The organism is Olleya marilimosa CAM030 (assembly GCF_000518485.1).
Taxonomy (GTDB): Bacteria; Bacteroidota; Bacteroidia; order Flavobacteriales; family Flavobacteriaceae; genus Olleya; species Olleya marilimosa.
Genome location: NZ_JADR01000002.1, coordinates 1 through 57,671 on the forward strand (window position 1 = coordinate 1; position 57,671 = coordinate 57,671).

Consider the following 57,671-nt stretch of genomic DNA (forward strand, 5'->3'; position numbering starts at 1 on the left):
TGTTGGTTTCTAGTTAGTTTATCTGTTTATATATACCCAAGAGGCTTTTGTTTTGTTTCCTTGATACTTCATTACATAGTAGTAAGTTCCAACTGGTAACTCGTCACCTGCGTTAGATTGACCTTCCCATTCGTCTACATAATTTGTTTTAGAGTAAACTAAAGTACCATTACGGTTGTATATCTCTAAACTTTGTACATCAAAACTACTTAAATCAAACTTGTCATTTAATCCTGGTGATACACCTGGAGAGATACCTTGTGGTATCGTACAGTTTTCTAACTCTACTACAGTAACAAACTCTGATTTAGAACATCCAGTCTCAGTGTATGTTACTTCAATTTCATACTCTCCTGCTGTTAAAACAGTGTTTAATGCTAATCCTGTTTGACCAACAATCTCAACACCTTCATTATACCACTTGATGCTTACTTCACTAGCTGTGTAATTTTCTGCTTGAGCAGTAATAGTAATTGGTGATGTTGCGTTTGGACAAACCTCATATGGCAGGTCTAAATTAAAGGTTGTTTCTGGTGTAGCATTAAATATAATATTAAAGTTTGTTACTTTATAACAATCTGCAGCTGCAGCATTTTCAACTCTAACAAATATAGTCTCTTCACTTCCTGTAATAGTATAAGCCGAAGGGTTAGCTATTGCATTTTCTCCATTAATGGCATCTGCTTCTAGGTTATGATAAGTTACTACCACTCCTGTTTGAGCACCTAAAATAGTTGCTTCATTTTGAGTTAAATCAAAAACATCATTTCCTGCACCATCATCACACACTTCAATGTCCATTGGTTGCGTTGCTTCTGGAGCAGTACTTACCACTAAATTAAAGCTAGTATTAGTTGATGCACAACCAGAATCAGAGCCTACAGCATCTACATCTTCCACTCTTACGTAAATAGTTGTAGCGTCTGTTGCTGTATGAGGCGATGTTAATGCGCCAATTCCTGCTTGAGCGTTTGCTAAAGCTGAGTAATATGTTACTACAAAATCCGCTGGATTTTGAGTTCCTAAAATTGTTGCTGTTTGACTTTCTAAATCAAATACACCATTTCCTGAACCATCATCACAAACTTCTAAAGCTGGTGCTGGTGCAGCTGTAGCTGAATCGAAGAAATTAATATTAGCTATTAATGAAGACGTAAAATCATCACAAATACCACCACCAACGATACATTGGTATTGTCCTGAAACTGTAGCTTCAATAGTTGGAGAGTTTACTCCATCCTGATATATACCATTAACATACCAGTCATAACTATCAACAGCATAAGCTGTTTCTGCAGTTAATGTTACAGATGTAGCACCACATAAGTTTATGTCATCACTTGATCCTTCTGGAGCAGATAATCCTTGCTCTATTAAAATACCATCATAATCTAAAGCTACTTCACATACAACATCACAATTTGTTCCGTCTAAAGGACCAGATTCTTGTGTAAACACATAAGTCCCTGATTGTTGAGAAAAGTTAGTTATTAAGATTATATAAATAGAGTTAGCAGGTACACCTGTTAATGTTATAGTTTCTGTTGCTGTTGCAGAAAAACTACAATCTGCAATAGTATCAGGTAACAAATCAAAACATCCTGCCTCTTGACCAGGAAATGGTCCCCAAACTATAAAGTCAATATCTAATCCTGTTCCAGCATCATTAGTTTGTGCTAATTGGAACACATAATCTCCTGCGTCATCAAATTGAATAGTATTCCATTGTGGATCTGGTTGACTTCCTAAACAATCGTAATCGATATATGGAGGTGCCACTTGATCACCTACAATACTAGGATAAAAAATTGTTGGATCCGCACATATTGGTAAAGCCTCAGTACAATACGTAGGTACACCTAAAGTTTGAATACATAAATCAAAGTTTATAGTCGTTGCTGTTGTACCAGCAGAGAATACTCTGATGTAATACACATTACCTACAGTTAAGGTTGGTGTTAAACTAGCATCATCAGTTGTACAATATAACTGCGTTAAATCGTTACAGTCTGTACCTAGCTCATATAGTGCATGATCTACGTTAAATCCTCCTGTAACATTTAAAATCTGAATTATTTGTTGATCACCTAATGCAGTAAATTGGTACCAAACATCATCATCTGCACTTGTAGTACAAGATCCTCCTGGTAAACCAGAGTCTGTTGCTTCTATTAAAGTACCAGAATTGACATCAATACAAGACTCACCATTATTAACTAAAGCTACTGTAGCGTTACATGGATTATCGTTTACTGGTGGACATGCTGCTAAAGATATAGCATTACTAGTAATAACACAGTTAGCATCACCTGTATTAGACACTGTAAATATAATATCTGTGTTAAAAGGATAAGGTCCAAACTGTTCTATTCCTGTTCCAAACACTGTTACTGGTGGATTACCTTGATTGTCTTCAATAGATAAAGTTGTTGCATCACCTAAAGAGGTTATATCAACATCTACTAAAAACTGATCACCATTTGCACAATCATCTACCACAACAAATGTTGCTGTTGGATTAACACAAGTTGCACAAGTTACTGTTAAATTAATTGAAGTATACGTTGAATTACTTTGACAACTACCACTTCCATCCGATTCTACAGCAAAAGAAATAGTATCTCCTGATGACTGAAAGGTTAAACCACCTATTTGACCAGCTACACCATAAGGTGATGCTGCGTTTAAATTAGTAACTCCGTCAGAATCTAACACAATTACTTCATCCCAATTATTTTCAACTTGACCTGCGTTAATTGTTAAATTAAGAGGTGTACCATCCGTAGATGTAAAAGTAAACACATTAGTATCATTATTACCATAACAATAATCTATTGTTTGTGGTCCATCCGTAGCACAATCTAAAGTAAAGTTAAATTGAAGTAGCGTTGAAAAAGTAAAAGGTCCAGCCCATGTACTATTTTCTGTTCCACAAACAGCTTGAACATATACTTCGTAAGCTGTTGCTGGATCTAATCCTGATACTGGTATAGTTGTAGCAGTTGTAGAAGTACCTGAAGTAGGAACTCCTGTTCCTGCTAATTGAACTACATAATTCCACTCTGCCTCTGCTCCATTTGGAGTCCATGAAATGTCAGCTGACGTTTCAGTAATAGCTGTTGCTGTTAAACCACTTGGTGCTATACAAAAATCTCCACAAGCCTCTACTCTAACTTGGTCGATAGCCATATCACTTTCCCAGGTATCTCCTGTTCCAACATAACTAATTTCTATATAAATAATTTGACCTAAATAAGCGTCTAAATTAACTCCTATTGGTACCCAAGCTTCATCTGCTGTTGATTGATAGTCTCCTATCCAAGTATACTCTGAAGTAAAAGGACCAGTTTGTGAGGTGCTAACACCTATATTTAAGGTTCCCATATTATCTCCAAATGCATGCATCCAAAAGGATAATTCTGCACCATCTACTGCTGTAGATAAGTCTATAGCTGGAGTAATTGCTGAGGCTACGTTAGTTGTATTACCTGATCCTTCATATTCAAGGTGTGTTCCTGCGTTTCCGTCCCAAGTTATATTAGGACCTGTTCCTGTAGAGTTTGCATTTACGGTTGTAATATCCCAATCTCCATTGGTGTCTGTAAAAGCAGTCCCTGTCCATCCTGATGGCACATAATTAGTGTCATTACCAAAATCTTCTGTAAATATAAATGTAGATGTTCCACTTGCACATGTTACACCAACTGGAGCAGGTGGAGGTGTATTTAAGGTTGTAAAGTTAACTGGACCAACCCAAACGCTGTAACCATCTGTACCACAATTTGATCTTACATAAACTTCGTAAGCAGTACTAGGTGTTAAGCCTGTTGCTGGATATGGAGCGTTTGAAGAAGTTACTACACCATCTGTTGTTGGTTCTCCAGTTCCTGCTGGTTGTACCCAAATTTGCCATTCAGTTTCTGTTGCTCCAGCGTCCCATGTAATATCTGCTGTTGAGTCTCCAGTTGCAGTTGCTACTACAGCTAAAGGCTCTGGGCAAGAAGGTATGGCTCTTACTTGAAAATTATCAACAAAAACATCGTTATCGTTAGTGTCATCAACTGTACCCTCTGAAGCTCTAATACCAAACTGAGCTGTTGTTCCTGCATAAGCAGTTAAATCTTGTACTACATGTGTTCCTGTTGCAGGAATAACTGAAGTAGAATCAAACGTTTCTAATACAGTCCATGTTGTTCCGTTATCTGTAGTAATTAATAATTCTACTGTGTCATCAGACCCTAAAGTTCCTGCAGTAGTAGTACTACCAAAAGTCATTACAGCAAAATCAAATTCTACTTGAAAAGGACCTCCTGTTAAATCAAAAAGTGGACTTAATAACCAATCGCTTTTTGCTGCTAACCATAAGTTAATTTTATAAGCTCCTGTAAATCCGTTGTTGATATATCCATCATTAACCCAAGAAGAAGTACCTAAGTCTGTAGGACCTGTTGTTGCGTCTCCATTATCTGCAACATCCCAACAGTTAGCTGGAATAGTTGTAAAATCTTCTAAGTAGTCTGGAGTAAATACAGCACATGCTGTTGTAAAAGTTATTGGACCTGACCAAACACTTAAGTCTGTACCGCAATTTGCTCTAACATAAACCTCATAGTCTGTTGCAGGAGCTAAAGTATTATCTGTATATAAAGTGTTATCTGTTGCTGGCGCACCTGATCCTGTTGGAGCTCCTGTTCCAGCTGGTTGAACAACTACTTCCCAAGCAGCTTCTGTTCCTCCTAATGTCCAAGATAAATCTACAGAAGTGGCTGTAATACCTGCTGCTGTTATAGCTGTAGGATTTGGACAGTTTGTATTAAAGACACTAACGTCATCAAAAGCAAAACCGTCATCCTGACCTGATCCATCAGAAGCAAAAGCAAATCTAAAGATTACATTTGTCTGACCAATTAATCCATCCAATGCATGATTAACATTAATCCATCCATTTGAACCTGAACCATTACGTCCAGTCCATCCAACTTGCTGACCTCCAGGACTACCATTAATAGTACCATCATTGTACCAATTTGGATCACCTAAAGCGCCTACATTTTGCCAAGTCGCACCTCCATCTATTGAGCTTTGGAATACAGCACCATCCCAACTAAATTCAGCCTCGTACCATATATTAAATGATACTGTTGGTGCAGTTAAAGAAGACAAGTCAAACACTGGGCTTGTTACAAACGAATCATCATTAGCGTTGTAGTTGCCTGTTAAGTTAGTTACCCAGGAGTTAGCACCTGAAGCTGCACTATTTATTACTACTGCAGCTGGAAGACCAAGTGCCCAAGTACCATTATTGGTATTATCGGCTACCCAACCACCATCACCTGCTTCAAAATCTTCTGAATAAGGGTAAGTTGTAATTTGTGAATTAGCTTGCCATCCTATAAATAATAGTAGCAAAGCTAAAATGAACGTAGTTTTTTTCATTAGTTTGAGAAATCGTTAGTTAATTTAATCACCTAAACTAAAAAAAAATCACCTTGAAAAACTGTTAAAAATACTATTATAGACCAACTACATTTATTACCGATAAAATGTGTTAAAATACACAGTAAATGCCTACAACAACTAAGGTGCAGGGTTTGGAATTATGGCATGAATATTTTCTATCTGTTCCATTAATTCTTCATTTAATGTTAAATTTATAGAATTAATATTTTCTTTTAACTGAATTAAACTTGAAGCACCAATAATATTACTAGTCACAAATGGTTGACGATTTACAAATGCTAACGACATTTGAGCTAATGACAGATGGTTTTGCTCTGCTAATTCTAAATATTTTTTTGTTGCTAGTGTAGATTGATCACTACTATATCTTGCAAATCTTGGAAACAATTTTAGTCTTGAATTATCTCCAGCAATCCCTTTTACATATTTTCCTGACAACACTCCAAAAGCCATAGGAGAATACACTAATAAACCTATATTTTCTCTTAATGACACTTCTGCCATATCACCTTCGAAAACACGGTTTAAAAGCGAGTAAGCGTTTTGGATGGTTACTGGTCTTGGTAAGTTATTAGTTTTAGCTTCTTCTAGATAACGCATGGTTCCCCAAGCTTTCTCGTTAGACAAGCCAATCTCTCTAATTTTAGCTTCTTTTTTTACTTGGTTTAAAGCTTCAAGAACTTCTTTAAAATTATCTGTCCAAGGATCGTTTGGATTATGCTTGTAGTCTCTTACTCCAAAGGTATTGGTTTGGCGTTCTGGCCAATGCAATTGATACAGATCTATATAGTCTGTTTGTAATCTTTTTAACTCTAAATCTACAGCCTCTTTAATTGAATCTGCTGTAAAGCCTGTTGTACGTATATGTGCTGTATAATCTCCTGTTCCTGCTATTTTTGAGGCTATAACTACATCTTCCCTTTTTTTGTTTTTTAACCATGTCCCAATAATCTTGCTTGTTCTTCCTGAGGTTTCGGCTGTTGCTGGAACAGGATACAACTCTGCTGTGTCAATAAAATTTACACCTTGATCGACTGCATAATCTAATTGTGCATGACCTTCAGCTTCGGTATTTTGATTCCCAAATGTCATGGTCCCTAAACATATTTTACTAACTTTTATATCTGTATTTGGTAGTGTTGTGTATTTCATAGGTTTATTGGTTAACGTTTTAAACAAATATAAAAAGACCTTTAATTATTGTTAGTAATTAAAGGTCAAATGTTTGTTAAGGTTTGCGTTAAGGATAGAAGTGGCATCCTTTTTTTGCTGCCATATATGGCAAAAAAAGATATAACGGATAGCCTGACCCTTGTGGTAACGCGCTTAAATTAATTATTTAACAAGTTGGTAATCTTGTCTAATTTTGGTGTCAAGATAACCTCTATACGACGGTTTTTTGCTTTACCTTCTGCTGTTGTATTTGGTGCAATTGGAGCAAACTCGCCACGACCTGCAGCTGTTAAGTTATTAGCTTTAATATTTGTGTTTTCTTGTAATATATTTACTATAGCTGTAGCACGTTTTGTTGACAAGTCCCAGTTGTTACTTATGTTTCCTTTTGGTGGATATGGTGCATTATCTGTATGTCCTTCTATAAGTACTGAGATTTCTGGGTTATCACCTAATACGGTTCCTAATTGCTGTACCGCTTTACGTCCTTGTGTACCAACTGCCCAACTACCTGACTCAAATAGCAATTTATTTTCCATAGATACGTAGACTTTACCGTTACGTTGCTCTACAGTTAGTCCTTTACCTTCAAAATCTGTTAAGGCACTTGATATTGCATTTTTAAGTGCTGTCATTTCTGCTTCTTTGGATGCTATAATGCTTTCCAGATCTGCTACACGTTGTGAGCGTGCTTCTAACTCTTTTTTAAGTTGTGCTAGTCTAGCATTTTCTGCAGCTAATGCTTGCTCTTTAGTCTCTAGTTGCGCTAACAGCTCTCTGTTTTTTTGTGTATTTGCTGCAATTGCAGAACTACTATTAGCATCTAACGCGTCGTATGAGGCTTTTAAGGCATCATATTTATTTTGCGCTACTGCATAATCTGTTTCTAATTGGTCACGACGTTTAACTGCATCGTCATATTTTGCTTGTAGTTGTGCTAAATCATTACTGGCTTTATTTTTAGCTTTTAACAAGTCATTGTTTTCATCTTTTAGGTTTCTGTTTTCTTTTTTTAAGGTTGCATATTTACCTTCTAACTCCTTATACACTTTTGGAGAGACACAACTGGTTGCTATAAGCACTAATAGGATTACTGAAATTCTGCTTTTCATTGTTATTATTTGGGATTATGATTCAATTTCGACTAAAATAGGACAATGGTCACTATGTTTAGCTTCTGGTAATATAACTGCTCTTTTTATTTTTTGTTGTAATGGTTGGCTAACCATTGCATAATCTAAACGCCAACCTTTATTATTTGCTCTTGCATTTGCACGATAGCTCCACCAAGAATACTCTTGACGCTCAGGGTTTAAATACCTAAACGAATCTATAAAACCTGAGTCTATAAAATCGCCTAACCACTCACGCTCTTCTGGTAAAAACCCAGAAACACCTTTCATTTTAGGGTTATGGATATCAATTTCTTCATGACATATATTGTAGTCTCCGCAAACGACTAAATTGGGTAACGTCTCTGTTAATTTATTTAGATACTTTTGGATTAAATCCATGTAGTCAAACTTATGCTCTAATCTTGCATCATTAGTACCAGAAGGTAAATACATGCTCATAATTGATAGGTTATCATAATCCACACGAAGGTTACGTCCTTCAAAATCCATAGACTCTATTCCTGTACCATACTCGACATGATTAGGTTTTGTTTTACACAACACAGCAACACCACTATAGCCTTTTTTTTGAGCGCTAAACCAGTAGTTATAATGGTAACCAGCGTTTTTAAACAAATCTAAATCCAACTGTTCTTCCATTGCTTTTATCTCTTGCAAACAAATCACATCAGGACTGGCGCTTTGTAACCAATCTATAAATCCTTTGTTAATTGCTGCCCTAATTCCGTTAACGTTATATGAGATAATTTTCATGTGTATTAGTTTGATGTTTCTGTTTATTTACAAGCTTTTTATTAAGCTAGTATAGTACTAAAAATTTTTGTTTCTGCTAAATTAAATAATGCTTTACTTTTACAAGATGAATTACGCCATTTTTACTGAAAAAATATTAACAAAATAATCTAGTTATATTGGTGTTATAGATATAGATGAAATTAACCATTACTTGTTTTTTTATTTTCTTCGGAATTTTTGCGTTTGCGCAAGAACAAGCTAATGGGTTAAACCGAAAGACTGTTGCCACAAGTAAAACCATCCAAATTGACAGTGTTAGCATTAATGCTGATGGCTTTAAAATTGAAACCAAAGCAGGTACAACAATTGACAGTAGTTATTACAAAGTAGACTTTGGAAAGTCTACACTTACATTTTTAAAACCTGTTACCACAGATTCCATAATAATCAATTACCAAAGTTATCCCGAATTTTTAACCAAAACCTACAAACAGTTTGACAAAAGTGTTATTGTTGAAAACACAGACAATATTAATAAACTAGTCCAACTAACACAACCTAACACTAACAGCAGCTACAAACCGTTTGATGGCTTAACAACCTCTGGAAGTATTAGTCGTGGTGTAACTATTGGTAATAATCAAAACTCGGTTTTAAACAGTGAGCTTGATTTACAAATTACAGGAAAACTAAACGATAACGTCTCGCTTCGTGCTAGCATACAAGACGCCAATATACCTTTACAAGAAACAGGATATTCGCAACGTTTAGATGAGTTTGACCAAGTGTTTTTAGAATTATTCTCTGACAATTGGGCCATTCGTGCAGGAGATATAGATTTAATTAATGACCAATCCTACTTTGCTAACTTCACAAAACGCGTACAAGGATTACAAGTCAAAGCTAAATTTGGAGACGACGACCAACAAACCAACGTATTTGCGTCTGGTGCTTTAGTGCGTGGTCAATTTACCAATTATCAATTTACTGCTCAAGAAGGTAACCAAGGTCCTTATAAACTACAAGGTCCAAACGGAGAATTATTTGTACTAATTGTCTCTGGTAGCGAAACCGTTTATGTAAATGGTGTAGCAATAAAACGAGGTGAAAACGAAGATTATATTATAGATTATAACGCAGGCGAAATTATCTTTAATGCCACTTACCCAATGACATCTGAGATGAGAATTAGCATAGATTTTCAATACTCTGAAAGAAACTACTCCAGAATTGTAGCTTATGGTGGTGGAAATCATGAAAGCGAAAAACTAAAATTAGGCGTTTCAGTGTATTCTGAAAATGACTCAAAAAACAATCCATTACAACAAAATCTATCACAAGAACAAGTTGCAATTCTAAGCACTGCAGGAGACGACTCACAACAAATGGTTGCCTTGTCTGAAGTACCAGAAACCTTCAACGAGAATAGGATTTTATACAAAAAAGAAGATTTTAATGGTGACACTATTTATGTGTTTTCCAACAATCCAGACGACACCTTATTTGGTGTTACGTTTACATTAGTTGGAGACAATCAAGGTGATTACATATTGTCTTCTAGCAATGCTATAAATAACATTTATCAATTTACACCACCTATTGCAGGCGTAAAACAAGGTAATTACGCACCAATTGTGCAATTGGTAGCACCAACATTACTACAAATAGCAACCGTAAACGGAGTCTACAAACCTACTAAAAAGACTGAAATTGGTTTTGAAGTTGCTGCCAGTAAAAACGATCTAAACCTGTTTTCTAGCCTAGACGATGCCAACAATAATGGCTTAGCTACCAAATTAACAGTAGAGCAAAACGTAATAAAAAATGATAGCTTATGGAATGTAAATGCGGTTTTTGATGCAGATTACATTCAACAAAATTTTAAAACTATACAACGTTTGTATGCTCCAGAATTTAATCGTGATTGGAATTTAAGCCAAGACAACTCAAACTTACTAAATGTCAACTTAGGTAACCAAGCATTAATTACTGCAGGATTACAAAGTTATCACTATAAAAAAGGGCAAATCAATTACAATTTTCAACATTTAAATTATTCCGAAAATTTTAATGGAAACAAACATAATCTTAACGCCAATTTAAACATTGGAAATACACGATTAAACACAGCATCTAGCATATTAAAAGCAAACGGGACAACAAATTCCTCTAAGTTTTTCAGAACCTATAATAAAGCCATCTACAACTTAAAAAAACAATGGATTGGAACAGGTTTTTCTGCAGAAGAAAACAAAGAACGTATTAACCAAACACAACAATTTACCAATTTAACCCAACGTTTTACTGCTTATGAAGCTTTTACAGGTATTGGTGATAGTACAAATGTCTACGCAGAAGTTGGTTACAAATACCGTGTTAATGACAGTTTACGTAACGGTAAACTAGATCGCGTAAACAGCTCAAACACATATTATTTAGACACTAGATTACTTAAAAACGAAAAAACAAATCTGTCCTTATATGTTAATTACAGAACTTTAAAAAATAAAGACCAAGAACAGCCAAACGAAAACTCATTAAACTCTCGCCTATTATTTAATCAGCGTTTTTTAAAAAATGGTATTGTTTGGAACACTGCATTTGAAACTAATTCCGGAACCTTACCTCAACAAGACTTTACTTATGTGCAGGTCGAGCCTGGTCAAGGTGCGTATACATGGATAGATTATAATGAAAACGGAATCCAAGAACTTGAAGAGTTTGAAATAGCGCAATTCCAAGATCAAGGTGAATATATTAGAGTCCTTTTACCTAATCAAGTTTTTATTAAAACACACCAAAATAGGTTAAGTCAAACCCTTACCCTAAATCCTATTGATTGGGTAAACGCTGAGAGTAAAACAAAAAAAATATTATCTAAGTTTTATAATCAAAGTAGTTATTTAATTGATCGAAAAATTATACGTGACGATGCTGATTTTGACTTAAACCCATTTAAACAAGGCGAAGACAACCAACTAGGCTTAACACTTAATTTTAGAAATGTATTGTTTTTTAATCGTGGAAAACAACGTTACACCACGTCTTACACCTATTTATGGAATAGTAGCGAAAACACATTAAGCTTCGGGTTTATAGAGAATAATCTTAAAAGTCATCAATTAAATTTTATACACAAAATTAAAAACAGTTGGTTAGTAACTGTGACTTCAGCATTGGAACAACAATTTAGCAACAGCGAAAATTTCAGCAGCAAAAACTTTGATATTGACACCAATAAACTCAACCCTAAGTTATCCTATTTATTAAACGATAACGTACAATTTGATGTGTTTTATCAATTTACAAACAAAGACAATACTATTAATAATCTAGAGACCTTAAAACAACAAAAATACGGTCTGTCATTTGCATATTCTCCTAAAGGAAATGCGCAAGTTGGTGCCATTTCTGGCGAATTTAATGTCTTTAACAACACCTTTGAAGGTAACGCTAACAGTCCTGTCGCTTTCCAAATGCTTGAGGGTTTACAACCCGGAAAAAACTTTACTTGGACCTTACTAGCACAAAAAAAACTAACCAAATTTTTAGATTTAAACCTAACGTATTTTGGACGTAAAACTGAAACCAGCAAGACCATACATACAGGAAATGTGCAACTAAAAGCTTATTTTTAGTAATATTTTATTTTTCGAACCCAAGCATAAAAAGGCTCTCCATTAACAATTTTTGTAATTTTTGTCCAATTACCTTTTTTATCAAACTTATATTTAAAATCTAATGTCTTTGTTATATCATTATCTATAATAATGGTTCTAATTACATAATCTTCTTTATTGTAAAATGTCTTAATTATACTAAAAGTAGAATCATTAGTTGTTGTCTCTTTCTCGTAAGTTTTAAAGCCTTTATTGTTATAGTCATAGACTACTTTTATATAATTAGTGGTATCATTAATATTCGAATAATTTTTATACTCAATTAAATAATTTCTATCATCGTATTTATAAACCTGTTTTGATCGAATACTATTAGTGGATGTGTTATAGTTTAGCTGCAGTATCATATTTCCTCTCTCATCATATCTAAATTCATTAATATTCCTTTCTTTATTTTGAAATTTTGATTGAGCCTTCTTAGATTTTAGCTTGTTAAGTATATATTTTATATAGGTTCTAATTACTTTTCCTTCGTTATTAAGTTCATATAAAGTTGTATAATCCTCTCCATCTTCATCTATTCTTCTACTTTCAATTACGTTATTATTTTCATCACTAATCGAATACCAATGCACAAATTCATTAGGCTCTAAGCTATTATAATAACTCATAGCAATTGGTTTATTTAACTGGTTATAATGGTATTTAACCATCCAAAACTCATCATCCCAAGACACTTCTTTTTGCTCAATTAAATTATTTTTTTTATCATAAGAATAATAAAAAGTTCTTTCTACTTCTCCCAAGAAATCGAACCAAACCTCATTATCTTTAAGTCCTTTTCTATTAAAATCTGTTTTGCAATTAATATAACCTACGCCTTTATCTTTAAAAAAACTTTTCAGATTTCCCTTCTTATATCTTGCTATATCCATAAAACTATAATCTTGATATTCGGTATAATGTTTTGGCATTTTGGTTTTTAAAAACAAAAACCTCTCATTAACCGACTTTGGACTACCATAGATAGTATCCACGTTTTGTTGGCCAAACACTAGTGAAACAAAAAATAAGAGGATAAATTTTAAAAATAATTGCATAATTACTAAATCAGTCTATCAAAGATTATAAAACAATTTAATTTAAAAAAATGCTATTTAGGGAACTCCTCTTGACAGCGAGTAAAAGCTTATTTTTAAGACATTTGTAACTTTTGTTACCATAAGACACATCTAATTTTGTAAATTTGATTGTTATTATGAGCAAAATTCTAGCCATCACCTATTCACTTTTGATTCTCGTGCAGAGTTTCAACATAAACTTGGAAGATATTTCTAAGTTTAGTGTGTTGCTAGAACATGCCGAATTCCATAAAGCAAATTATGGTGATACGTTTTTTGAGTTTTTAGCAGAACACTATGGAGATGCCAGAAACAGTCATGATAATGACCACAAAGAGCACGAAGACCTTCCGTTTAAGGATAATCACCACATGTGTACACATATCAACATTTCTTTTATAGGTATTGCAAACAATTTCGAGATTAACTACCAAGAATTTATTGAAATCCCTTTTAACTTTCACTACAACGAAACGATAACAGACTCTGAAAAAACTTCTATTTTTCAGCCACCCAGACACGCATAATTTAGTTTAGAATCTAATCCTGTTTACTTAAAACAGGCATTTATTATTTCTTAATTATTATGAATTATGTTAGAAAACATCATAAGATTCAGCTTAAAAAATAAGCTGATTATTTTCCTTTTTACAGCCTTTATTATAGGCTTCGGTATTTTCTCGTTAACCAAAATACCAATTGGTGCTGTTCCAGACATTACCAATAACCAAGTTCAGGTTATTACCACATCGCGTAATTTATCTACGCAAGATGTCGAGCAATTTATAACCTATCCTGTGGAGCTTGAAATGGCCAATTTACCAGGTGTTGAAGAGATTCGTTCGGTTTCCAAATTTGGATTATCTGTGGTAACCATCGTTTTTAATGACGACATGGGAACCTTTTTACCAAGACAACTTATTGCTGAAAAAATAAAATCGGCTTCCGAGAAAATACCAGAAGGTTTCGGTACTCCAGAAATGGGACCAATAACTACTGGTTTGGGTGAAATCTACCAATACATTTTAGATGTAAAGCCTGGTTACGAAAACAAATATTCCACAACCGATTTGCGTACCATCCAAGATTGGATTGTAAAGCGTCAATTGTCAGGCATTCCTGGAGTGGTTGAAGTGAATACTTGGGGCGGATTTTTAAAGCAATACGAAGTTGCTATTAACCCAAACAAACTAACTGCAATGAATATTTCTATTGCAGAAATTTACAAGGCTTTAGAAAAAAACAACAGTGTATCTGGTGGTGGTTATATCGAAAAAAATGACAAAGCTTTTTTTATTCGTGGTGAAGGTTTGGTAGGCTCTTTAGAAGATATTAAAAACATAGTCGTTAAAAATGATGGCTCACCAATTTACATTAAAGATGTTGCTATTGTTGGCTTTGGAAGCGCAACACGTTTTGGAGCCATTACAGGAAATGGAGAAGGCGAAAAAGTATTAGGACAAATCATGATGCTTAAAGATGGTAACTCTAAAGAAGTTATAGACACTGTAAAAGAACGCGTAGCATCCATACAAAGCACATTGCCAGAAGGTGTTTATATTAATGGTTTTTTAGAGCGAAGCGAGCTGATTGGAAAAACCACATTTACCGTTGCCGAAAACTTAATTCTAGGCTCTTTAATCGTCATTTTTGTGGTGGTTTTACTATTGGGTAATTGGCGTTCAGGTTTGGTTGTTGCTTCTGTTATTCCGTTAAGTTTATTGTTTGCAATTATATTGATGCGTCAATTTGGTGTCGATGCCAATTTAATGAGTTTAGGTGCTATTGATTTTGGAATTATTATAGATGGAGCAGTCATAATTGTCGAGTTTATTGCGTTTCAAATTATGTCTAAAGCGTCGCAGCTTTCAGAAATTAATAAAAACAAAAAACAAGCCGAAATTGACCAAATAACACTAAAAAGCGCTTCAAAAATGATGAATTCTGCCATTTTTGGGCAATTAATCATATTAATCGTGTTTATTCCAATTCTGTCTTTAAGTGGTATTGAAGGCAAAATGTTTAAGCCTATGGCAATGACGTTCAGCTTTGCTTTAATAGGCGCAATGATTTTATGTTTAACCTATGTTCCTGTGGTCTCATCGTTGTTTTTAAAGCCAAGTAAACAGTCTGCAAAAAACATTTCGGTTAGACTAATGCACTTTTTAAATAAAGGCTACCAACCTATTATTAATTGGGCATTGTCTAACAAAAAAATAGTGGTTGTATTATCTGCTATTTTACTAGCGTCTAGTATATGGATTTTTAGTAAAATGGGAGGCGAATTTGTACCAACTTTAGACGAAGGCGATTTTGTTATTCAACCTGTTTTAAAAACTGGAACTTCACTTGGAAAAACGATAGAAATCACAACAAGAATTGAACAAATTCTTTTAGATAATTTTCCAGAAGTAGACCAAGTGGTTACACGTATTGGCGCTGCAGAAGTCCCAACAGACCCAATGTCTATGGAAGAAAGTGATGTGATTATTAAACTGAAACCTAAAAAAGAATGGACATCTGCACATAGTAAAGATGCATTAGCAGATAAGTTCAAGGAAGCTTTAGCAGTTATTCCAGGAATGGAAGTAGAATTTACCCAACCTATAGAAATGCGATTTAACGAGCTAGTTACTGGTGTTCGTGCAGATGTTGCGATTAAAATTTTTGGAGAAAACTTAACCGTTTTAGCTAATAAAGCAGATGAAATTAAAAGACTTATTGAAAATGTAGAAGGTGCTGCAGATATTTCAGTTGAAAAAGTAGAAGGCTTACCACAAATGAGTGTGAAATTCAACAGAAGTAAAATTGCGCGTTACGGACTTAATATTTCCGATTTAAACGATGTTATTTCCATGGGATTTGCTGGTAAAACAGCAGGAAGTGTTTTTGAAGGTGAAAAACGTTTTGATTTAGTGCTTCGACTTCAAGAAAATAATAGAAAAAACATGGAAAGTCTTCAAAACCTCTATGTCGATACACCAAGTGGAACTAAAATTCCGCTTAGCGAATTAGCAGAAATTAGCTATACAACTGGTCCTGCTCAAATATCTCGAGACGACACCAAACGTCGTATTGTAGTTGGTATTAACGTTAGAAACCGAGATTTACAATCTGTTGTAAACGACGTGCAACACATTATTGAAAGCAAGCTAAAACTTCCCGTTGGTTACACTATTACGTATGGTGGACAATTTGAAAACTTACAAAGTGCAAAAGACCGCTTATTAGTTGCAGTACCTGTGGCTTTAGTCTTAATATTTATCCTCCTTTATTTTGCATTTAACTCGGTTAAAGAAGCGCTAATTGTGTATTCTGCTATTCCATTATCTGCAGTTGGTGGCATCCTTTTATTATGGTTAAGAGATTTACCTTTTAGTATTTCGGCAGGTGTTGGTTTTATTGCATTATTTGGAATTGCAGTACTAAACGGAATTGTATTAATCGAGCATTTTAAAGAACTTAAAGCGGAAGGTTTCAGCAATATAAACGAACGTATTAAAAAAGGAACCACAGAACGTTTACGACCAGTTTTACTTACTGCATCAGCTGCAGCTTTAGGGTTTTTACCTATGGCTGTTTCTACAAATGCTGGTGCAGAAGTACAACGTCCTTTAGCAACGGTTGTTATTGGTGGTTTGTTTACTGCAACTTTACTAACCTTAGTAGTATTACCTGTTTTATATGCTTGGTTTGAAGAAAAAAAAGCGCTTAAAATGAATAAGAAAACTATTATTTCTGTGATTGTCTTGCTTTTAACTTTTAGTATTCAAGCACAAAACAAACAACTAAATATTGAACAAACGATAGCATTAGCAATTGAAAACAATGCGAATTTAAAAGCTGAAAACTTAAAAATTGACCAATCCAATACTTTAGTTGGTTCGGCTTTTACGTTTGATAAAACGAGTGTTTATTATAATTATGACGAAAGTAATTTAGCTATAAATAATGAGCCTCTTAAGGTTTTTGGCATCTCACAAGATTTTAAATTTCCAACGGTTTATTTTGCTGAAAAGAAAGTGAACGAATCTAAAGTTAGTTTACAAGAAGCTAATTTTAGTTTGCAATTACAGCAAATAAAAAAACAAGTTTATGCTAATTATTACCAATTAAGTTATGCTAAAAACAAAGCAAAAAATTATAAGTACTTAGACAGCTTATATAAAGATTTTGCTCAAAAAGCAAAGCGTCGTTTTGAGTTAGGCGAAACTAATTATCTAGAAATGATTTCTGCTCAATCCAAACAGAAACAGTTAGAAACACGCTACAAACAATCACTTCAAGACGTTGTTTTATATAGAGAACAACTTAAAAAAATAGTGCAAGTAGATTCTATAACTATTGAAGACAGTTTGCTTCAAAAACTAGAAGTAGCGCAATTATCTGCCAATCAAAATGTGGGTTTATCGGTTTTTGATGCGACTATAAATTATCAAAAAGCACAAACTAAATTAGAAAAACAAAGCATGCTTCCAGATTTAAATGCGGAATATTTTCAAGGTACAAACAGTACTCTAAACGATAATATTAAAGGCTATCAATTGGGCCTTAAAATTCCTATTTTATTTGGTGGTCAACGTTCAAAAATTAAAGCTTCTAAAATTGCACAAGATATTATTGCCGAACAAAAACAAGATTATCAGGCTAAATTAAATGCTGAATATCAATCGTTATTGGCAAAGCTTCAGCAGTACGAAGACGCTATTAATTATTACGAAACGCAAGGAAAAACCCTTTCCGAAGAAATTATAAAAACAGCAAATAGAACCTTTAAAGAAGGTGAAATTGATTTCTTTCAATACATCCAAAGTTTAGAGACTGCAAAAGATATTCAGCTTAGCTATTTAGAGCAATTAAATCAATACAATCAAACCGTAATTACCATCAATCACTTAACACTATAAAGCGATGAACAAGATATACATCCTATTATTTTCACTGGTTTTAGTAGCCTGCGGAAAATCAGAAAAGACAACAGAACTAGTTCCTGAAACGGAAACACATAACGACGACATTACCATTACAAAAGCTCAATTTGAAGGCGAAAAAATGGCTTTTGGCACCTTAGCCGAATACGATTTTAACGAAACCGTAAAAGTAAACGGAATGATAGATGTGCCACCAAAAAACAAATCTAGTGTTTCTACTTTTACAGGTGGTTATATTACAAAAACACCATTGTTAGTTGGAGATAGCGTAAAAAAAGGACAACTTTTAGTCACTTTAGAAAATCCTGAATTTGTAGAGCTTCAGCAAAATTACTTGGAAGTTTCAGAGCAATTAAATTATTTAAAATCTGAATTTAACAGACAAAAAACATTGTTTGATGAAAAAATTACTTCAGAAAAAAACTATCTAAAAGCCGAAAGCGCATACAAAAGCAACCTTGCGCATTATAACGGATTACGCAAAAAATTACAAATGCTAAACCTTAATCCAAGTAGTGTAGAACAAGGACGCATTGCTTCAACCATAAACTTATATGCACCAATTTCCGGACACGTTACAAAGGTTAATGTTAGTAACGGAACCTATGTTTCGCCAAGCGATGTTATCATGGAAATTGTGGATATTGACCACATTCATTTAGAACTATTGGTCTTTGAAAAGGACATCATGCAAATTAAAAAAGATCAAAAAATCGAGTTTACCATTCCTGAAGCATCAGAAAAAACCTTTGAAGCTGAAGTGCATTTAGTTGGTACCACAATCGATGAGCAAACACGACGTGTTAAAGTACATGGACACGTAGATAACGACAAGGAAAACTTTATTGTTGGTATGTTTGTAGATGCTGATATTATTATAGAAAGTAAAAAAGGATTCGGCTTGCCAAAAGAAGCACTAATTGAAGTTGATAATCAGTTTTTTGTTTTAATTTTAGACGAAGAAAATACAGATGAATTTCATTTTGAAACGTTTAAATTAGAGCTTGGAAAACAAACCGAAGTCTATGTCGAAATTTTAAATTCTGAAGCTTTAAAGGATAAACAAATAGTAATTAAAGGCACAAATATGTTGCTAAATAATGGCGAAGGAGGACACAGTCATTAACAATAATCATACAGCATACATTACATGAGCAACCATACTAGCGACACACATAACCACAACCATAATTTAATTTTTGGTAAAAAAACAGAACTCTATTTTGCCATACTTTGTGGTGTTTTTTTGGTCGCTGGATTTACTATCGAAAAACTAACCGATTTATCAACTTGGGCTTCATTAATAAGCTACATGGTTTCATACTTTTTTGGTGGTTATTTCATTTTTATTGAAGCGTTAAAAAAAATACCAAAAGGACAATTTGATATCGATTTTTTAATGATTGCTGCTGCAATTGGAGCTGCATACATTGGCAGTTGGGCAGAAGGTGCTTTGCTTTTATTTTTATTTAGTTTAGGTCATGCGTTGGAACATTACGCGATGAATAAAGCTAAAAAATCTATTGAAGCATTAAGTGATTTATCACCAAAAATAGCATTGGTAAAAAATGGAAATCAGCTAATTGAAACACCAATTGAAGATTTAAAAATTGGAGATACAATTGTAATAAAACCAAACACTAAAATCGCAGCAGATGGCGTAATAATTAGCGGAAACAGCAGTATTAATCAGGCACCAATTACTGGAGAAAGCATGCCTGTTGACAAAACAGCAATTGCAACTTTAAATAATTTACCAGAGTTTAAACACATCGATAAAAAACACATTGCATTTACAGGTACTATAAATGGAGATAGCACTATTGAAGTGCATGTTTTAAAACTTAGTCACGACTCTACAGTGGCACGATTAATTAAAATGGTGAGTGAGGTAGAAACACAAAAATCGCCAACACAACGTTTAACCAAAAAGTTTGAAAAATGGTATGTGCCAATTGTAATAATTGTGGTTGTTTTACTCTGTTTTGCCTACTTAGTTATAGACGAAACATTTAACGAAAGTTTATACAGAGCCATAACCGTTTTGGTAGCAGCAAGTCCTTGTGCTTTGGCCATATCTACACCAAGTGCAGTCCTTAGCGGAATTGCAAGAGCAGCTCAAAAAGGGGTTTTAATTAAAGGCGGAAAAGCATTAGAAGATTTAGGAAGTATTACCACAATTGCATTCGATAAAACAGGAACGTTAACTGAAGGAAAACCAAAATTAACCAATGTGATTGCTTTAAATAATTTTGATGAAAATGAATTTCTCCAAATTGTTTTAGAAGTAGAAAGTTTAAGCAATCATCCACTAGCAAAAGCAATAGCAAAGGATATTAAAAAGCTACATAATATACGTTTTAAAGGCATTGCTAAAAACATTGAAGCCATACAAGGAAAAGGAATTACTGCTATATATGACAACGCTAAAGTCTTTATTGGTAACCTTAAATTAATGAAAGATGAAGGTATTACAGTTGAAGATGCTGTAATCTCAACAATGGATAGCCTTTTAAAACATGGTCATACCGTTATGTTGGTTGCTTTAAAAAACGAAGTGATAGGTATCATTAGCGTTATGGATACACCAAGAGAAACTGCAGAAAGCACATTAAAAAGGCTAAAAGCAATTGGTATTAAACGTATGATTATGCTAACAGGAGATCATCAAAATGTTGGTGATGCTATTGCAAAACAAATAGGATTAACAGAAGCAAAAGGAAATTTACTACCAGAAGATAAAGTAAAAGCTATTAAAGATTTATTAGCCACAGACGGAAAAATCGCAATGGTTGGAGATGGTGTAAATGATGCACCAGCAATGGCTTTAAGTACAGTTAGTGTTGCAATGGGAGCAGCTGGAAGCGATGTGGCTTTAGAAACTGCAGACGTCGCTTTAATGTCTGACAAAATAGAAAACTTACCTTTTGTTATTGGGTTAAGTAGAGCCTCTAAACGCATTATTAAAGAGAATATTTTTATAAGTTTAGGTGTTGTTGCTATACTTGTTCCTGTTACCATTCTTGGATTAACCAATATTGGATTAGCTGTTTTATTTCATGAAGGATCAACCATAGTGGTTGTTTTAAATGCGTTACGCTTATTGGCTTATAAGGAAGATTTATAATACTATTCTTATTTACGCAACCTTTTAATTCATTTACCATCTACTAATGGTATGGCTTTTGATAAGTTATACGCTTTAATCAATCAATCTTATTTATGAAAAAAACACATTTATTATTCGTTTTATTATTGACTTCTTTTTATGGATTTGCTCAAGAAGACATTGAAACAACTACAAAAAAAAATGAAATTTCATCAAATTTATTTGACTTAGTAGTCGCAGGATCATTTAACGTTAATTACGAACGTTATTTAGAAAAAAATCAGTCACTTTTTATTGGAGCAACGTTTTTTGACACTTATGCCTACTATGATACTGGATATATAAAAGACTCTGATGCTATTAGTCTTAAAGCAGCATATGTTATCTATTTTTCAAAGAAAAAAGATCATGCTGGCTTTTACTTTTATCCTCAAGCCAAACTTAGAACAGGAACTGTAACTGTAGAGGATTATTACTATTACGACTATATTAGTGACACTAATGTAGAAGAAGAATATACGTATGATGTAGACGGTTTTTCTTTAGGCTTTGGTATTGGTCATAAATGGGTATTTAATGACACTTTTACGTTGGGAATTAACGGAGAAATAGCAAGAAATCTTGGTAGCATTGATGATGATTACTTAGATAATGTCGAGCCAAGATTTGGAATTAATTTTGGAATTAGATTCTAAAATTTAAATAATTAAATATAAAAGCCCAAACTTATCAGTTTGGGCTTTTTTTATAAATTCCTGTTATAATACTTTACATCTTCATTAACCACTCTTTAACATCAACTTCTTTTTTGATGATGTCTTTAAGCTCTGAGATGGCAACACGTTTTTGCTCCATCGTATCTCTATGTCTAATAGTAACTGTATTAGTTTCTATAGTTTCATGATCTACTGTAATACAAAATGGTGTACCATTAGCATCCTGACGTCTGTAACGCTTACCAACCGCATCTTTTTCGTCATAAAACACGTTAAAGTCCCATTTCAGATCTTCAATAATTTGCTTAGCTATTTCTGGTAAACCGTCTTTTTTAACTAGCGGGAAAACAGCTGCTTTTACAGGTGCTAATACTGCTGGTAATTTTAAAACTGTTCTAACACTTCCATCCTCTAAAGTTTCATCCATTAAAGCATTAGAAAATACTGCTAAAAACATTCTATCTAAACCAATAGATGTTTCTAAAACGTAAGGTGTATAACTTGCGTTGTCTTCATGATCAAAATACTGAAGTTTTTTTCCTGAAAACTCTTCATGCTGTTTTAAATCAAAATCTGTACGCGAGTGGATGCCTTCTAATTCTTTAAAACCAAATGGGAATTTAAACTCAATATCTGTTGCAGCATCTGCGTAATGTGCTAATTTTTCATGGTCATGAAAACGGTAGTTGTCTTCGCCTAAACCTAAAGATTTATGCCATTTTAATCTAGTTTCTTTCCAGTAATCAAACCATTCTTTTTGTGTGCCTGGTTTAATAAAAAATTGCATTTCCATTTGTTCAAACTCACGCATTCTAAAAATAAATTGTCTTGCAACAATCTCATTTCTAAAGGCTTTACCAGTTTGTGCAATACCAAAAGGAATTTTCATTCTTCCAGTTTTTTGCACATTCAAGAAGTTTACAAAAATACCTTGAGCTGTTTCTGGACGTAAATATAAATCCATTGCAGTCTCTGCACTTGCACCTAATTTTGTACCAAACATTAAGTTAAATTGCTTAACGTCTGTCCAGTTTCTGCTTCCTGATAAAGGACAAGCTATTTCTAACTCTTCAATTAATGCTTTAACATCTGCTAAATCTTCAGCTTCTAAAGATTTTCCTAAACGTTTTAATATGGTATCAATTTTTTCTTGATAACCTAAAACTCTTGGATTGGTAGAAATAAATTCTTGTTTATTAAAAGCGTCTCCAAAACGTTTTTCCGCTTTAGCGACTTCTTTATCGATTTTAGCTTCAATTTTAGCACAATAGTCTTCTACTAAAACGTCTGCTCTGTATCTTTTTTTAGAATCTTTGTTGTCTATTAATGGGTCGCTAAAAGCATCTACGTGTCCAGATGCCTTCCATGTGGTAGGATGCATAAATATTGCTGCATCAATACCAACAATATTATCATTCATTTGCACCATTGCTTTCCACCAATAGTCACGTATGTTTTTCTTTAATTCTGCTCCATTTTGAGCGTAGTCATAAACTGCGCTAAGTCCATCGTAGATTTCACTACTTTGAAATACGTAACCATACTCCTTTGCGTGAGAGATTACTTTTTTAAATTGATCGTCGTTGTTTGCCATAGTAGTACAAAGATAAACGATAAATAAAAGTGTACAACCAAAAAATGATTAGTCTTTTTGACAAGTGTAAATAAATGCAGGCGGAATGTTTAATGGCTCAAAACCTAAATTAACGTTACCCTTAAAGGTATCCTTTAACGTTGCATAATAGGTTAGACTATATTGGTATTGAAAAAAGTAGCCTTTTGACTTAAGACTTTTATAAGAGTTTTTTAAAATAGACTTAGTTATTGGCTTTGGTATATTGGTAAGCGGTAGACTAGATACTATATAATCCACAGCTTCAAAACCATGGTCTTTTATAACTTCTAAAACCCTATCTGCGGATTGATTTGAGACAATTAATCTAGGGTCATTAATATTTAATAATGTATTGTAAAACTTATCGTTAATTTCAAAACTAATTAACTTAGCATCAGGTGTTAACTGCTTTAAAATCTCTTTAGTAATCACACCATTTCCTGGTCCAAACTCTACTATCAATTTAGCAGTATTAAAATCTATCCCTTTTAATATTTTTGATGCTAAGAATCTAGAGCTTGGAAACAATGTCCCAGAAGTTTTTAAGCTTTTTAAGGATTCTTTTAAAAAATTTATTTTGTTCAAAAAAAGGGTTTTTAGAGATAATATAAACGAATATAAGCTTTTTTATTTCTTGAAATAAAATGCTAAAATAAAACCATTATTAATGGTAATGGATTAAATTAATTATTGTTTAACTATTATTTAAGCAATATAGAGGTGCTTCCTAATCTAGTATTATCGTAAAAAACATTTACAAAATAAACCCCTTTAGTTAAAGGTTCGTCTATATCTGTAGTTATTAATGTATTAACATCAATATCTTGGTTTTTATACTCTACTTTTAATTTTTTACTAAAAATTAATGATTGTTCTCCAAACGAGACTGACCCTTGATCTGCAACGACATTGTTGTTAGGATTTAATATTTGTATGTATAAATCTTTTACTCCTGAGGTTGCTAATTTATTTTTAGCTAAGGTAAAAGCAACGTATAACTTATTAGCTTTACTAGAATTATCTGTGCTTACAATACGCTTTTTAGTCACTCGTTTAACAGCTTTTGCGTCTAAAGATGCTAGACTTAATGCGCTTGCCTTTTTTAGGGCATTGGACATGTTTGAGTTAGCTGTGGCTAATCCTTTATTTTTAGCAACTAAGCTTGACGTATTGTTTTTTGCAGCTACCAAGTGTTGCGAGATAGTTTCGGTTTTGGAAGCAAGACGCTCGTTCTCGGTTTTTAATGTAGAAACTAAATTTAAAACTTCTGCATTTTCTTTTTGCAAAAGATTAATCTTTGAGCGATATAACGATAATAACGATGCACTTGGTTTTAATGTTTTTATAGAATCCAGAACACGCTCAATATTAACCTTAGATTGTTCAAGTTTTTTACGAAGTGAAACATTTTCCACCTGAACATTCTCGTAACGGACTACCATATCTGATAATTCGTTTTCTAATAGTTTTTTCTCTTGAGATACGTATGTTTTATAATCTTCTAATTGAATATAGTTTGTTAACGTATAAGATCCTAACAGCACAAAAACAACAACCAGCGAGCCTATAATTATCCTATAGTTATATGTATGAGGAAAAACTAACATGATTATATTTTTATTTGGAAATAAAAATATTGCTATTTATTAAGGTGCCAATTTATAATCGATGAAGAGGAAATAAAATTGTTTAACTATCTTAAAATAAAAAAAACGCCTTAAGTATTTCTACTCTTAGCGTTTTTAATAAATGGATTAATATTTATAATTTGATTAATTAAAGGTCGCTGTTGCACTACCAATTAACTGATTATCATGATACACGGTTATGTAATATTCTCCTTTTATTAATGTTTCATTTTCTAAAAGCTCAATAAAAACACAAGTCTGCAAATTATTATTTGTATAATTAATAACATCTAACTGACTATACATCAGTGAAGTGTCACCAATAACAACATCTCCTTTGTAAGCAATTACATTGCTTTTTGGATCTAAAACCTGAAAATACAACTCCTTTTTACCTTGTGTTGCTATGTCATTTTTAAGAACTGTATAGCAAACGTTTAACATTTTGATGCGTTTTGCTGTTGTAGTTGTTTTAATGTTACCACTAGTTGTAACACGTTTTACGCCTTCAACAAAAATATCACTAACGCTAATCATTTTTGCTTTATCTATTTCGTTTAGGTAATTAGTGTTAAGCTTTGATAAATTTATATTCTGTTGTTTTAAATTTTTAGATAATAAAATCGTCTCATCCAAAGCTTGGTCTGCCAAACGTGCTTCTTCTTGAAGCAATTTATTTTCTTTATTTAATTGTGCCACTAGTTTTAATATTTTAGCATTTTCACGTTTTATAGCATGTAATTGCTCTTTGTAGTGGGTTAGCAACTTTATATCTGGCGTAATATGCTTGACAGAATCTAGGATACGTATTATTCTTATTTTAGATTTCTCTAACCTATCACTTAGCAATTGGTTGTCAATTTTAAGTGCGTTATAGTCTGTTGACAATTGATTAAGTTCTGCTTCAATTAAAGCGTTTTCATCTACCAGAAAGTTTTTATATTGATTTAGAGAGCTGTAATTAATATAACTGTATAAACCAAGCGCACAAAGCAGTACTGTTAGTGCAATAATAACTAACTTAAGATTATAGATTTGGGGTTTTATAATCATGAGTTTAAATAATTGATACTAAAATAGTATAAAATAATGGAATTGTAAGAATTTTTCGATAACTTGAGTGTGTTTTTCACTAAAAACTAGACTATTACAAGTTTACACTTGCTATTCTCAATAATTTTTGACCTAAAGAAAATATTAATATTCATGAGTTTAAAAGCGTTAGCAAATTTATTTTTCCCATTGGTTTGTAATGCTTGTAAAGACACATTATCAGACAACGAAACCTTTTTATGTACCAACTGTAGACATGATCTACCCACTACAAACTTCCATTTAAGTCAAGATCCTTTTGTAAAAAACGTTTTTTATGGTCGTGTAAAAGTTGAAGCTGCAACAGCCTTACTTAGATTTGAAAAAAAAGGAAAAGTACAGCATTTATTACACCAATTAAAATATGGTAATAATGAAGCCATAGGAAGTTTTTTAGGCGATTGGTTGGGTGAAGAGTTAAGTGCTAATCAAATTTTTAACTCCATAGATATAGTAATACCTGTACCATTGCATCCAAAAAAATTAAAAAAAAGAGGTTATAATCAAGTCTCTAAATTTGGTCAAAACATTGCAACGCTACTTAATGCAGATTATCATGAAGATATTTTAGTTAAAATTACCAATCCATCAAAGTCTCAAGCCAGAAAAAACCGATTAGAACGATGGGAACTAAATAATGAAACCTTTAACGTTGGCGCATTAGACAAATTACATAACAAACACATTTTATTAGTAGACGATATTATTACTACAGGAAACACATTAGAAGCTTGTGTTATTGAATTAAATAAAGCAAAGAATATAAAAATAAGTATTGCAGCTATGGCAATAGCCTAAGGCTTTTTTCGTTAAACGAATAATATGTTGTTAATTTGTATCTTCATTTAAATTAATATGCAAAATCGTCTTTTAAATTTTTGTTTTTTGTGCGCTATAGCATTCTCTTTTATCAATTGTGCTAATAGAGGAAATATTACTGGAGGAGAAAAGGATATTACACCTCCAAAAATCACAAAAACATTTCCTAAAAATTACTCTACTAACTTTAATAGTAAAGAAATAAGAATCTATTTTGACGAGTATATTAAAATTAAAAACCTGTCTAAACAGCTTATTATTTCGCCACCAATGGATATCACTCCAGAGATAACACCATTAGGAAGCTCTAGCGATTATATAAAAATTAAAATATTTGATACACTAAAACCTAATACCACCTATGCCTTTAATTTTGGTAATAGTATAGTAGACAACAACGAAGAAAACCCTTATACTTATTATAAATATGTGTTTTCTACAGGTGATTACATAGATTCTTTAAAAGTAAAAGGAAAAGTAATGGATGCATTAAACCGTACCACAGATCCTTTTATATCTGTTAATTTATATGAAGTAGATTCGACTTATACAGACTCTGTAGTTTATAAAAAAAATCCAAAATATGTAACCAACACATTGGATAGTACTACTAATTTTACCTTAGAAAACTTAAAAGCTGGAACTTATAAGTTATTAGCATTAAAAGACAATAATAGTAACAATAAGTTTGACCAAAAAACAGATAAAATTGGTTTTCATGAGGAGTATATTACTGTATCAACAGACAGTTCTGCTTTTTATGAATTAAAATTATTTAAAGAAGAAATAAACTACAAAGCTTACAAACCAAAATTAGTTTCAGGTGAAAAAATTGCATTTGGATTTGAAGGTAAGGACTATAAAAACATGAGTATTGACTTATTGTCTAATGTACCTGCAGACTACACGTCAAGCTACTATAAAGATCAAGAAACCGACAGTTTAAACTACTTTTACAAACCTAAACTAGAAGTAGACTCATTAGTTTTTAAAGTTAGCTACAAAACTAAAATTGACACCTTTACGGTTAGAATTAAGGACAATAAAAAAGATTCGTTATTACTTAAAGCGACACCTAATAGCAATATAGATTTTATTGAAACCTTAAAAATTTCGGCAAATATCCCGATTACCAAATTTGACAAAAATCAAATTAGTATCATGGATAAAGACTCTACTAATGTTGTTTTTACAACCAAGTTAGACACATTACAAAATACAATAGTGGTTTTATTTGATAAAAAAGAAGACAACAAATACAAAGTCCGATTGCTACCAAATACTGTAACCGACTTTTTTGACAATACCAATGACACTTTAAACTTTAACTTATCTACCGTTAAAGCATCTAGCTTAGGAAACGTACGTGTTAATATTAAAAATGGTGTTTACCCTTTGATTGTGCAATTAGTAGATGACAAAAACGAGGTTAAATACGAAAAGTATATTACCAAACCAGAACCCTTAGATTTCTTTTTAGTTAAACCTAACAAGTATTATATAAGAGCTATTTTTGACTCCAACAAAAATAAAATATATGATACAGGAGTCTATTTAACTTCTAAAAACCCAGAGCGTGTAAGCTATTCTGAAAAACCTATTGAGGTTAGAGTTGGCTGGGATTTAATTGAAGAATTTATTCTAAAATAAAACCATCTTTATCGTCCAAGAAACGTAGTTTTTTCCTGGTAGCATCTACATGAAATTTAGTTAAAGCCACTAGCTTAACAGCTTCGGTATTTGGGTTGACATCTACCAATTTTTCGCCTAAAGCATCATATACAGTAGAATGTCCTGGATACTCAAAATTATTAGCATCCAATCCTACCCTATTAACACCAATACAATAACACATATTTTCTATAGCTCTTGCTTGTAATAAAGTATCCCAAGCTTTAATCCTTTTTTTAGGCCAATTAGCCACGTATAAAAGTATGTCGTAATCCTCTGATATTCTGGACCAAACAGGAAAACGTAAGTCGTAACAAATTAAAGGTCTAATCTTAAAACCTTTATAGTTTATGATTAGTTTTTGATTCCCTTTTTTATATACTTTATCCTCTCCTGCCAACGTAAAAGTGTGTCGCTTATTATATGTGTCAGTGAGACCATTTGGATGCACAAAAACTAGTCTGTTATAGTAATTATCATGCTCTTTTATAACCAAACTACCAACTATTGCTGCATTTTTTGCTTTTGCTAAGGACTGCATCCATTGTATGGTTTTACCATCCATAGCTTCTGCAACAAATTGCGGAAACATAGTAAATCCAGAAGTAAACATTTCTGGTAAAACAATTAAATCTACAGTATCAGATATTGCATTTATTTTTTCTGAAAAATTCAGTCTGTTTTGTTCAGGATTTTCCCAAACCAAATCAGACTGAATAATTGCAATATTTAATACAGTGTCCACTACTTTAATTTATTCAGTTTTTGTTCTGCCTTAGTAATATTTGATCTTAACTTTTCAAGTTTACCTTCCCATTTCTCAATGTCATTTGGAGACAGCTTTCCTTTAGCTTCAAGCTTTTGATATTTTTTAGTTTCTTTTTCTAATTTAGCATTAGCTTTTTCCAAGTTGCTTTCTGCTTTTTCTATTTTAGCGTTAGCCTTTTCTATTTTTTGACGCGCTTTCTCCGATTTTTTTCTAGCTTTCTCAGATCTTTTACGTTCCTTTTCAGCAGCTTTACGTTCTCTTTCTTGTGCCTTAACTTCTCTTGCTTCAGCTTTAGCTTGCTTTTCTTGTTGACGTTTTTCCTTATCTGCTGCTTTAACTGCTTCTTCTGAAGCTTTAATTTCGGCTTTCTTGGTGTCTGCCAAATTATAAATTTCTATTTTTTGAGATTCAGTTAATGTTTCAGAAACATCTTTACCATTTAAGCTAATAACTTTGTTTTTTACCACATAAGATTGATTATCAAAAGTCACTTCTTGAGCAGTTAGTGTATGAGATACTACTGTAATTAGTAGTATTAAAAGCATTTTTATTGTCTTCATTTTAATTATAAATTAGAAAGTAAAAGTAAGGAGAATTTCCTACAAAATAATCCGGTTTAAAGTATTCTTAACTTTTTAAGTAACTCACCTTTATAAGTTCTTCCAATAGGCAATCTGTGGGTTGTTATAAAGATTTCATTCCCTGAAATTTTAGTCACACTTTTAGTGTTTATAATAAATGATTTATGGATTTGAACAAACTGAGTACTAGGTAGTTTTTCGATCCAGTTTTTAAGTGAATCTATAAAGGATAGTTTTTGTGTTTTAGTGGTAATAGTAATATAGTTTCTGTCAGATTCTAAAAACAAAATATCTTTTAAAATTATTTTATGAAGTGTTTTATCTACGTTTAAAAAAATAGAATCTTCAGCAGTTGGATTAACAAAATCTTGTTTTACAAATCGGTCTTCAGCCTTATTTACAGCCTTTAAAAATCGATCAAAACCAAAGGGTTTAACCAAATAATCTACAATGGTATCCAACTCAAAACTGCTAACTGCATATTCTGGATAAGCAGTAGTCATAATAATTGCTGGTGGATTTTTTACCGTTTTTATAAAATCTAATCCTGAAATATCAGGTAAATTAACATCTAAAAACACCAAATCTACAATGTTAGTTTTAAAGTAATTATTGGCATCCATTGCTACCTGAAAAGTAGCTAGCAATTGTAACTCGGGAATTTTACTTAAATAATTTTTAAGCAAATTTTGTGCAGGCAATTCGTCTTCTATAATTATACAAGTCATACTAAATGTAGTGTTAAAACAACTTTAAACTTATCAGAGTTTTCTATTACTAATTGGTGCTTTTCTGGATATAATAATTGTAACCGTTTTTCTAAATTTATTAATCCTATTTTAAATTGTGTAGTATCCGTAATTTTATTTTCAAAATCGTTGATACAAGTACATTTTAAAAGGTTGTTTTCCTCAATAATTTCAATAGAAATAACACTATTTAACACACTATGTTTAAAAGCGTTTTCAATAATGGTAATTAACAATAATGGACCTATTTTTAAATAATTAGATGTGATACTTGTCGTATAGTTAATTTGCTTTACACCTTCGGTTCTAATTTTTTGAAACTTAATATAATTATCTAAAAACTGTAGTTCTTTATCTAAATCAACATACTGCGCATTACTATCATACAACACGTGTTTTAAATTATCTGACAGCATCAAAATAAGTTCTGGAGTTTCGGTAGGTTTTTCAATAGAATAAGAATAAATCGTATTTAAATTATTAAACAATACGTGTGGATTAATTTGCGATTTCAAAAACTTCAACTCCATTTCAGTATGTTGTTTTATCAGGTCTTCTTTTTGCTTTTGTTCGTCCAAAAAACGAAACAACATCCATATAAACGAGAAAAATATTAATGGCACCAAGGTTTGCCATAAATAATCACTTAAGCATTTCATTATAGAGCAACCACACTGTGCAAAAACATTACAATAGACTTGTGTGGCTAAAAATGAAATTGTCATAAATAACAACCCATAAAAAATATACCATTTTCGTTTTACAAAAAATGGCAAGAGTATAAAATGATTAATATATACAATTACTGCAAGTATAGATAAATACTGCAAAAAAGGGTTTTCAGCCCAATAATATCTAGAAAATATATATAGCGATACAAATATAAATAGCATCCATCCCAAGAGGTGCACTAAAATTTGTGACGTGTGTTTTTTTAAATCTGTCATAGCACGTCTGAAAGTAATCTAAAAACCTAAAACCATCAAAAAACAAAGTACAAAAGCCAATAAAAGCAATGCAAACTGCATAAATAATTGCTGTTTGTAATCTTAAGTACGCAGTTGGTTAACATTTTTATTTATTAAAAAATATAATAAATAGGTTTGAGTAAATCAAAAAACCAATACATTATGAAATCATTAGTCACCCTTTTTATTTTTATTATTAGTTATGCAACTGCATTTGCACAAACCCTAAACCAAGAGGTTATTGATCCTGACGGAAAACCCAAATTATTAGGTGTAATTAACAAAGAAGGACTCCAAAAAGACACTTACAAAGCGTGGTTTGATACAAACCATGACCATTATATTGTTAATGATAAACTGGTAGAAACTTTCTCTGAATCGTTAAAAGATTATACTATCAAAGTATTTTTAGGTACGTGGTGTGGTGATAGCAAAAAAGAAGTCCCGCGTTTTTACAAAGTATTAGAAACAGCAAATTATAATCTAGATAATCTAGAAGTTGTCGCTTTAGACAATCAAAAAGAGCACTACAAACAAGGACCAAATGGAGAAGAAAAAGGATACGACATCCATCGTGTGCCTACTTTTATTTTTTATAAAGATGGTAAAGAAATTAACCGCATTGTAGAGCATCCAATAGAAACCCTGGAACGTGATATTGAAAAAATTATAACCAACCAACCTTATAGTTTTAATTACATTGCTGCAGACTATATCCAATATTTACTATCCACTAAAACAATAGAGCAACTAAATACAGAGGAAACAAAATTAGTCGCTCAACTATCAGAGTTTGTTAAAGGTAGTCGTGAGTTAAATACTTTAGGCTACGTGTATTTGCGTGCAAAAGCATTTGATAAAGCGTTATATACTTTTAAATTAAACACTTTAATTTTTCCATATAAATCAAACGTGTATGATAGTTTAGGCGAAGCTTTTTTTATGACCAATAATTATACTGAAGCCTTAATTAATTACAATAAAGTATTAGCGTTGCAGCCAGAGGATAAAAATGCTTTGGAAATGATTCAAAAAATCAATCAAGCAAACAAGCAATAAATGCTTACTATTTAATCTATTTTAACAATTTATTATTTGTTGGTTTTTTATCTTTGATGGCATATAAAATCAAAAAAACATGAAATTTTTAAAATTCCTTTTACTGTTTATTACCATCCAAGTGTCCGCACAACAAGGTGGTATGTGGATTCCTTCGTTATTAGAAGGTATGAATGAGACCGAAATGACTAATCTTGGTAGTAAACTTACTGCTAAAGATATTTACGACGTAAACAACTCTAGCTTAAAAGATGCCATAGGACATTTTAATGGTGGTTGTACCAGCGAAGTTATTAGCGATAAAGGTTTGATTTTAACCAACCATCACTGTGGTTTTGGTCAAATACAATCACATTCGTCTTTAGAAAACGATTATTTAAAAGATGGTTTTTGGGCAATGTCTTTGGATGAAGAATTGCCAAACGAAGGTTTATACATCGAGTTTATTGTTAGAATTGAAGATGTAACATCACAAGTATTGGCTGGAATTACAGACAGTATGACTGAAAAAGAAAAACAATCATTAATAGATAGAAATAGTAATACTTACCAAAAAACGGTTGCTAAAGAAGCTTGGCAAGACACTAAAGTAAAATCATTTTACGAAGGAAACCAATACTTCCTGTTTGTTACAGAGCGTTTTGAAGACATCAGATTAGTTGGTGCTCCTCCAACAAGCATTGGTAAATTTGGAAGCGATACAGACAACTGGGTTTTCCCTAGACATACAGGAGATTTCTCAATGTTCAGGATTTATGCAGACGCTAACAACAGACCTGCAAAATACAGTAAAGACAACAAACCATACAAGCCAAAGCATTTTTTACCAGTCTCTTTAGATGGCGTTGAAGAAGGTGACTTTACAATGGTATTTGGTTTTCCTGGTACAACTAGCGAATATCTTCCTGCTGTAGCAATACAACACATTACAGAAGAATTTAACCCTACAAATATTGCTATTCGTGAAGCTGCTTTAAAAGTCATTGACGCTAAAATGAAAGAAAGCGATGCTGTACGTATTAAATACGCATCTAAACAAGCACGTATTGCAAACGCTTGGAAAAAATGGATTGGAGAAAATTTAGGAATCAAAAAAAGTGATGCTGTTGCTAAAAGACGTGCTTTTGAAGCTACTTTTACCAAAGCTTTAAAAGAAAAAAATCTAGAAGATAAATATGGAAACATCCTTCCTGAGTTTGATAACCTTTACAAAGATTTTGGTCCAATTAATATTAAACGCAGAAATTTTGTTGAAGTCTTTTTGGTTACCAACGAGTTAATGCAAATGACCTTTAGAGCCTATCAAATGGAAGAAGCTATAAAAGCTGACCCAGAAAATTTTGAAAAAGCAAAAGCACGTTTAGTTGGAACATTGCAAGGTATTCATAAAAATTATGATGCAGATGTAGACAAAGGTGTATTTAATAATGTGATGCCTTTTTATAATAAAAATGTACAAACATCTATCTATGACAAAACCGCTTTTACTAATTTAGATCAAGCTTTAAAACTGTTAGAAGGTAACGCTAAAGAGGTATTAAAAAAGCTAAATAAGGACGTTGCATACCAATATGCAAAACCAATGATTACTGAGTTTTACAATACTATTGACAAAGCCTACCAAGAAAAAAACCAACCAATAACTGCTTTACAAACTAAGTACATGACAGCTTTAATGGAAGCGTTACCTAATGCACGCTACTTTCCGGATGCTAATAGTACTTTACGTGTTACTTATGGTCAGGTTAGAGGGTATTCTCCTAGAGATGCTGTATACTACAACCCTGTAAGTTACCTAGATGGTGTTGTAGAAAAATATGTGCCAGGTGATTACGAGTTTGATGTCCCAGAAAAATTATTAGAGCTACATAAAAACAAAGATTACGGTCAATATGCAGATAGTAACGGAAAAGTACCAGTTTGCTTTTTAGGAACTAACCACACTACAGGAGGAAACTCTGGTAGTCCAGCAATTGATGCATACGGAAACCTAGTTGGTCTTAATTTTGATCGTGTTTGGGAAGGCACAATGAGTGATATGAATTATGATCCTGAAATCTGCCGAAACATTATGGTTGACTTACGCTACGTCCTTTTTATTGTAGACAAATATGCTGGAGCAACACATTTAATTGACGAAATGAAATTAGTACATCCTAAGAAAAAATAGTCTGCTAAATAATTACAAAAAAAACCTGTCGTGTAACGTATACATTGACAGGCTTTTTTATGCTTTTAAAATCCTTAATGGTCTTATTGCTCTAAAATTTTAAAGGTCTCAATAATTGACATAGCGTCTTCAATATAAGTATCGACATCTTTTTCAATAACAGAATAATAGATTAAATAGTCTTTGTTGTTGTGATTAAATAAGGTTGACAATCTAATTACTTTGAAACCATCTGTAATACTTTTTGATGTAACAATATAATATTTTCCATAAATTGGATGCACTTGTGACCTAACCTTTGGCGTTAAAAACGAAGCATTTTTAACACTTAAAAAATGACGCTCTAATGCTTCTTCAATGTTTTTACTTTTAAATGACTCTGAATTTGGAGACATAACATATATCCCATTTTTAAATTCATTTTCTCTCAAGTCTTTTAAGTTATTAGGAGCATGAGATACAACATCATGAGACCCTACATAAGTACACCAACTATCAGGAATAGTCATACTGTAAAATTTCATTTTAGCTTTAGCTTCAATAGTATCTAAACATTTATAATAGGTTGTGCGCTTAGATGTTTTTTTAACTGCATCGCTTGAACCACATCCTAGCATTACTAATATTCCAAAATAAAGTAAGTATTTGATTTTCATAGGTCATTAATAATATGCAAAACGTCTTTTATGCGTTATGTTGCATAAGTATGATTCATCCTTTTATTTTCAACAAAGTATTTAATAATATATATAATTGAACCAAATATTGGCACAAAAATCACAAACAGAGTCCATAAAAGTTTAAATAACGGTTTTTCTTCGTTCTTAAATATAAATATTAAACTAGTTAAAATTAGTATTACTGCAAGTATTGCGCTAAGAATTAAAATTATTGGATTTACTATGGTCATAATATTCAGGCTTTAAAGATTTCTAAAGATAAAAAAACTTTCACAACTAATAAACAAGATAAATTTTTGAAATTAAATTATTAAACAATCTCCATTTTTTTAAGCAGAAAACTAGCATTCATATTTTGACAAATTCCTTTTTTAAAGGTGTAATCAAAATACAATTCGTCATTAATAATTTGCGCATCAAAGTAGTAGTTTTTTACTTCTTCTAAATGCTTTTCTATTTCGCATAAGCTTAAATCATGCGTAGCAATAATGCCAGTTGCATGACTTGCTACAAGTTTTTCGACAAATTTACGTGACCCAATAGCTTTATCTGTACTATTTGTTCCTTTTAGGATTTCGTCTAAAATTATAAAGTAATTATCCTGCTTAATAGCATCTACAATATATTTTAAACGTGTTAATTCTGAAAAGAAATAACTACTATCATCTGTTAAACTATCGCTTGTACGCATGCTTGTAATTAATTTAACAGGACTGTAAACTGATGCTGTTGCACAAACCGGTAAACCAACATTAGCCATAACAATGTGTAAAGATACTGTACGTAAAAATGTACTTTTACCTGCCATATTTGCTCCTGTAATAATAAAAAACTGCTGATTTTTTATTTCAAAATCATTATCAACTCTTTTTTCTGTTTTTAATAAAGGATGTCCTAGTTGCGTTACTTTTGTGTCACTTTGTTTATCCACAATTTGAGGATAGATGTACTGTTGATGATTAAAAGCATAGTTTCCTAAACTGTTATAAGCATCAAAAAACGCAACAACCTCAAACCAATCTTCAACTTTGTCTTTGTAATTTTCCAACCATTGTTCAATACGATAGGCGTTTTTTATATCTGATAAAAAATAACCATTACCAAAAATTGCCGAAATTAAATTATTACGATTATCCAATGCATCCATTGCTTTAGATAATTCGTGTAATATTTGGGATGCTTTTTTGTCTTCTAATTTAATTTTAGCTTGTTTTGCTAATAATAATTTAGAGGTAAACGATTCGTTTTCAATAGCACTTAATAGTGATGCATATTGTCTAAACGTGTCTCGCATCCTGTCTGTATTAGCAGATAATGCATTTGTTTTTTTTACGTAGCGACCAGTAATAAATAAACCAACAAATAACCAATATCCTATTATTGCAGCAGGAATAATTTGTGCTACAGCTAAACCGATTATTATTAGAGAAAGTGCGCTAATAATTAACGGAACCACCTTAAAATATTTAGGTATAAACGACTTATGCGTTTTTAAAAAACTTAAAATAGTACTAGCTTTAGTATCAACTTTAATTAAGCTAGCATTAGCCTGAAATACTTGTCTCCAATCAGACTTATTAGCTAAGTCCTTAATAGCCTCCTGCCTTGATACAATAGCGTCTGTATTATTTGCTTTTAAGCAATTAGCTAAAGTTTTAGACCCTTCACTATTGGTTGTTCTATTTATAAATTGAAAAAAGCTTCCTTTACCAAATAAATCAATATCTAAAGCATAATTATGATTAGTATCCTGAAATTGTAAACCTTCACTTTTATCAAAAAAATCACCTTTTGCAAACTGTAATTCTTCAGTATTAATAGTGACTAAAACTTTTTTTAGTTCGTATGTATGTTTTAAATTGGTGTACTTATTTAACAAATAAATAAAACCAATAACACCTATAACAACAATCCCTATCAAAATTTGCCAGTTTCCAAAAGCAAAGTAAACGCTAACTCCTGTAGCTATAAACACTAAAAGTCTTGCTATACTTAATGTTGTAAGTTGCTTGTAAAGCTTTGATACTTCCTTAGTATAGTTATCTATATTGCTTTTATAATACTCTAAATGGTTTGCCATTTTTTTTAAAATTCTAAACTGTCAAATGCGGTAAATACGGTTATAATTGTTTGTACTGCATCCTTAAAAAATTGTTGATCAATATTTTCAAAATCGTCAGTCGGTTTATGGTAGTCTTTATGATCTGCAACACCAAAATAAATAAACGGGATTTTAGCTTTATGAAACGCTGCATGATCACTAGAATAAGTCCAATTATCTCCATCACCTAAACCTTCGTGACCAATTAAAAGATCTACTTTACCAATATCATTAAAGTTTTCTAAAACTGGCTTTAATTGAGGATAATATCTTGATCCCACAGCAAATAGTTGATTGTTATCACTTCTGCTAATCATATCCATATTTAAATTTAAAACAATATTTTTTTGCTGAATAACATTGTCATTAACAAAGTGGTAAGCACCTTTTAAACCTAACTCCTCAGCATCAAAAGCTGCTAAAATAACATTATGTTTTGGTGGGTATTTGGCAAAATATTCCGCGAAAGCGAACAACGCACTAATTCCTGATGCATCATCATCTGCTCCATTATATATTTGACCATTTTTTACACCTTCATGATCGTAATGTGCAGATAATACAATATACTTTGATGTATGTGTGGAACCTTTAATAACTCCTAAAATATTTGTAGCATTGTATGTTTTACCTGCTTCAAAAGTAAAAGGCTGTTGGAAATTACTTCCTAAAGGATCTACACCTAGTTTTTCAAATTTTTGAATGATGTAATCCTTGGCTAAAGCTGCACCTTTTGTTCCTGTGCGTCTACCTTCATATACATCTGATGATAACGTTTTAATATTTTCAATTAAGGCGTTGGTGTCAAAATAATAATCGATATCTAACGTAGTACTTGTAACCGTTTCAGAGGTGTTTACAGCGTCTTCTTTTTGTTTAGACGTGTTTTGTGTTTTGCATCCTACTATTATTAAACCAATAATTGCTGTGTATAATATATTTATTTTTTTCATAAATCTATAGTTAATTCTAAGAGGTAAATCTAATAAAAAAACCCAAGCATTTGGCTTGGGTTTTTGTGTATTATTATTTGTGCTTTCGCAGAAATGTATTATCCTTTTAAGGCAGCAGATAAGTACTCACGATTCATACGAGCAATATTCTCTAAAGAAATTCCTTTAGGACATTCTACCTCACATGCTCCAGTGTTAGTACAGTTACCAAAACCTTCTTCATCCATTTGTTTAACCATGTTTAAAACACGCTCTGTAGCCTCAACTTTACCTTGAGGTAATAATGCAAATTGTGATACTTTAGCACCAACAAATAACATTGCAGAAGAGTTTTTACAAGACGCTACACAAGCACCACAACCAATACAAGTTGCTGCTGAAAAAGCATCATCTGCATCTTGTTTGTTAACTGGTATCGCGTTAGCATCGATCGTGTTTCCAGATGTGTTTACCGAAATAAATCCACCTGCATGTTGTATACGGTCAAATGCTGTTCTGTCTACTACTAAATCTTTAATTACAGGAAAAGCACTAGCTCTCCATGGTTCAATAGTAATAGTCTCACCATCTTTAAACGTACGCATATGTAACTGACACGTTGTGATTAAACGGTCAGGACCATGTGCTTCACCATTAATATATAATGAGCATGAACCGCAAATCCCTTCACGACAATCGTGATCAAAAGATACAGGAGCCTCTCCTTTTTCTATTAATTCGTTATTTAAAACGTCTAACATTTCTAGAAAAGACATATCTGGAGATATATTGCTGATTGGGTAATCAACCATTTTCCCCTTATCGTTAGCGTTTGCTTGACGCCAAATTTTTAACGTTAAATTCATAGCTTTTCTTTATTTATAACTTCTTTCTTTTACTTCAATATTCTCGTATGCTAATTCTTCTTTATGAAGTATAGCATCTTTTGGTTCTCCTTTGTATTCCCAAGCTGATACGTATTGAAACTCTTTACGACGCATCGCTTCACCTTCTGCTGTTTGGTACTCTTCTCTAAAGTGACCACCTGCAGACTCTTCACGTTGTAAAGCATCTTTAGCAAATAGCTCTCCTAATTCTAAGAAATCTGCTACACGACCTGCTTTAGCAAGTTCTTCGTTAAATTCATTTTGTGTTCCTGGCACACGAACGTCTTTCCAAAATTCTGCTCTAAGTTCAGAAATTTCAGTAATTGCAGATTTTAAATCTTCTGCATTTCTTGCCATTCCACATTTATTCCACATGATTTTACCTAAACGCTTATGGAAATAATCAACAGAGTGTGTCCCATTATTATTTATTAAATGGTCAATGTTTTTTCTTACTTCAGCTTCAGCTTCAGCAAACTCTTTAGTATCTGTAGATATTGGACCTGTTCTAATATCATCCGATAAATAATCTCCAATAGTATAAGGTAATACAAAATATCCATCTGCAAGACCTTGCATTAACGCAGATGCACCTAAACGGTTAGCACCATGGTCAGAGAAGTTTGCTTCTCCAATTGCATATAATCCAGGAACAGTTGTCATTAAGTTATAATCAACCCAAACACCACCCATTGTGTAGTGTACTGCTGGATAAATCATCATTGGTGTATTGTATGGATCTTGATCTACGATCTTCTCATACATTTGGAATAAGTTTCCGTATTTATTTTTGATTACTTCTTGTCCTAATTTTTTAACAAGCGCAGCATCATTTTCGTTTAAACCTTTAACGTGAGCAGCTTCTTTACCATAACGTTGAATTGCCGAAGCAAAATCTAAGAATACAGCTTCTCCTGTTGCATTAACTCCAAAACCAGCATCACAACGCTCTTTTGCTGCACGAGAGGCAACATCACGAGGTACTAAGTTTCCGAATGCAGGATAACGACGCTCTAGGTAGTAATCTCTATCTTCTTCAGCTAATTGAACAGGTTTTAATGTTCCTGCTTTTATAGCCTCAACATCTTTCATATGTTTTGGCACCCAAATACGTCCATCATTACGTAAAGACTCAGACATCAATGTTAATTTAGACTGATGATCTCCAGAAACCGGAATACATGTTGGGTGAATTTGTGTGTAACAAGGGTTTGCAAAGTAAGCCCCACGTTTGTGTGCTTTCCATGCTGCTGTTACATTACTTCCCATCGCGTTAGTTGATAAGAAGAAAACGTTACCATAACCACCAGTACCAAGAACTACAGCATGCGCTGAATGTCTTTCAATTTCTCCAGTAATTAAGTTACGTGTTATAATTCCACGAGCTTTACCATCAACTTTAACAACGTCTAACATTTCATGACGATTGTACATTTTGATTTTACCACGACCAATCTGACGGTTCATAGCAGAGTAAGCTCCTAATAATAATTGTTGACCTGTTTGTCCTGCTGCGTAAAACGTACGTGATACTAATACACCACCAAACGAACGGTTATCTAATAATCCACCATACTCACGTGCAAAAGGTACACCTTGAGCAACACATTGGTCAATAATATTAGTTGAAACCTCAGCTAAACGATAAACGTTAGCTTCTCTAGAACGGTAATCTCCACCTTTTACAGTATCATAAAACAATCTGTAAGTTGAGTCACCATCTCCTTGATAATTTTTTGCTGCATTAATACCTCCTTGTGCTGCAATTGAGTGCGCACGTCTTGGAGAATCCTGAAAGCAAAATGCTTTTACGTTATATCCTAGTTCTGCTAAAGTAGCAGCAGCAGATCCACCAGCTAATCCTGTACCAACAACAATAACATCTATGTTACGCTTGTTAGCTGGATTTACTAAGTCGATATGATTTTTATAGTTAGTCCATTTGTCTGCAATTGGACCTTGAGGTATTTTTGAATCTAAAGCCATAATATCTCTTATTTTTTAGTGGTTTAAAAAGTGGTAAACAGCAATGAAGATGAAACCTACTGGCACACCAATTGCATAAATTTTACTAAATCCTTTTAATCCCTTTGTGTATTTGTTATTTGCTCCAATTGATTGGAAAGCAGAATTAAAACCGTGTAAAAGGTGTAATGATAAAAATACAAACCCTACACAGTATAGCGCTACACGCCATAAATCTTTAAACTTGTGTACTAGCTCTTCGTGGTATCTAAACTCACCACTTGGTAGCGTACCAGACATGTCACCAACAATATATTTGGTGTTAATTTCTGGAATCCAGAAATCGATGAAGTGAATGATTAAGAATACAAGTATAAAACCTCCACTCCAAATCATGTTTCTGCTCATCCAAGAAGAATTTGCAGCTCCATTGTTTTTAGCATAGCTAATTGCTCTTGCTTTGTTGTTTCTGATTTCTAAAACAAATCCCATTACAAAATGAAATATTACACCAAGAATTAATACTGGCTGCAGTAAATATTGTACTGCCCAAAACGTTCCCATAAAGTGAGACGCTTCATTAAAAGCATCTGGACTAAATACAGAAAGAATATTAATTGCAAAATGTTGTAAAATAAAAATCATTAGAAAGAGTGCTGAAAGTGCCATAGCAAACTTTCTCCCTATTGAAGAATTTAAAATTCCGCTCATTATAATTGAAGTTAATTATTTGTTATACAAAGATAAGCCACAAGCGATATACTAACAAATTTTAAAACTTTTTTGTACTATTTAGAATGGGTTTAAGTAATAAAGCTTTAATGTAAGGTAATATTTATATTATTAACCCATAATTGGGATCTGTCCATGTTGGCATTCCACTGGTCAATCATAAATACGTCATCATAACCTATGATTTTTTCAAAAACTAAAACATGGTTTACGATTACTTTTACTGGTTTAGATAAATCTACCATTTCTGGTGAAATATAAATATTAAACGACCCAACCTTTTCTGTATTTATATCAAATACACTATCAGTATATTTAGCATTAATCTTTGCAGATTGCCTAGGAAAATCAAATGCATTTTGATTAACATCAAACGCTATAGCATTATCATTATCATCTAATTTTAGCCATTTTGTAATTTTAAAATTAGTTGGTTTTTGCGACACTTTAGTCGTTTTGATAGTATCTAATTTAATAGTATTTAACCAATCAATAGTGCCATGTGCATTGTCGTCAAACTCCCATTGCAATGTTTTTGAAAAAGGATTTCTTTTTCGCTTAATAAGATCTTCAAACAATACATCATAAGCAGGTTCTGCCTCATCAAAATCTGGAAACCAATGCGGAAAGCCATTGTACCTATAATCTTTATAATCCGCCTTAATTTTAGACATAATGCTATTTAAACTATCATTTGCATTTGGCGGATAATAGTAATCTTGATCTGTAGAAAAATTAATAAAACTTCTAGCTTTTACATTCTCTATAAATGTTCCGCCAGTATAGACTTTTGGATGTGTATTAAAACCATAAAAACCAGCAAATTGTGTTGGTTGCTTCATTAAGTATGAAAACGACCCAGTTGCTCCATTAGAGTGACCAGAAACAAATACTTTATCATCATCAATGTTAATTGCTGACTTTATTTGCTTAATAATTTCTGGAACCATAAAAAAGCCTTCATCTCCAATCATCCAATTAAAATTTTTATCAGCTTTTGGAAACACTAAAACAACATCATTAGCGTCTGCACGCTTGGTATATTTTGTATTAGCGTATTTTAAATTACTTTTTGTCTCATAATCCGATAATGTGGTGTAGCGTATAGCTCCATGTAAAAAAACCAACATTGGATATTGATTGTTTGGATTATACGTTTTGGGTAGATGCACAAAAAAAGACGTGCTAGACGTATCATTTATTTGAAATGAAATAGAATAATCTTGCTTTTTTTTGGGCAAAAAATTGTTTTGACTTTTAATATAATTATAAAGTTGCTCCGCACTTAGACTATCAATTGAAGCTCCTTTTTTAGTGCTAAAAAATTCAGCTTCATCTGATGCCAAATTATCAAAAAACTGCATTTGATTTAATATTGCAGCTTGCTTTAAACTAGACCATCGTTTATCATTAAATAAATTTGAATAGTCCTCTGTTGCATAGTCTCCTAAGACATAATCCCAACCTGGATAACCTTCGTCATCCTCTATTAATTCTGCCAATGGTTGCAAATACTTAAAAGCAACATCATTCATTTTTAAACGACTAGCAATGACACTTGCATTGTACTTAGAATAATCGTCTATACTATCTGGATAATTATTAAACGCATTTTGATAAGTAACAAGTGCTTCCTTTAATTTTAAAGAATCTTCGTCCTTTGACAATTGCATTGCCTTATCAATTAAAACAGTGTAGGACTCTTTTTTTATTGCGATACTTTTTTTGCAACTACTTAAACTTAAACAAATGATTACTATAATTAATGCTGCCTGTTTCATATGGACGATTTACTATAAAAGAGGCGACATTTTAAATAGTGTTACACTATTTATGCTATTCGACTTCAAAAGCTTTTTCGACACCATCAATTTTAATTAGATACTTCCCTTTAACAATGTAGTATTTTTCATTTTTAGCCTTATTGATATCAATAGAAGTGTTTTCTTTCAACAATACTTTTCTTCCTTTCTCATGAATGGTTAAATCGTAATCAATAAAATTAAATCCTTTATCTAAATTCACGTAAAACGATTGTATTTGCTTACCGCTTTCTGTAAGGATTTCAACTTCTTTTTTACCAGAAACTGCACTAAATAATTGGATAGTCGTATTAGGCTCATACGGTTGCATCCATTTGCTCCATGAATTTCCCCAACGCGAATAATACCTAATTGGATCTAAATCAAAAATGGTCATTTTACTACTTAAAACCATACTAGAATCATACTTTTGTAACGCAGAAAGATTGGTTTTATAGATACCACGACCATGCGTACCTAATAACAAATCGTTGCTTTCTTTTTGTGTTTTAATATCATGCACAGCTACAGCAGGTAAATTTTTAGAAAATGCTTCCCACTGGTCTCCATTATTAAAACTTACATACGCTCCATTATCTGTTCCTAAGTACAGAATATTTTCCTTTACAGGATCTTCTACAATTACATTTACTGGAGCTGTTGGAATATTAGCGCTTATAGACTTCCAAGTTTGACCATAATCGTCACTCATGTAAACATAGGTAGAAAAATCGTCAAATCGATAACCATTTAATGTTGCGTAAACGCGTTCCTTTTTATGCATTGAAGCCACTACGCGTGTTACCCATAAATTATTAGGTAAATTGCCTGAAACATTACTCCAGGTTGCACCTTGATTTTTTGACACATGTATTAATCCATCATCACTTCCAACGTATAATAAACCAAATTCAAAAGGAGACTCACTAATCGTAGTTAAGGTACCGTAAGCCACATTCCCTGATTTTCCACCTTGTGTTAAGTCATCACTAATAGCTTTCCAGCTATTACCTTGATCTAAAGATCGCATTAATTTATTACCACCTAAGTACAAAATATCTTGATTGTGATCCGACAAATGAATTGGTGTTTGCCAATTAAAACGATACGGTTTTTCGCCAAGCTCATGCTTTGGTTGGATGTAAGTCTGCTCGCCAGACGCTCGGTTTAGTCGGTAATAATTACCAAATTGGTAACCTGTATAAACAATATCTGGATTACGATTATCAATCTGGATTTGCATACCATCTCCACCCATTATACTTTTCCATGGATATTCTCCATTTTGATGCCAACTTTTATCTTCAGGTGCATTATTTGCACCAACCCAAACACCATTATCTTGTAAGCCACCATAAACACGATATGGTTTTTGATTATCTACATTTATAGCGTAAAACTGTCCTACAGATGGCGAATTATTTTTTATCCAATTAACACCATCGTCATATGTAATATTAACACCTCCATCATTACCATTAATTAAATGATTTGGGTTTTTAGGATTAATCCAAAGCGCATGGTGGTCTGCATGCACATTTTCTGCACTTATAGACGTAAACGTTTTACCTCCATCTTTAGATTTTAAAATTGGCACTCCGTAAACATAAATGTCATTTTGATTTGCAGGAGATACATATACATGTCCAAAATAATACCCATAGCTATAATATAAATCGTCTAAATAATCGTTGTGTGTCTTAGACCACGTTTGTCCACCATCTGTACTTTTATAAACTTCAGCTCCAATTACAGGTGTATCAAACAACATTGAGTTTGCATCTTCTAAATAATGAGCTAAATCAATTGGCTTTACGTTTCCGCTGCGTACCATTTGCTTCACGTTTTCTGCTCTGTATTTTTCCTGAAAGCCATTCATTTTTAAAAAGCCATTCAGTTTTTTATCGTCTAAATTTAAAAATTCAGACGTGCTCATTGTTTTAAAATCATCTTTTTGCAAACCTCGTCTCACTGCATTATTTCCGCTTGACGGTCGTCTAAATTGACTATCATGTATAGCGTAAATAATATCATTATCGTAAATAGCCAATCCAATACGTCCAACACCATTACCTACTGGAAAACCACTATTTTTTGTAGATATTTTATCCCAAGTATCTCCAGCATCTATACTTTTATAAATTGCCGAGTTGTTACCGCTTCCATCAAAATTCCAAGCCTTTCTATCTTTTGTCCATGCAGTAGCAAACATGGTGTTATAATCTCCAGGTACATGTTGCATATCAATAATTCCGCTGACATCATCCACGTATAATGTTTTAGTCCAATTAAGGCCACCATCTGTGGTTTTATAAACACCTCTGTCTTCAGATTTTGAATATAAAGCACCTGTGACACCAACAGTCACTTCATTAACATTATTAGGATTAATCAATATACGTCCAATATGTTGAGAATTAGGCAATCCAACATGTTGCCAAGTTTGACCATTATCCGTAGACTTTAACATACCAACTCCTGCATAAGACGATCTAGATGCGTTATTCTCTCCTGTTCCAACCCAAATAGTTCTGGTTGGCCAATGCACAGCAATATCACCTACATTTTGGGTTTGAGAATTATCTAAAATAGGCTCAAAAGTTGTCCCATTATTTATGGTTTGCCACACACCTCCAGAAGCATATCCAACATAAAATTCTGATGGGTTTTCTGGGTTTACATCCAAATCTACAACACGACCACTCATAACGGTTGGTCCAATGTTTTGAAACGCTACATTTTTAACTATTGAGTTTGCTTGTAATTGGGCTTTATCTGCCAACGTAGTTTGTTGTGCACTTACAGAAGTAACGACAAATAAAAATAAAAAAAGTCTATAAATCATGGTTGTTTATTATAAGTTTTGAAGATACAGATAAAAGTAAAATTAACAAAGTAAAAACCTTAAACCAAACAGATTTTAAGATGGATTTATAACTTATCTATCTTAAAGTTCTTATTTTTACAGCTAGTTATAATTTCCGCTTGACGGAAAAAATTATAACTCAAATTTTATGAATACATTTTTTCACTTCTGTGGAAATTAAAAATTAAATTTTTCTTATGAAATATCACAAAATCGACTCGTCATTATTTATAAAAAACCGTAAAAATTTTGCTTCTCAAATGAAGCCAAAAAGTATTGCCTTTTTTAACTCTAATGATATTTATCCAATTAGTGCAGATAGCACATTACCATTCCAACAACAACGCGATATTTTTTACTTAAGTGGTGTTGATCAAGAAGAAAGTATTTTAGTTTTATTTCCGGATTGTCCAAATCCTAAAAACAGAGAGGTTTTATTTTTAAAAGAAACCAATGCACACATTGCTGTTTGGGAAGGTGAAAAACTAACTAAAGAGGCTGCATTGGCTACAAGCGGAATTAAAACCGTTTATTGGTTACAAGACTTAGAAAAAGTTGTGTTTGAAATGATGACACAAGCCGAAACCGTTTACATAAACACCAATGAGCATTACAGAGCTAATGTAGAAACCGAAACAAGAGAAGACCGTTTTACTAAATGGATAAAAGATAAATATCCTGCACATAGTGTTGCTAAAAGCAATCCAATATTACAACGCTTAAGATCTGTAAAAGATCAAATTGAATTAGACTTAATCCAAACCGCTTGTGATATTACAAATAAAGGTTTTAGACGTGTTTTAAACTTTGTTAAACCTGGCGTTATGGAATACAACATTGAAGCCGAGTTTATGCATGAGTTTTTAAATAATCGTTCTAAAGGCTTTTCATACACACCAATTGTAGGTTCTGGAAACAACGCTAACGTGTTACACTATATAGAAAACAATCAAGAGTGTAAAGCTGGAGATTTGATATTAATTGATGCTGGAGCAGAATACGCTAATTACGCTAGTGACATGACACGTACTATACCTGTTTCTGGTAAATACAATGACAGACAAAAAGCGGTTTACAATGCTGTTTTGAGAGTTAAAAATGAGGCTACAAAAATGCTAGTTCCTGGTACAATTTGGGCTGACTACCATGTGGAAGTTGGTAAATTAATGACTAGTGAACTTTTAGGTTTAGGCTTACTTGATAAAGCAGATGTACAAAACGAAAATCCAGATTGGCCTGCTTATAAAAAATACTTTATGCATGGTACGTCACACCACATGGGATTAGACACGCATGACTACGGGATTTTAACAGAACCAATGCAAGCTAACAACGTATTTACTGTTGAGCCTGGAATTTACATTCCTGCAGAAGGTTTTGGTATTAGATTGGAAGATGATGTTGTGATCCAAAAATCTGGAGAACCTTTTAATTTAATGAGAGACATCCCAATTGAAATTGAGGAAATTGAGGATATAATGAATAAGTAAAATTTTCAAAATAAACTTTACTTCAAAAGAAATTAAATAATGGATAATTCATCTTTCGAAAAAGGAGAAAAATTCGAAGGTTTTGTAGAAAAGAATCTTTTCCCAAAATCAGATTATGATTTAATACATAGAACTAATGCTTTTAGTCAAAACAGCAAAAGATATTCTGAGAACACTCTAAAACCTGATTTCAAATTTAGATGCAAGAAAACTAAAAAGGAATTTTATATAGAAGCCAAATATCGTTCAAGCTTCAACTCGGACGATATGGTGGAGGTGATTAGCTTTACCCAATTAGAACGATTTAGAAAAATACAAGCAGATGAAAATACTTCAGTCTTTATAGTTCTAGGAATAGAAGGCTCACCCGAAAACCCGAAAAATGTAAGCTTAATTCCTTTAAATGAATTAGCATATCTTAAACTATACCCTTCTTTTATCAACAAATTTAAAATTGAAAAATCAGCAGTCACCAATGAAATTTTAAAGTCATACGATGTAGAGTATACCAACAATGATCTAGAGAAAAAGCAATTTAAAGCTAAGCCTAAAAACATTTTAATAGGGATGCTTCTTTTGATTATAACTACAGCTAGTTTTTTTATTTTTTACGAAAACACTGAAAGCAAAATCAGAAAGAAAACAACTGAATATTATCAACATTTAGAAAATGGCAACATAAATGCTTTAAAAAACTATATAGCTCCGAAAGTCAATAATTGGTATGACAAATCAGATTTAACTTTAGATGAAATAATAATAGAAACCTCAAAGTATTTAAAAAATTTCCCAAAAAGCACTACGAATGTGCAATGGGACACTTTTAAATTTTCAGAACTAGGTGAAGATTACCTATGTACTTACAATTTATTATATAAAATCAAATCAAAGGGAAAATTTAAAGATAAAATTTATCACTTAAAAATAAAAGCGACTTGGGGCAAAGACTTTAAATTAAAAAGTATTGTTGAAAACCGACTTTAAAAAAAAGTAATTAAAATAAAAAAGCAAGCCCTAAAAGCTTGCTTTTCCTCATTTTAAACTAAAACAGAATGACTCTCAAAAACATAGCGTTGTAGCTTTTTCAAGGTTTCTTTTTTATCACTTGTATTAATAAGCAAAGAGATATTATTATTACTTCCTCCATAAGATATCATACGCACGCTTACGTCTTGCAAAATTTGAAACAAATTAGGCGTGTCTGGATGAAATATAATAGCATTACCAACTAAACATACAATACTCATATAGTTATCAACCTCAACTACTGAAAATCGATCCAATTCTTCTACAATAGCCTCTAGATGCGTGGTATCATCTATGGTTAATGACACAGCAATTTCTGATGTTGTAATCATGTCTATGGACGTTTCATAACGCTCAAAAACCTCAAATACTTTCTTTAAAAAACCATGTGCCAATAACATTCTGGCAGACTTTATCTTTATGGCTGTAATACCATCTTTTGCAGCAATTGCCTTAATCCCTTCTCCATGGACTTGATTTGTTATTAATGTACCATGCGCTTCTGGTAACATGGTGTTTTTTAACCTAACTGGTATATCCAATTCACGCACAGGCATAACGGTTTGAGGATGTAATATTTTGGCTCCAAAATAAGCCAACTCTGCAGACTCATCAAAAGACAAATTAGAAATAGCTGTTGTATTCTCTACAAATCGTGGATCATTGTTATGAAAACCATCTATATCTGTCCAAATCTGCACTTCTTTTGCTTTTAACACAGCTCCAATTATGGTAGCAGTATAATCACTTCCTCCGCGTTGTAAATTAGCAACATTTCCTTTTACATCACGACAAATAAAACCTTGCGTAATATAAATCTCTGCTTTTGGCGACTCATTAATTACACGATTTAAATTTTGTTGTATGTAATAATTATCAGGCTCATTTGTTTTATCAATGCGCATAAAATCCAGAGCAGGCAATAACACAGCATTTATATTCTCTTGCTGTAAATAATGGCTAAAGATAAATGTTGACAATAACTCGCCTTGCGACACTATTTGATTGTATAATAAATCGTCATACAATCTATTAACCAAAACCTCAAGTGAATTAAAAGTATTATTAACATACACAAAAACCGTTTTATAAATTTCTGGTGTTGTAATTAAATTTTTAACGGTCGTGTTATAGGTGTTTCTAAGTACATCAATAACAATTAAAGCATCTTCTGGATTATTATTTTTTATGTAATCTGCAACTTTGACTAAGGCATTTGTGGTACCTGACATAGCAGATAAAACCACAACTTTTTGTTGTCCATTGTTAATAATGTTTTTAACATTAACCATATTTTCAATAGACCCAACAGATGTGCCTCCAAACTTTAATACCAACATATTATTTACATTTATACTGCTAAATTACTTAGGGACTTTTATCTAGCAATAAAAATGAAAAAATTGTACTATTTTTGCACAAATTGTTAAATAATTAACACGATGAAAACCATAGCCTCTTGCGTAGAAGACATACTAATTACTCAACCATTTTTAGAAGAAGCGTTGTCAAGAAGTATTATTAATTATTCTGCTTTAGCAGAAGAGTTAAACGCTCCCATTAGTGCCATGCTACGTAAACCAGTAAAATCTGGAGCAATTATGATGGCTTTGCGACGTTACAATACACCAAATACACTTAGACATTCTTTAAAATTAAAAAGCACCTTACAAAATTTAGGAGATATTACAGTACGCTCCAATTTAAGTGACTTTACGTTTCAAAACTCAGAAACATTAATACAAAGTCACACAAAAATATTAGATCAAGTAGAAGCTAACAAAGATATTTTTTATGCGTTTACACGAGGTATCTTTGAAAGTAATATTATTATATCAAGTTCGGAAAACAAAAAAGTTAGTAAATGTTTTTCTAATGAAAAACAAATTGGATTACAAGAAGGTCTGTCTGCAATAAGCGTGCGCTTACCTAAAGACAACTCCAAAATATCTGGATTATATTACCAAATATTTAAGCGATTAGCTTGGGAAAACATTCCTATTTACGAAGTAGTATCTACCACAAACGAATTTACTGTTTTAGTAGAGGACCATGTGGTCGATAAAGCGTTTTCAGTTATTAAAAACCTAAAAAACTAAGGGTTAACGATAGTCAGTTCACCGGATTCTAAAGCCTTTTGATAATCCGCTTCTACAGTAGTTTGAAGTCCGAAAAACTTAGTACCATCTTTCTTTTTTAAAACAACGTAAGTTTTATTTTCCTTAGTAAAAACATTATCAATTAAAACCTTATGATTGATAACAGGCTTATAACTTGCTAACTTACCACGTTTGACTAAAATATTTAATCTTGGAAAGTCAATATGATTATAATGCTCACCTTTAGGTGCGTTAACCTCTAATACATCGCCTACCTGAGGTTGACTTTGAGCAAAAGACACAACACACACACATAAAAATACTAAAGTTAATACCGTTTTTTTCATAAATATTACGTTTTTGTTGTTACACAAAGTTAAATACTTATTCTTAAAAAATCAAGCCTTTTTGGCTAGTAAATTAGCAATAATAAAACCTGTAAATGATGGCAAAACCCATCCCAAACTATATTTAGCAAAAGGAATAAAATTAACCACACTTGATAAATTTTTTGAAGGACTTATAACACCTACAACATCAGGAATACTAAACAAAAAAGTAAGCAACACAACTACCCTAAACACTAACTTAGGTGCATATTTATTTGGGATTGCATTTAATATAATTAAAACTATAGTTATTGGATAAATAAATAAAAGTATTGGTAAAGCGATCACAATAATAGTATTAAAATCTAACTGCCCAACCACAACACCAAACACACTAGCTATTATAGCTGTTACTACATAAACCGTCTGAGAGTTATTTATTAACCCTTTAAAATAATCTGCAGTACCTGTCACTATACCAACAGCTGTTGTAAAGCAAGCCAACGCTATTAAAACACTTAATACAGCGTAACCAAAAGTACCCAAAGCCTTAATACTAATTCCAGTTAATAAATTAGCACGTTGCATGTCACTATTTAAACTACTATTTATATCAATCTCTCCTCCATAAGATGCCCCAACTGCTATTAGTCCTGCGTAAATTATAAAAAGCCCAAAACCAGCTATTAATCCTGATTTTTTAATTAAATCCTTTTTAGCTTCAAACGTAGCATCCGTTTTTAAATTAATTGAGATAATTATAACTGCACCTACAACTACAGCAGCAATAGCATCAAAGGTTTGATAACCTTCTAAAATACCATCCACAATTGGAGTATCCATTTGCGTTGGGTTAGTAATCATTTGTGTAGAATACAAACCAATACCAATGACTAATAATAAAATAATAACAATAAAAGGTGTTAGATACTTACCTATTATATTTAATATTTTAGAGCGATTTAAAGCAAAAATCAATACTAATATAAAGTAAACACTACTAGTCAATAAAGGCGAAGTACCAAAATTTGGATGTATTGCAATTTCATGTGTTGCAGCTGCTGTACGTGGTGACGGAATAGCTACAGCTATTAGATAAATTAAAATACAATAAATAAAACTAAATACTGGTGATACCTTTTTACCAAAGTCATATAATGTACCTTGTAATTTAGCGTGCGCATATATACCAATAATGGGTATTGCTACTGCTGTTATAACAAAACCTAAGGTTACCCAAAACCAATTTTGACCAGCATTATATCCTAAAAGTGGAGGCAACAATAAATTTCCTGCTCCAAAAAAAAGCGAAAACAACGCAAAGCTAGTTATTAAAAGGTCTTTAGTTTTATTCACAATTAATCTTGTTTGATTAGTTTTAAATCTTCAAAATCAAAACTAAAATCTGTTACAGGTGCAATTGGCTTTAATGTCGCACTAACTGCCTGACCTTTTTCGTTAAAACTAAATTGCATAAAACAATCCGCATCATAGCTTCTATTATCCCATTTAACAACATATGTGGTAGCATTGTATGGCAAGACGCTTCCTATTAAGGTTTTAGATTTTTCTGAAGCAATTCTTAATTCATTTCCCTTTTGATTAATAGTAATATTTCCAAACCAAGCATCCTTATATGTACCTGTTATGTTAGCTACTTTAGGCATGTTGCTACTTGTTTTCATTTTAGCTACCTGATTAAAAACTGCAGTTTTAATACTGTCGTTATATTGATACCATTCTTTATTATTTCGACCTAATTTATCTATCCAATTACGGTTTTCATAACCTAAATAACTATCTTTAATAGTATTAGTAATGGTATTAAAAGCAGAACCATTCATTTGATTGGTTAGCACTACAATTGCCAAATCTAAATCCGGAATCATAGTAAATTGCGTTACTGTTCCCAATAAACCACCTGTATGATACACTTGTTTATAACCACCTTTTACGTCTGTCACAAACCATCCTAAACCATATCCTCTAAAATTAGAATTATAACTATCATTAGGACTAACTTTTAAAGGTGTTTGTAGTTGCCAAAGCTCATTAAATTGTTTTTCACTTAGCAAACGTTCTCCTTTTGCTGTTACAGCATCATTCATTAAAAACTGAGCCCAAGTTAACATGTCATCAACATTACTAACTATACCTCCAGCTGGATTTGCAGTTGGACTCCAATCGTGCGGAATCTGTACCAATTGACCATCTGCATACGTATGCGCTTCAATAATATTAGATTTATCAGTCACACGATTGTAAGACGCTTTACTACTAATCATGCCAACAGGCTTCATAATTTTGGTTTCAATAAATTCTTCCCAAGACAAACCACTGACACGTTTTAAAACCTCTCCAGCGATAATAAACATATTATTATTGTAAGCAAATTGACTTCTAAAAGAGCTTTCTGCCTCTAAATGCTCAACATTATCAATCACATCTTCTACCTCAAAACTGGCTTCCGGAAAAAACATTAAATCTCCTGCACCAAGTCCCATTCCACTTCTGTGCGTAACTAGATCTCTAACCGTAAATTGCTCTGTCACCCAAGCATCTTTAAGTTTAAATTCAGGTATGTGTTGTCTAACCTTATCATCCCAATTAAGTTTTCCCTCGTCCACCATCATAGCCAATGCAAAACAAGTAAATCCTTTACTATTAGATGCTACTCCAACCAAAGTACTATTATCCATAGCTTTTTTATTAGACAAAGCACATACACCATGTCCTTTAGCATATACAACTTTACCGTCTTTAATAACACCAACAGATATACCAGGAACGTCAAAGGTTTTTAAAGTATTTTCAACAAGTTGGTCTAACTTAGCCTCATCAATTTGAGCAGACAAGGTCATGCACATTAACATAGCAAAAGCGTTAAGGATAGGTTTTAATCTCATAATTTTATTATTTATTGTCTTGGTAATCAAATATAGTAAATACTTAACCAAAACAACAGTCTAAAAACAGTACAAATCTTATCTTTGTTGGCTATGATTGTAACTTACAAAGGGATATCCATTTCGTACTCTGTTTCAGGACAAGGTAAAACCGTCACATTGCTACATGGTTTTTTAGAAAACAGCACGATGTGGAAGGACGCAGTGACCTTACTTGAAAAAAATCACCAAGTCATAACCATAGATTTATTAGGACATGGCAATACAAATTGCTTAGGTTATGTCCATACTATGGAAGATTTTGCAGACGCAATAAACGCTGTATTAACACACTTAAATATTACAAACACAACACTTATTGGTCATTCATTAGGTGGTTATGTTGCTTTGGCTTACGCCGAAATTAAGCCAGAAACAATAGAAGGCTTATGTTTAATGAACTCGACTCCATTTGCAGATAGCCAAGAACGCATCTTACTTCGAAACAGAGCCATAAAAGTCGCTAAATCTAATTACGAAAACCTAGTTAGCATGTCCATTAGTAATTTGTTTTTTGAAGACAACAGGTTACGTTTTGATAAAGAAATTGAATCCATTAAAACCGAAGCTTTAAAAACACCACTTCAAGGTTACGTTGCCACTCAAGAAGGCATGAAAATTAGAGTAGACAGAACTAAAATATTAGAAAACTTAAACTGCAAAAAGCTTATAATAGCAGGTAAAAACGATCCTATCTTATCAAAAATGGACTTACAACATTTAGAAACATTAAATGGTATTAATATTGTAATTTTAGATGGAGGACACATGTCTCACATAGAAAACAAAGAAGAATTCTTACAAGAAATAATGCGTTTCAACGAAAAAATATAGCTTTTTGACCGATTTTTAAAATATTGTTCATATATTCGGAATCGCTATCTATCAGATTTCTAAGACTTAACCACAAGTATCTGATAACAAAAAGACCTATAAGTATGAATAATGTACAACAAAAACCATCACTAAAGGGACGTTTATACTGTTCTGTTTTTGGACACAACTTTAGCGTAAGCAAAAAAGTAACCTATCATATTAAAGAGTACAAGTGCTGTCATTGCAAAAAAGAAATGACTATAAATAGCAAAGGATACTTAACCGACTTGACACCAAAGTATAAAGAAATAAACTCTGTGTTAGAACGTATTCATCAAAACAAATTAACTAGATATAGCAACAATCAAATTGTACAATCGCCTATCTTAAAAATGACATCTTAGTTAGTTTCAAAACTATTCCAACCTTGAGCTGTCAGTTGTATTTTTTGGTCTCCTCTTGTTACTAAATGTGCACCAGAAGCTTCTTCTGTAATATAACCTATTACAGTTAAATGTGGATTTGCTTTTATTTTAGGAAAATCGTCTTGAGATATGGTCATCAACAATTCATAATCTTCTCCACCACTTAAAGCAATAGTAGTACTATCCATGTTAAACTCTTCACTAGTAGAGATTACTTGAGGATCTAAAGGTATTTTGTTTTCATATAAATCACAACCAACTTTACTTGCTTTACATAAATGCAAAATCTCTGAAGACAACCCATCACTAATATCAATCATAGCAGTAGGTTTAACTTCTAAATCTGCAAGTAATTTTATTATATCTTTTCTAGCCTCAGGTTTTAATTGACGCTCAATTATATAAGTATAAGCATCTAAATCTGGTTGATTATTAGGATTAACTTTAAAAACCTCTTTTTCACGTTCTAAAACCTGCAATCCTAAATAAGCACCTCCTAAATCTCCAGAAACGACTAATAAATCGTTTGGCTTGGCGCCACTTCTATAAACTTCGTTTCCTGTTTTAACCTGACCAATTGCAGTTACTGAAATAATTAATCCAGAGGTTGAAGATGTCGTGTCTCCTCCTACCAAATCAACATTATATAATTTACAAGCAGTTTGTACACCTGCATAAAGTTCTTCAATCGCTTCTAATGGAAAACGATTAGAAACAGCTATCGATACTGTTATTTGTGTTGCCTCGGCATTCATTGCAAAAATATCCGATAAGTTGACTATAACAGCCTTATAACCTAAATGTTTTAAAGGCATGTAGCTTAAATCAAAATGAACACCTTCAACTAAAAAATCTGTAGAGACCACTACTCTGTCTTTATCAAATTCTAAAACAGCAGCATCATCACCAATTGCCTTAATGGTTGATTTTTGAGTCACCTCAAAACTCTTAGCTAAATGATCGATTAATCCAAATTCTCCTAATTGGCTTAAATCTGTACGTTGTTGGTTTTTATCTTCTATCATACTGCAAAAATACTAAGCTTAATTTAATCTTTACAAAAAAAGCCTTTAAATTGTTTGATTATTAAAAACAAGTGACGACAATTATAATTAATTCATCAATTTAACAAGGTAAAAGCGCATTTTATCGCTAATTCTGCTTAATTTGTGTCCAAAATTTAAGAATAACTTAACCTAATGAATATTTCAAAAAAATTACTCCTATTTTTTACCATCTTTACTAGCTCTTTAATTTTTGCACAAAGTCCTTGTGTAGGCGGATTTGCAACGCATACAACCAATGGTGTTACAACTAGTTATCCATGTGATGGTTACGACCTATTATCTAGAGTCCCAATAGCAACATTAGCAACTACTTTAGGTAATGAAGAAGGTAGTGATATTTGGGGATGGACAGACCCTTTAACCGGAAAAGAATATGCAATTGTAGGT

43 protein-coding genes (1 of these 43 running past the window's edge) are annotated in these 57,671 nt (G+C 32.5%); 16 read left to right on the forward strand and 27 right to left on the reverse strand.

Annotated features, from left to right (window positions below; translation table 11 throughout):
* Window positions 1-18: 18 nt before the first annotated feature.
* The 4 genes from M890_RS0104040 to M890_RS0104055 all read right to left on the reverse strand — a co-directional run bounded on the left by M890_RS0104040 (window position 19) and on the right by M890_RS0104055 (window position 8,522).
* On the reverse strand, window positions 19-5,436 hold the full coding sequence (locus M890_RS0104040) for an FIDD domain-containing protein (RefSeq protein WP_028282298.1): 5,418 nt from the start codon (window positions 5,434-5,436) through the stop codon (window positions 19-21).
* Window positions 5,437-5,577: 141 nt separating this feature from the next.
* Window positions 5,578-6,612: an aldo/keto reductase gene (locus M890_RS0104045; protein ID WP_028282299.1), complete on the reverse strand. Its 1,035-nt coding sequence runs from the start codon at window positions 6,610-6,612 to the stop codon at window positions 5,578-5,580.
* A gap of 179 nt (window positions 6,613-6,791) precedes the next feature.
* Window positions 6,792-7,745 carry an OmpA family protein gene (locus M890_RS0104050; protein ID WP_028282300.1) on the reverse strand — a complete coding sequence of 318 codons (954 nt, stop codon included), beginning with the start codon at window positions 7,743-7,745 and terminating at the stop codon, window positions 6,792-6,794.
* A gap of 15 nt (window positions 7,746-7,760) precedes the next feature.
* Entirely contained in the window at window positions 7,761-8,522 is a 762-nt protein-coding gene (locus M890_RS0104055) for an exodeoxyribonuclease III (RefSeq protein ID WP_028282301.1), read from the reverse strand.
* A gap of 176 nt (window positions 8,523-8,698) precedes the next feature.
* Between M890_RS0104055 and M890_RS0104060 the strand changes: the two genes are divergently transcribed.
* Window positions 8,699-12,142 carry a DUF8818 domain-containing protein gene (locus M890_RS0104060; RefSeq protein WP_028282302.1) on the forward strand — a complete coding sequence of 1,148 codons (3,444 nt, stop codon included), beginning with the start codon at window positions 8,699-8,701 and terminating at the stop codon, window positions 12,140-12,142.
* Here the strand turns inward: M890_RS0104060 and M890_RS0104065 are convergent.
* Window positions 12,139-13,098 carry a hypothetical protein gene (locus M890_RS0104065; protein WP_157243255.1) on the reverse strand — a complete coding sequence of 320 codons (960 nt, stop codon included), beginning with the start codon at window positions 13,096-13,098 and terminating at the stop codon, window positions 12,139-12,141. The genes M890_RS0104060 and M890_RS0104065 overlap by 4 nt on opposite strands.
* Before the next feature lie 347 nt (window positions 13,099-13,445).
* Between M890_RS0104065 and M890_RS0104070 the strand changes: the two genes are divergently transcribed.
* From M890_RS0104070 to M890_RS0104090, 5 genes are all read left to right on the forward strand, one after another.
* Window positions 13,446-13,772 carry a hypothetical protein gene (locus M890_RS0104070; protein ID WP_232219127.1) on the forward strand — a complete coding sequence of 109 codons (327 nt, stop codon included), beginning with the start codon at window positions 13,446-13,448 and terminating at the stop codon, window positions 13,770-13,772.
* A gap of 66 nt (window positions 13,773-13,838) precedes the next feature.
* Complete coding sequence (locus tag M890_RS0104075) at window positions 13,839-18,152, forward strand: CusA/CzcA family heavy metal efflux RND transporter (RefSeq protein WP_028282305.1); 4,314 nt, start codon at window positions 13,839-13,841, stop codon at window positions 18,150-18,152.
* A gap of 4 nt (window positions 18,153-18,156) precedes the next feature.
* Entirely contained in the window at window positions 18,157-19,302 is a 1,146-nt protein-coding gene (locus M890_RS0104080; RefSeq protein ID WP_028282306.1) for an efflux RND transporter periplasmic adaptor subunit, read from the forward strand.
* Window positions 19,303-19,326: 24 nt separating this feature from the next.
* Complete coding sequence (locus tag M890_RS0104085; protein WP_028282307.1) at window positions 19,327-21,303, forward strand: heavy metal translocating P-type ATPase; 1,977 nt, start codon at window positions 19,327-19,329, stop codon at window positions 21,301-21,303.
* 95 nt (window positions 21,304-21,398) lie between these two features.
* The gene (locus M890_RS0104090) at window positions 21,399-21,980 is read left to right on the forward strand and encodes a hypothetical protein (RefSeq protein ID WP_028282308.1); all 582 of its coding nucleotides are present in this window, start codon (window positions 21,399-21,401) and stop codon (window positions 21,978-21,980) included.
* Window positions 21,981-22,053: 73 nt separating this feature from the next.
* Here the strand turns inward: M890_RS0104090 and M890_RS0104095 are convergent, their stop codons facing one another.
* The 4 genes from M890_RS0104095 to M890_RS0104110 form a co-directional block, all read right to left on the reverse strand.
* Entirely contained in the window at window positions 22,054-23,595 is a 1,542-nt protein-coding gene (locus M890_RS0104095) for a glycine--tRNA ligase (RefSeq protein WP_028282309.1), read from the reverse strand.
* 48 nt (window positions 23,596-23,643) lie between these two features.
* Window positions 23,644-24,201 carry a class I SAM-dependent methyltransferase gene (locus tag M890_RS0104100; RefSeq protein WP_028282310.1) on the reverse strand — a complete coding sequence of 186 codons (558 nt, stop codon included), beginning with the start codon at window positions 24,199-24,201 and terminating at the stop codon, window positions 23,644-23,646.
* Window positions 24,202-24,317: 116 nt separating this feature from the next.
* The gene (locus M890_RS16360) at window positions 24,318-25,223 is read right to left on the reverse strand and encodes a DUF8428 domain-containing protein (protein ID WP_028282311.1); all 906 of its coding nucleotides are present in this window, start codon (window positions 25,221-25,223) and stop codon (window positions 24,318-24,320) included.
* Window positions 25,224-25,388: 165 nt separating this feature from the next.
* Entirely contained in the window at window positions 25,389-26,297 is a 909-nt protein-coding gene (locus M890_RS0104110) for a DUF8428 domain-containing protein (RefSeq protein ID WP_028282312.1), read from the reverse strand.
* A 153-nt stretch (window positions 26,298-26,450) separates the two neighbouring features.
* On the opposite strand from M890_RS0104110, the gene M890_RS0104115 reads away from it, so the two are divergent.
* A complete protein-coding gene (locus M890_RS0104115; RefSeq protein ID WP_036597147.1) occupies window positions 26,451-27,134 on the forward strand; it encodes a ComF family protein in 684 nt (227 codons plus the stop codon).
* Window positions 27,135-27,221: 87 nt separating this feature from the next.
* Window positions 27,222-28,805, forward strand: coding sequence for an Ig-like domain-containing domain (locus M890_RS0104120; protein ID WP_316929347.1), 1,584 nt, complete (start codon window positions 27,222-27,224; stop codon window positions 28,803-28,805).
* Here M890_RS0104120 and M890_RS0104125 read toward each other — a convergent pair.
* The 4 genes from M890_RS0104125 to M890_RS0104140 are packed head-to-tail and all read right to left on the reverse strand — an operon-like array spanning window position 28,792 to window position 31,872.
* Window positions 28,792-29,571 (reverse strand): nitrilase family protein, encoded by a 780-nt coding sequence (locus tag M890_RS0104125; protein WP_028282315.1) that lies wholly within the window; start codon window positions 29,569-29,571, stop codon window positions 28,792-28,794. The two genes, M890_RS0104120 and M890_RS0104125, sit on opposite strands and share 14 nt — an antisense overlap.
* Entirely contained in the window at window positions 29,571-30,155 is a 585-nt protein-coding gene (locus M890_RS15730; protein ID WP_036597150.1) for a hypothetical protein, read from the reverse strand. The genes M890_RS0104125 and M890_RS15730 overlap by 1 nt, the downstream gene beginning before the upstream one ends.
* A 56-nt stretch (window positions 30,156-30,211) precedes the next feature.
* On the reverse strand, window positions 30,212-30,904 hold the full coding sequence (locus M890_RS0104135; RefSeq protein ID WP_028282316.1) for a LytR/AlgR family response regulator transcription factor: 693 nt from the start codon (window positions 30,902-30,904) through the stop codon (window positions 30,212-30,214).
* Window positions 30,901-31,872, reverse strand: coding sequence for a sensor histidine kinase (locus M890_RS0104140; protein ID WP_028282317.1), 972 nt, complete (start codon window positions 31,870-31,872; stop codon window positions 30,901-30,903). The genes M890_RS0104135 and M890_RS0104140 overlap by 4 nt, the downstream gene beginning before the upstream one ends.
* Window positions 31,873-32,055: 183 nt before the next feature.
* On the opposite strand from M890_RS0104140, the gene M890_RS15735 reads away from it, so the two are divergent.
* Complete coding sequence (locus tag M890_RS15735; RefSeq protein ID WP_036597151.1) at window positions 32,056-32,952, forward strand: thioredoxin domain-containing protein; 897 nt, start codon at window positions 32,056-32,058, stop codon at window positions 32,950-32,952.
* 79 nt (window positions 32,953-33,031) lie between these two features.
* The gene (locus M890_RS0104150) at window positions 33,032-35,122 is read left to right on the forward strand and encodes a S46 family peptidase (protein ID WP_028282318.1); all 2,091 of its coding nucleotides are present in this window, start codon (window positions 33,032-33,034) and stop codon (window positions 35,120-35,122) included.
* 83 nt (window positions 35,123-35,205) lie between these two features.
* Here M890_RS0104150 and M890_RS0104155 read toward each other — a convergent pair whose 3' ends face one another.
* From M890_RS0104155 to M890_RS0104195, 9 genes are all read right to left on the reverse strand, one after another.
* Window positions 35,206-35,778 carry a hypothetical protein gene (locus tag M890_RS0104155; RefSeq protein ID WP_028282319.1) on the reverse strand — a complete coding sequence of 191 codons (573 nt, stop codon included), beginning with the start codon at window positions 35,776-35,778 and terminating at the stop codon, window positions 35,206-35,208.
* A 35-nt stretch (window positions 35,779-35,813) separates the two neighbouring features.
* Entirely contained in the window at window positions 35,814-36,032 is a 219-nt protein-coding gene (locus M890_RS17020) for a PLDc N-terminal domain-containing protein (RefSeq protein ID WP_028282320.1), read from the reverse strand.
* A gap of 80 nt (window positions 36,033-36,112) precedes the next feature.
* Window positions 36,113-37,882 carry a MutS-related protein gene (locus tag M890_RS0104165; protein ID WP_028282321.1) on the reverse strand — a complete coding sequence of 590 codons (1,770 nt, stop codon included), beginning with the start codon at window positions 37,880-37,882 and terminating at the stop codon, window positions 36,113-36,115.
* Between the two features lie 5 nt (window positions 37,883-37,887).
* A complete protein-coding gene (locus M890_RS15740) occupies window positions 37,888-38,856 on the reverse strand; it encodes a M28 family peptidase (RefSeq protein ID WP_051437440.1) in 969 nt (322 codons plus the stop codon).
* Between the two features lie 98 nt (window positions 38,857-38,954).
* Window positions 38,955-39,701, reverse strand: a complete 747-nt coding sequence (locus M890_RS0104175) for a succinate dehydrogenase/fumarate reductase iron-sulfur subunit (RefSeq protein ID WP_028282322.1) — start codon at window positions 39,699-39,701, stop codon at window positions 38,955-38,957.
* A 9-nt stretch (window positions 39,702-39,710) separates the two neighbouring features.
* The gene (locus tag M890_RS0104180; protein ID WP_028282323.1) at window positions 39,711-41,708 is read right to left on the reverse strand and encodes a fumarate reductase/succinate dehydrogenase flavoprotein subunit; all 1,998 of its coding nucleotides are present in this window, start codon (window positions 41,706-41,708) and stop codon (window positions 39,711-39,713) included.
* 15 nt (window positions 41,709-41,723) lie between these two features.
* Window positions 41,724-42,398, reverse strand: a complete 675-nt coding sequence (locus M890_RS0104185) for a succinate dehydrogenase cytochrome b subunit (RefSeq protein ID WP_028282324.1) — start codon at window positions 42,396-42,398, stop codon at window positions 41,724-41,726.
* A 107-nt stretch (window positions 42,399-42,505) separates the two neighbouring features.
* Complete coding sequence (locus M890_RS0104190) at window positions 42,506-44,200, reverse strand: alpha/beta hydrolase-fold protein (protein WP_084553553.1); 1,695 nt, start codon at window positions 44,198-44,200, stop codon at window positions 42,506-42,508.
* A gap of 55 nt (window positions 44,201-44,255) precedes the next feature.
* Window positions 44,256-47,066 (reverse strand): WD40/YVTN/BNR-like repeat-containing protein, encoded by a 2,811-nt coding sequence (locus tag M890_RS0104195; RefSeq protein ID WP_028282326.1) that lies wholly within the window; start codon window positions 47,064-47,066, stop codon window positions 44,256-44,258.
* A 218-nt stretch (window positions 47,067-47,284) separates the two neighbouring features.
* Here M890_RS0104195 and M890_RS0104200 point away from each other — a divergent pair, with 218 nt between their 5' ends.
* Both M890_RS0104200 and M890_RS16365 read left to right on the forward strand, forming a co-directional pair.
* A complete protein-coding gene (locus tag M890_RS0104200; protein WP_028282327.1) occupies window positions 47,285-48,577 on the forward strand; it encodes an aminopeptidase P family protein in 1,293 nt (430 codons plus the stop codon).
* Between the two features lie 39 nt (window positions 48,578-48,616).
* On the forward strand, window positions 48,617-49,561 hold the full coding sequence (locus tag M890_RS16365; RefSeq protein WP_051437441.1) for a hypothetical protein: 945 nt from the start codon (window positions 48,617-48,619) through the stop codon (window positions 49,559-49,561).
* Window positions 49,562-49,614: 53 nt separating this feature from the next.
* On the opposite strand, the gene M890_RS0104210 is transcribed toward M890_RS16365, so the two are convergent.
* Window positions 49,615-50,943, reverse strand: coding sequence for an aspartate kinase (locus M890_RS0104210; RefSeq protein WP_028282328.1), 1,329 nt, complete (start codon window positions 50,941-50,943; stop codon window positions 49,615-49,617).
* A 102-nt stretch (window positions 50,944-51,045) separates the two neighbouring features.
* Here M890_RS0104210 and M890_RS0104215 point away from each other — a divergent pair, with 102 nt between their 5' ends.
* Window positions 51,046-51,702: a hypothetical protein gene (locus tag M890_RS0104215; protein ID WP_028282329.1), complete on the forward strand. Its 657-nt coding sequence runs from the start codon at window positions 51,046-51,048 to the stop codon at window positions 51,700-51,702.
* Here M890_RS0104215 and M890_RS0104220 read toward each other — a convergent pair.
* Genes M890_RS0104220 through M890_RS0104230 form a run of 3 tightly spaced genes read right to left on the reverse strand, consistent with a single transcriptional unit; the run spans window position 51,699 to window position 54,937 of the window.
* The gene (locus tag M890_RS0104220) at window positions 51,699-52,049 is read right to left on the reverse strand and encodes a hypothetical protein (RefSeq protein WP_028282330.1); all 351 of its coding nucleotides are present in this window, start codon (window positions 52,047-52,049) and stop codon (window positions 51,699-51,701) included. The two genes, M890_RS0104215 and M890_RS0104220, sit on opposite strands and share 4 nt — an antisense overlap.
* A 51-nt stretch (window positions 52,050-52,100) precedes the next feature.
* A complete protein-coding gene (gene brnQ / locus M890_RS0104225) occupies window positions 52,101-53,387 on the reverse strand; it encodes a branched-chain amino acid transport system II carrier protein (protein WP_028282331.1) in 1,287 nt (428 codons plus the stop codon).
* Window positions 53,388-53,389: 2 nt separating this feature from the next.
* The gene (locus tag M890_RS0104230; protein ID WP_051437442.1) at window positions 53,390-54,937 is read right to left on the reverse strand and encodes a serine hydrolase; all 1,548 of its coding nucleotides are present in this window, start codon (window positions 54,935-54,937) and stop codon (window positions 53,390-53,392) included.
* A gap of 93 nt (window positions 54,938-55,030) precedes the next feature.
* Here M890_RS0104230 and M890_RS0104235 point away from each other — a divergent pair, with 93 nt between their 5' ends.
* Entirely contained in the window at window positions 55,031-55,810 is a 780-nt protein-coding gene (locus M890_RS0104235) for an alpha/beta fold hydrolase (RefSeq protein ID WP_028282333.1), read from the forward strand.
* Between the two features lie 104 nt (window positions 55,811-55,914).
* Window positions 55,915-56,196, forward strand: a complete 282-nt coding sequence (locus tag M890_RS0104240; protein ID WP_028282334.1) for a DUF1660 family phage protein — start codon at window positions 55,915-55,917, stop codon at window positions 56,194-56,196.
* Here M890_RS0104240 and thiL read toward each other — a convergent pair.
* A complete protein-coding gene (thiL, locus tag M890_RS0104245) occupies window positions 56,193-57,242 on the reverse strand; it encodes a thiamine-phosphate kinase (RefSeq protein WP_028282335.1) in 1,050 nt (349 codons plus the stop codon). The genes M890_RS0104240 and thiL overlap by 4 nt on opposite strands.
* A 174-nt stretch (window positions 57,243-57,416) precedes the next feature.
* On the opposite strand from thiL, the gene M890_RS0104250 reads away from it, so the two are divergent.
* Window positions 57,417-57,671: the beginning of a choice-of-anchor B family protein gene (locus M890_RS0104250; RefSeq protein WP_036597153.1), read on the forward strand. It continues 1,299 nt past the right edge of the window; only the first 255 of its 1,554 coding nucleotides appear in the window; the start codon lies at window positions 57,417-57,419; its stop codon lies beyond the right edge, outside the window.

Coding starts and splice junctions, on each gene's coding strand:
- M890_RS0104040 (WP_028282298.1), bottom strand. CDS start 5,436: ATGAAAAAAACTACGTTCATTTTAGCTTTGCTACTATTATTTATAGGA.
- M890_RS0104045 (WP_028282299.1), bottom strand. CDS start 6,612: ATGAAATACACAACACTACCAAATACAGATATAAAAGTTAGTAAAATA.
- M890_RS0104050 (WP_028282300.1), bottom strand. CDS start 7,745: ATGAAAAGCAGAATTTCAGTAATCCTATTAGTGCTTATAGCAACCAGT.
- M890_RS0104055 (WP_028282301.1), bottom strand. CDS start 8,522: ATGAAAATTATCTCATATAACGTTAACGGAATTAGGGCAGCAATTAAC.
- M890_RS0104060 (WP_028282302.1), top strand. CDS start 8,699: ATGAAATTAACCATTACTTGTTTTTTTATTTTCTTCGGAATTTTTGCG.
- M890_RS0104065 (WP_157243255.1), bottom strand. CDS start 13,098: ATGCCAAAACATTATACCGAATATCAAGATTATAGTTTTATGGATATA.
- M890_RS0104075 (WP_028282305.1), top strand. CDS start 13,839: ATGTTAGAAAACATCATAAGATTCAGCTTAAAAAATAAGCTGATTATT.
- M890_RS0104080 (WP_028282306.1), top strand. CDS start 18,157: ATGAACAAGATATACATCCTATTATTTTCACTGGTTTTAGTAGCCTGC.
- M890_RS0104085 (WP_028282307.1), top strand. CDS start 19,327: ATGAGCAACCATACTAGCGACACACATAACCACAACCATAATTTAATT.
- M890_RS0104090 (WP_028282308.1), top strand. CDS start 21,399: ATGAAAAAAACACATTTATTATTCGTTTTATTATTGACTTCTTTTTAT.
- M890_RS0104095 (WP_028282309.1), bottom strand. CDS start 23,595: ATGGCAAACAACGACGATCAATTTAAAAAAGTAATCTCTCACGCAAAG.
- M890_RS16360 (WP_028282311.1), bottom strand. CDS start 25,223: ATGTTAGTTTTTCCTCATACATATAACTATAGGATAATTATAGGCTCG.
- M890_RS0104110 (WP_028282312.1), bottom strand. CDS start 26,297: ATGATTATAAAACCCCAAATCTATAATCTTAAGTTAGTTATTATTGCA.
- M890_RS0104115 (WP_036597147.1), top strand. CDS start 26,451: ATGAGTTTAAAAGCGTTAGCAAATTTATTTTTCCCATTGGTTTGTAAT.
- M890_RS15730 (WP_036597150.1), bottom strand. CDS start 30,155: ATGAAGACAATAAAAATGCTTTTAATACTACTAATTACAGTAGTATCT.
- M890_RS0104135 (WP_028282316.1), bottom strand. CDS start 30,904: ATGACTTGTATAATTATAGAAGACGAATTGCCTGCACAAAATTTGCTT.
- M890_RS0104140 (WP_028282317.1), bottom strand. CDS start 31,872: ATGACAGATTTAAAAAAACACACGTCACAAATTTTAGTGCACCTCTTG.
- M890_RS15735 (WP_036597151.1), top strand. CDS start 32,056: ATGAAATCATTAGTCACCCTTTTTATTTTTATTATTAGTTATGCAACT.
- M890_RS0104150 (WP_028282318.1), top strand. CDS start 33,032: ATGAAATTTTTAAAATTCCTTTTACTGTTTATTACCATCCAAGTGTCC.
- M890_RS0104155 (WP_028282319.1), bottom strand. CDS start 35,778: ATGAAAATCAAATACTTACTTTATTTTGGAATATTAGTAATGCTAGGA.
- M890_RS17020 (WP_028282320.1), bottom strand. CDS start 36,032: ATGACCATAGTAAATCCAATAATTTTAATTCTTAGCGCAATACTTGCA.
- M890_RS0104165 (WP_028282321.1), bottom strand. CDS start 37,882: ATGGCAAACCATTTAGAGTATTATAAAAGCAATATAGATAACTATACT.
- M890_RS15740 (WP_051437440.1), bottom strand. CDS start 38,856: ATGAAAAAAATAAATATATTATACACAGCAATTATTGGTTTAATAATA.
- M890_RS0104175 (WP_028282322.1), bottom strand. CDS start 39,701: ATGAATTTAACGTTAAAAATTTGGCGTCAAGCAAACGCTAACGATAAG.
- M890_RS0104180 (WP_028282323.1), bottom strand. CDS start 41,708: ATGGCTTTAGATTCAAAAATACCTCAAGGTCCAATTGCAGACAAATGG.
- M890_RS0104185 (WP_028282324.1), bottom strand. CDS start 42,398: ATGAGCGGAATTTTAAATTCTTCAATAGGGAGAAAGTTTGCTATGGCA.
- M890_RS0104190 (WP_084553553.1), bottom strand. CDS start 44,200: ATGAAACAGGCAGCATTAATTATAGTAATCATTTGTTTAAGTTTAAGT.
- M890_RS0104195 (WP_028282326.1), bottom strand. CDS start 47,066: ATGATTTATAGACTTTTTTTATTTTTATTTGTCGTTACTTCTGTAAGT.
- M890_RS0104200 (WP_028282327.1), top strand. CDS start 47,285: ATGAAATATCACAAAATCGACTCGTCATTATTTATAAAAAACCGTAAA.
- M890_RS16365 (WP_051437441.1), top strand. CDS start 48,617: ATGGATAATTCATCTTTCGAAAAAGGAGAAAAATTCGAAGGTTTTGTA.
- M890_RS0104210 (WP_028282328.1), bottom strand. CDS start 50,943: ATGTTGGTATTAAAGTTTGGAGGCACATCTGTTGGGTCTATTGAAAAT.
- M890_RS0104215 (WP_028282329.1), top strand. CDS start 51,046: ATGAAAACCATAGCCTCTTGCGTAGAAGACATACTAATTACTCAACCA.
- M890_RS0104220 (WP_028282330.1), bottom strand. CDS start 52,049: ATGAAAAAAACGGTATTAACTTTAGTATTTTTATGTGTGTGTGTTGTG.
- M890_RS0104230 (WP_051437442.1), bottom strand. CDS start 54,937: ATGAGATTAAAACCTATCCTTAACGCTTTTGCTATGTTAATGTGCATG.
- M890_RS0104235 (WP_028282333.1), top strand. CDS start 55,031: ATGATTGTAACTTACAAAGGGATATCCATTTCGTACTCTGTTTCAGGA.
- M890_RS0104240 (WP_028282334.1), top strand. CDS start 55,915: ATGAATAATGTACAACAAAAACCATCACTAAAGGGACGTTTATACTGT.
- thiL (WP_028282335.1), bottom strand. CDS start 57,242: ATGATAGAAGATAAAAACCAACAACGTACAGATTTAAGCCAATTAGGA.